General features: G+C 70.1%; 51 protein-coding genes (2 of these 51 running past the window's edge). 21 read left to right on the top strand and 30 right to left on the bottom strand.

What is annotated here, in order from left to right; translation table 11 throughout:
• On the bottom strand, positions 1-1,591 hold the 5' portion of the coding sequence (locus tag AC4BEG_RS35535; RefSeq protein ID WP_490703794.1) for an RICIN domain-containing protein. The gene continues 83 nt to the left of window position 1, outside the view; the window shows 1,591 of its 1,674 coding nt (coding positions 1-1,591); its start codon is at positions 1,589-1,591; its stop codon lies beyond the left edge, outside the window.
• 258 nt (positions 1,592-1,849) lie between these two features.
• Positions 1,850-2,263 carry a hypothetical protein gene (locus tag AC4BEG_RS35530; protein WP_490703793.1) on the bottom strand — a complete coding sequence of 138 codons (414 nt, stop codon included), beginning with the start codon at positions 2,261-2,263 and terminating at the stop codon, positions 1,850-1,852.
• Positions 2,264-2,574: 311 nt separating this feature from the next.
• Here AC4BEG_RS35530 and AC4BEG_RS35525 point away from each other — a divergent pair, with 311 nt between their 5' ends.
• From AC4BEG_RS35525 to AC4BEG_RS35515, 3 genes are all read left to right on the top strand, one after another.
• On the top strand, positions 2,575-3,201 hold the full coding sequence (locus AC4BEG_RS35525) for a TetR/AcrR family transcriptional regulator (protein ID WP_490703792.1): 627 nt from the start codon (positions 2,575-2,577) through the stop codon (positions 3,199-3,201).
• A complete protein-coding gene (locus AC4BEG_RS35520; protein WP_490703791.1) occupies positions 3,198-3,704 on the top strand; it encodes a hypothetical protein in 507 nt (168 codons plus the stop codon). The genes AC4BEG_RS35525 and AC4BEG_RS35520 overlap by 4 nt, the downstream gene beginning before the upstream one ends.
• A 608-nt stretch (positions 3,705-4,312) precedes the next feature.
• On the top strand, positions 4,313-5,191 hold the full coding sequence (locus AC4BEG_RS35515; RefSeq protein WP_490703790.1) for an IPT/TIG domain-containing protein: 879 nt from the start codon (positions 4,313-4,315) through the stop codon (positions 5,189-5,191).
• Positions 5,192-5,334: 143 nt separating this feature from the next.
• Here AC4BEG_RS35515 and AC4BEG_RS35510 read toward each other — a convergent pair whose 3' ends face one another.
• From AC4BEG_RS35510 to AC4BEG_RS35495, 4 genes are all read right to left on the bottom strand, one after another.
• Positions 5,335-6,774: an SMI1/KNR4 family protein gene (locus AC4BEG_RS35510; protein ID WP_490703789.1), complete on the bottom strand. Its 1,440-nt coding sequence runs from the start codon at positions 6,772-6,774 to the stop codon at positions 5,335-5,337.
• Between the two features lie 543 nt (positions 6,775-7,317).
• Entirely contained in the window at positions 7,318-7,920 is a 603-nt protein-coding gene (locus AC4BEG_RS35505) for a YceI family protein (RefSeq protein ID WP_490703788.1), read from the bottom strand.
• Between the two features lie 394 nt (positions 7,921-8,314).
• Positions 8,315-9,127 carry a class I SAM-dependent methyltransferase gene (locus AC4BEG_RS35500; RefSeq protein ID WP_490703787.1) on the bottom strand — a complete coding sequence of 271 codons (813 nt, stop codon included), beginning with the start codon at positions 9,125-9,127 and terminating at the stop codon, positions 8,315-8,317.
• Between the two features lie 128 nt (positions 9,128-9,255).
• The gene (locus AC4BEG_RS35495) at positions 9,256-9,576 is read right to left on the bottom strand and encodes a VOC family protein (protein WP_490703786.1); all 321 of its coding nucleotides are present in this window, start codon (positions 9,574-9,576) and stop codon (positions 9,256-9,258) included.
• 273 nt (positions 9,577-9,849) lie between these two features.
• Between AC4BEG_RS35495 and AC4BEG_RS35490 the strand changes: the two genes are divergently transcribed.
• From AC4BEG_RS35490 to AC4BEG_RS35470, 5 genes are all read left to right on the top strand, one after another.
• A complete protein-coding gene (locus tag AC4BEG_RS35490) occupies positions 9,850-10,101 on the top strand; it encodes a hypothetical protein (protein WP_490703785.1) in 252 nt (83 codons plus the stop codon).
• A 174-nt stretch (positions 10,102-10,275) separates the two neighbouring features.
• A complete protein-coding gene (locus tag AC4BEG_RS35485; RefSeq protein WP_490703784.1) occupies positions 10,276-11,037 on the top strand; it encodes a PIG-L deacetylase family protein in 762 nt (253 codons plus the stop codon).
• Positions 11,038-11,188: 151 nt separating this feature from the next.
• Positions 11,189-11,302, top strand: coding sequence for a hypothetical protein (locus AC4BEG_RS35480; protein ID WP_490707311.1), 114 nt, complete (start codon positions 11,189-11,191; stop codon positions 11,300-11,302).
• Between the two features lie 19 nt (positions 11,303-11,321).
• On the top strand, positions 11,322-12,209 hold the full coding sequence (locus AC4BEG_RS35475; RefSeq protein ID WP_490703783.1) for a DUF2268 domain-containing putative Zn-dependent protease: 888 nt from the start codon (positions 11,322-11,324) through the stop codon (positions 12,207-12,209).
• 81 nt (positions 12,210-12,290) lie between these two features.
• Positions 12,291-13,229: a MerR family transcriptional regulator gene (locus tag AC4BEG_RS35470; protein WP_490703782.1), complete on the top strand. Its 939-nt coding sequence runs from the start codon at positions 12,291-12,293 to the stop codon at positions 13,227-13,229.
• 26 nt (positions 13,230-13,255) lie between these two features.
• Here AC4BEG_RS35470 and AC4BEG_RS35465 read toward each other — a convergent pair whose 3' ends face one another.
• The gene (locus tag AC4BEG_RS35465) at positions 13,256-14,458 is read right to left on the bottom strand and encodes an SGNH/GDSL hydrolase family protein (protein WP_490703781.1); all 1,203 of its coding nucleotides are present in this window, start codon (positions 14,456-14,458) and stop codon (positions 13,256-13,258) included.
• Between the two features lie 105 nt (positions 14,459-14,563).
• On the bottom strand, positions 14,564-15,133 hold the full coding sequence (locus tag AC4BEG_RS35460; protein WP_490703780.1) for a TetR/AcrR family transcriptional regulator: 570 nt from the start codon (positions 15,131-15,133) through the stop codon (positions 14,564-14,566).
• 70 nt (positions 15,134-15,203) lie between these two features.
• On the opposite strand from AC4BEG_RS35460, the gene AC4BEG_RS35455 reads away from it, so the two are divergent.
• On the top strand, positions 15,204-15,695 hold the full coding sequence (locus AC4BEG_RS35455) for an FBP domain-containing protein (protein ID WP_490703779.1): 492 nt from the start codon (positions 15,204-15,206) through the stop codon (positions 15,693-15,695).
• A 106-nt stretch (positions 15,696-15,801) separates the two neighbouring features.
• Here the strand turns inward: AC4BEG_RS35455 and AC4BEG_RS35450 are convergent.
• From AC4BEG_RS35450 to AC4BEG_RS35425, 6 genes are all read right to left on the bottom strand, one after another.
• Positions 15,802-16,610 (bottom strand): IS5 family transposase gene (locus AC4BEG_RS35450; protein ID WP_490703778.1). Its coding sequence is split into 2 segments (ribosomal slippage): positions 15,802-16,268 and positions 16,268-16,610, totalling 810 coding nucleotides; the frame shifts between segments, so codons are not numbered across the junction.
• Positions 16,611-16,650: 40 nt separating this feature from the next.
• Entirely contained in the window at positions 16,651-17,550 is a 900-nt protein-coding gene (locus AC4BEG_RS35445) for an aminoglycoside phosphotransferase family protein (RefSeq protein WP_490707310.1), read from the bottom strand.
• 89 nt (positions 17,551-17,639) lie between these two features.
• Complete coding sequence (locus tag AC4BEG_RS35440; RefSeq protein WP_490703777.1) at positions 17,640-18,542, bottom strand: DUF817 domain-containing protein; 903 nt, start codon at positions 18,540-18,542, stop codon at positions 17,640-17,642.
• Positions 18,543-18,731: 189 nt separating this feature from the next.
• The gene (locus tag AC4BEG_RS35435; protein ID WP_490703776.1) at positions 18,732-19,244 is read right to left on the bottom strand and encodes a GNAT family N-acetyltransferase; all 513 of its coding nucleotides are present in this window, start codon (positions 19,242-19,244) and stop codon (positions 18,732-18,734) included.
• A 186-nt stretch (positions 19,245-19,430) separates the two neighbouring features.
• A complete protein-coding gene (locus AC4BEG_RS35430) occupies positions 19,431-20,426 on the bottom strand; it encodes an alpha/beta fold hydrolase (protein ID WP_490703775.1) in 996 nt (331 codons plus the stop codon).
• A gap of 185 nt (positions 20,427-20,611) precedes the next feature.
• Complete coding sequence (locus tag AC4BEG_RS35425; protein WP_490703774.1) at positions 20,612-21,481, bottom strand: LLM class F420-dependent oxidoreductase; 870 nt, start codon at positions 21,479-21,481, stop codon at positions 20,612-20,614.
• A 244-nt stretch (positions 21,482-21,725) separates the two neighbouring features.
• Between AC4BEG_RS35425 and AC4BEG_RS35420 the strand changes: the two genes are divergently transcribed.
• Positions 21,726-22,274, top strand: coding sequence for a tellurite resistance TerB family protein (locus AC4BEG_RS35420; protein WP_490703773.1), 549 nt, complete (start codon positions 21,726-21,728; stop codon positions 22,272-22,274).
• A 137-nt stretch (positions 22,275-22,411) separates the two neighbouring features.
• Here AC4BEG_RS35420 and AC4BEG_RS35415 read toward each other — a convergent pair whose 3' ends face one another.
• The 7 genes from AC4BEG_RS35415 to AC4BEG_RS35385 all read right to left on the bottom strand — a co-directional run bounded on the left by AC4BEG_RS35415 (position 22,412) and on the right by AC4BEG_RS35385 (position 36,193).
• Positions 22,412-22,870, bottom strand: coding sequence for an effector-associated constant component EACC1 (locus AC4BEG_RS35415; protein ID WP_490703772.1), 459 nt, complete (start codon positions 22,868-22,870; stop codon positions 22,412-22,414).
• Positions 22,871-22,958: 88 nt separating this feature from the next.
• Positions 22,959-27,314 (bottom strand): caspase, EACC1-associated type, encoded by a 4,356-nt coding sequence (locus AC4BEG_RS35410; protein ID WP_490703771.1) that lies wholly within the window; start codon positions 27,312-27,314, stop codon positions 22,959-22,961.
• Entirely contained in the window at positions 27,307-29,643 is a 2,337-nt protein-coding gene (locus AC4BEG_RS35405) for a transglutaminase TgpA family protein (protein ID WP_490707309.1), read from the bottom strand. The genes AC4BEG_RS35410 and AC4BEG_RS35405 overlap by 8 nt, the downstream gene beginning before the upstream one ends.
• Positions 29,640-30,860 carry a DUF58 domain-containing protein gene (locus AC4BEG_RS35400; RefSeq protein WP_490703770.1) on the bottom strand — a complete coding sequence of 407 codons (1,221 nt, stop codon included), beginning with the start codon at positions 30,858-30,860 and terminating at the stop codon, positions 29,640-29,642. The genes AC4BEG_RS35405 and AC4BEG_RS35400 overlap by 4 nt, the downstream gene beginning before the upstream one ends.
• The gene (locus AC4BEG_RS35395; RefSeq protein ID WP_490703769.1) at positions 30,857-31,822 is read right to left on the bottom strand and encodes an AAA family ATPase; all 966 of its coding nucleotides are present in this window, start codon (positions 31,820-31,822) and stop codon (positions 30,857-30,859) included. The genes AC4BEG_RS35400 and AC4BEG_RS35395 overlap by 4 nt, the downstream gene beginning before the upstream one ends.
• Entirely contained in the window at positions 31,822-34,023 is a 2,202-nt protein-coding gene (locus tag AC4BEG_RS35390) for a WD40 repeat domain-containing protein (RefSeq protein WP_490703768.1), read from the bottom strand. The genes AC4BEG_RS35395 and AC4BEG_RS35390 overlap by 1 nt, the downstream gene beginning before the upstream one ends.
• 484 nt (positions 34,024-34,507) lie before the next feature.
• Positions 34,508-36,193 carry a LuxR C-terminal-related transcriptional regulator gene (locus AC4BEG_RS35385; protein ID WP_490703767.1) on the bottom strand — a complete coding sequence of 562 codons (1,686 nt, stop codon included), beginning with the start codon at positions 36,191-36,193 and terminating at the stop codon, positions 34,508-34,510.
• Between the two features lie 311 nt (positions 36,194-36,504).
• Here AC4BEG_RS35385 and AC4BEG_RS35380 point away from each other — a divergent pair, with 311 nt between their 5' ends.
• Complete coding sequence (locus AC4BEG_RS35380; protein ID WP_490703766.1) at positions 36,505-37,455, top strand: hypothetical protein; 951 nt, start codon at positions 36,505-36,507, stop codon at positions 37,453-37,455.
• A gap of 193 nt (positions 37,456-37,648) precedes the next feature.
• Here AC4BEG_RS35380 and AC4BEG_RS35375 read toward each other — a convergent pair whose 3' ends face one another.
• The 3 genes from AC4BEG_RS35375 to AC4BEG_RS35365 form a co-directional block, all read right to left on the bottom strand.
• On the bottom strand, positions 37,649-38,074 hold the full coding sequence (locus AC4BEG_RS35375) for a VOC family protein (RefSeq protein WP_490703765.1): 426 nt from the start codon (positions 38,072-38,074) through the stop codon (positions 37,649-37,651).
• A 221-nt stretch (positions 38,075-38,295) separates the two neighbouring features.
• Positions 38,296-39,474, bottom strand: a complete 1,179-nt coding sequence (locus AC4BEG_RS35370) for an AAA family ATPase (RefSeq protein WP_490703764.1) — start codon at positions 39,472-39,474, stop codon at positions 38,296-38,298.
• A gap of 75 nt (positions 39,475-39,549) precedes the next feature.
• Entirely contained in the window at positions 39,550-40,290 is a 741-nt protein-coding gene (locus AC4BEG_RS35365; protein ID WP_490703763.1) for an SDR family NAD(P)-dependent oxidoreductase, read from the bottom strand.
• A 205-nt stretch (positions 40,291-40,495) separates the two neighbouring features.
• On the opposite strand from AC4BEG_RS35365, the gene AC4BEG_RS35360 reads away from it, so the two are divergent.
• Positions 40,496-41,302, top strand: coding sequence for an SDR family oxidoreductase (locus AC4BEG_RS35360; protein ID WP_490707308.1), 807 nt, complete (start codon positions 40,496-40,498; stop codon positions 41,300-41,302).
• A 30-nt stretch (positions 41,303-41,332) separates the two neighbouring features.
• Here AC4BEG_RS35360 and AC4BEG_RS35355 read toward each other — a convergent pair whose 3' ends face one another.
• The 3 genes from AC4BEG_RS35355 to AC4BEG_RS35345 form a co-directional block, all read right to left on the bottom strand.
• Positions 41,333-42,754: an FAD-binding oxidoreductase gene (locus tag AC4BEG_RS35355; protein ID WP_490703762.1), complete on the bottom strand. Its 1,422-nt coding sequence runs from the start codon at positions 42,752-42,754 to the stop codon at positions 41,333-41,335.
• A 171-nt stretch (positions 42,755-42,925) separates the two neighbouring features.
• Complete coding sequence (locus AC4BEG_RS35350) at positions 42,926-44,110, bottom strand: acyltransferase family protein (RefSeq protein WP_490703761.1); 1,185 nt, start codon at positions 44,108-44,110, stop codon at positions 42,926-42,928.
• A gap of 545 nt (positions 44,111-44,655) precedes the next feature.
• Positions 44,656-45,876: a cysteine desulfurase-like protein gene (locus tag AC4BEG_RS35345; protein WP_490703760.1), complete on the bottom strand. Its 1,221-nt coding sequence runs from the start codon at positions 45,874-45,876 to the stop codon at positions 44,656-44,658.
• A 500-nt stretch (positions 45,877-46,376) separates the two neighbouring features.
• Here AC4BEG_RS35345 and AC4BEG_RS35340 point away from each other — a divergent pair, with 500 nt between their 5' ends.
• The 5 genes from AC4BEG_RS35340 to AC4BEG_RS35320 all read left to right on the top strand — a co-directional run bounded on the left by AC4BEG_RS35340 (position 46,377) and on the right by AC4BEG_RS35320 (position 51,150).
• Positions 46,377-47,444, top strand: coding sequence for an AI-2E family transporter (locus AC4BEG_RS35340; RefSeq protein ID WP_490703759.1), 1,068 nt, complete (start codon positions 46,377-46,379; stop codon positions 47,442-47,444).
• A gap of 170 nt (positions 47,445-47,614) precedes the next feature.
• On the top strand, positions 47,615-48,403 hold the full coding sequence (locus tag AC4BEG_RS35335) for a metallophosphoesterase (protein ID WP_490703758.1): 789 nt from the start codon (positions 47,615-47,617) through the stop codon (positions 48,401-48,403).
• Positions 48,404-48,439: 36 nt separating this feature from the next.
• A complete protein-coding gene (locus tag AC4BEG_RS35330) occupies positions 48,440-48,889 on the top strand; it encodes an RrF2 family transcriptional regulator (RefSeq protein WP_490703757.1) in 450 nt (149 codons plus the stop codon).
• Positions 48,890-48,961: 72 nt separating this feature from the next.
• Positions 48,962-50,170 (top strand): globin domain-containing protein, encoded by a 1,209-nt coding sequence (locus AC4BEG_RS35325; RefSeq protein WP_490703756.1) that lies wholly within the window; start codon positions 48,962-48,964, stop codon positions 50,168-50,170.
• Between the two features lie 161 nt (positions 50,171-50,331).
• A complete protein-coding gene (locus AC4BEG_RS35320; RefSeq protein WP_490703755.1) occupies positions 50,332-51,150 on the top strand; it encodes a class I SAM-dependent methyltransferase in 819 nt (272 codons plus the stop codon).
• Between the two features lie 93 nt (positions 51,151-51,243).
• Here AC4BEG_RS35320 and AC4BEG_RS35315 read toward each other — a convergent pair whose 3' ends face one another.
• Positions 51,244-52,140: a CPBP family intramembrane glutamic endopeptidase gene (locus AC4BEG_RS35315; RefSeq protein ID WP_490703754.1), complete on the bottom strand. Its 897-nt coding sequence runs from the start codon at positions 52,138-52,140 to the stop codon at positions 51,244-51,246.
• A 171-nt stretch (positions 52,141-52,311) separates the two neighbouring features.
• Between AC4BEG_RS35315 and AC4BEG_RS35310 the strand changes: the two genes are divergently transcribed.
• Genes AC4BEG_RS35310 through AC4BEG_RS35295 form a run of 4 tightly spaced genes read left to right on the top strand, consistent with a single transcriptional unit; the run spans position 52,312 to position 55,299 of the window.
• On the top strand, positions 52,312-53,583 hold the full coding sequence (locus AC4BEG_RS35310) for a sensor histidine kinase (RefSeq protein WP_490703753.1): 1,272 nt from the start codon (positions 52,312-52,314) through the stop codon (positions 53,581-53,583).
• A complete protein-coding gene (locus tag AC4BEG_RS35305; protein ID WP_490703752.1) occupies positions 53,580-54,257 on the top strand; it encodes a response regulator transcription factor in 678 nt (225 codons plus the stop codon). Before AC4BEG_RS35310 ends, AC4BEG_RS35305 begins: the two co-directional genes overlap by 4 nt.
• 42 nt (positions 54,258-54,299) lie before the next feature.
• Positions 54,300-54,779 (top strand): macro domain-containing protein, encoded by a 480-nt coding sequence (locus AC4BEG_RS35300; protein WP_490703751.1) that lies wholly within the window; start codon positions 54,300-54,302, stop codon positions 54,777-54,779.
• 46 nt (positions 54,780-54,825) lie between these two features.
• Positions 54,826-55,299 carry a nuclear transport factor 2 family protein gene (locus tag AC4BEG_RS35295; RefSeq protein ID WP_490703750.1) on the top strand — a complete coding sequence of 158 codons (474 nt, stop codon included), beginning with the start codon at positions 54,826-54,828 and terminating at the stop codon, positions 55,297-55,299.
• A gap of 10 nt (positions 55,300-55,309) precedes the next feature.
• Here the strand turns inward: AC4BEG_RS35295 and AC4BEG_RS35290 are convergent, their stop codons facing one another.
• Positions 55,310-55,498 (bottom strand): hypothetical protein, encoded by a 189-nt coding sequence (locus AC4BEG_RS35290; RefSeq protein ID WP_490703749.1) that lies wholly within the window; start codon positions 55,496-55,498, stop codon positions 55,310-55,312.
• Between the two features lie 67 nt (positions 55,499-55,565).
• A protein-coding gene (locus AC4BEG_RS35285; protein ID WP_490703748.1) for a hypothetical protein crosses the window boundary here: on the bottom strand, positions 55,566-56,591 show its 3' portion. It continues 156 nt past the right edge of the window; only the last 1,026 of its 1,182 coding nucleotides appear in the window; the start codon falls outside the window, past its right edge; the stop codon is at positions 55,566-55,568.

The following is a 56,591-nucleotide window of genomic DNA, read 5'->3' as shown; positions in this document are numbered from 1 at the left end:
CGCCCAGAGCGAGGCACTTACCGGAGTACACGTTCCGCAGCGCCTTGGTGCCGCTGTCGTACCACCACTTCTCGTCGACCGCCCCGTTGCAGGTGTACTGGATCATTCCGCTGCCGTCATTGAGGTGCGAGGCGGCTCCCAAGCACTTGCCCGAGTACTCGTTGCGCACGAAATAGGCTGTCTTGCCGTTGGAGTCCGTGGTCTTCTCGAAGACCCAGCGCTCGTCCCGGGCGTTGTTGCAGCCCCACTGGATGACGGGGGCACCGTTCCCGGTCTTCCCGCCGCCGCCCGCGCACAGGGCGCTATAGGAGTTGCGCAGGTAGACGCTGTGGTCGGCCGCCCTGGGCATGAGGGAGAACACCGAGCGTTGACCCTTGACCTCGTTCTGGCCCCAAAGGCGGCCGGACGAAGGCGCGTAGGAAAGGTTCTGTGTGTACTTCGGTGAGCGAGTCAGGATCGTTCCGACCTCGCCGGGCTTCGCCTCGTAGATGCACGAGTAGCTTTCCTCCGGCTTGTCTTCACCCATGTACCCCTTGGGACACTCGGCGGCGAGATAGTAGTAGGTGCCGTCCGTGGCAACGCCCTGCAATTGCCTGACCGGTGCCTTGAAGCCGCCGCTTGCGGTGGTCGGGCCGATGGTGTCGCCGTTGTCCGCGGCGGGCAGGTCGGTTGCCGGGTTCAGGGGCCAGCGCGCCAGATAGGCCCCAGGCTTGTGAGTGTGCCCGTAGTACTCGCCCGACACGAGATGGTCCACCGAGCCGCTGCGGTCCAGGCTCAGGGAGCCGAGGCAGGCGCGTCCCGGGTGGTGGGGTGCCGGGCAGGCGCGCGGGTCGTCCGCCGAGGTGTCGATGGTGTACTTGCCCACCATGGGGAGGGCCCACTGGTGATGCGCGGCGGAGGAGACACCGTCCTTGATGCCGACATGTTCGGAGATCTTCTGCATCTTCCACAGGTGCTGGAAGTCGTAGACCTGGAGCGTGTTGCCGTTGGCCACGAACAGCTTGTTGCCGTACCAGACCGCGCCGTCGGCATGGGTCTTGGTGACTGCCTTGAAGTTCCCGCTGTTCTCGTCGCCCGTCGGCTCGACCAGCAGGACGTGGCCGTAAGTCCATGCCTTGCCGGTGGAGTTGACGATGGAGATCCGGGCACGCGTGTCATTTTCGTAGTGCCAGGTCGCCACGTACAGGTGGTGACCGGAGTAGGTGCCGCTGGGATCGGCGTCATGCGACGCGGTGAGGCCCTGCGGGGTCCAGTCAGGCGATGTGTCGTCGTCTGGGTCCCAGCAGAAGCCGTTGTACTGGAACGTACCGTTGAGCCCGGTGGTGTGGCACAGCGGGCGACCGGCGTGCTGCCCCGACAGGGCCACGCCGAGTGGCCCGTTCGTGGTGACCTTGCCGCTCTTCTCCACGCCGCGGATCGCGGCACCGTAGGCGTCGTAATTCGATGCGCGGTCGATGTTGAGTCGGAACTGCTGGTACTCGGAGGCGGGCAGAGCGCTTAACGGCCCTTCCATGGTGTCGGGTTCGGCCGAAGCCGTCCCTGCGGTCGTGAGGGCGAACGCGACCGCGGCGAGCGAGATGAGCGCCGCCACCAGGGAGCGCACCCGGCGGCGGTGGCGGCTGCTCCTCCCGCCCGGTGCCGGTGCCGCGGTACCGGGCGCGAGAGCCTTCCTCGCGATCCCTTGAAGACGCATGTGTTCCTCTTTCGCTGTCCCCGGAGGCTTGTCCGGGCGCACGCAAATAGCGCGCGTCCAGTCAGTTTTGTCCCGACTGGAGACATTGGCGATAGCACAGCGTCCACACTTCCGTTAGCTGTCCGTCTACCATCCGCAGCACTCGGACACCCGCTGCTACCAACGATCGCCGCAGTACATGTTCTGACCGTGCCAGTCGCAGGCCCGGAGGTAGACGGCTTGCGCCCCGTTGTACGTATGTGTGGAGCGCGGCTTGACGGGGACGATCTGATAGCGGCCGGAATTCCAGTAGATCTCAGCCATGACCTGCACGTCCCGGTCGACGGACGTTGCCCCGAAGTGCCCCTTGTAACCCCCGCCGCTGTAATGGTGCCACGTCTTCCAGACGTGGGCGGCCTTGCCGTGAATCCAGACCGTGGTGGACGGCACCCTGCTCGTCCCGGCTTGGGCCGCCGCTCCGGACGCCGACCCGGTGGAGCGACTGCCCGCGTCTGCCGGACCGGCGGCCATCGCCACGCTGACCAGAGCCACGGCCGCCGCCGCGGCGGCGAGATGCTTGCGTACGGGCATGATCGATTCCCCCTTGTGGGCGCCGGACGGCTCCGGTGCGGTGCCGTGCCGTGCGTCGGCATGACAGTGCGGACACGTCGAGCGTGCGCCACCCGCACCGCCTGAGTCATTGACCCCGCGCGCGTGGTTCTTTGACCCTGCGCGCAACGCTCCACAGGTGCCACCTGGGCCGCTCATGGCCGCGCCCGCTGCTTCCGGTACGCACGCATCGGAGGAGACCCCGTACGCCGTCTTGAACTGCGGTGACCCTGCCGCCATCTGTTGTCACCCTTGCCAATAAGCTATTGTCAGTGCTGCCAATAGGGGGATACATGACGGGGCGACGGCGCAGGCGCGCACCAGAACAGGCGCGGGAGGAGATCCTCGACGCCGCCGCCGAACTGATCGCCCAGTACGGGCCGGACGGCGTGAGCCTGCGCCGAGTGGCGGAGGCCGTCGGCATCTCCCGCGGCCTCGTGACCCACTACTTCGGTACCTACAGAGCGCTCGTCCGGGCCGTACTGCAACGCGAGAATGAGCGGCAGCGAGAACGGACCCGCGAACGGATGCGTGCGGATCACGGCGTGCCCTACGCGGACGGCATGACCCGGGTACTGTTCGAGACCCTCGCCGACGAGCGCTACGTGCGTCTGTTTGCCTGGTCCAGCCTCCACGCCGATGACGTTGGCACGTCATCGCAAGGGCTGTCCGAATTGGTCGACGCGATCGAGGCCGGCATTCGGCTCGTCCTTCCCGACACGGACCGGCCGGACCGGGATCGGATCGAGGCTGTGGTTCTACTGGCGCTGTCAGCCACATACGGATTCGCACTCGGCAAGCGTTCCTGGCTGGCCGGGCTCGAACACGATCCGGCCGACCCGGCGCACGACATCGCGTTCCGTGCCGCACTGTCTTCCGCCCTCGCAACCTACCTGGCCGGAGGGACTACACCCCAATGACGCCTAATCTGCTGCTCATCGTCGGCATCACCGCCATGATTGTGGTGAGCCAGTTCTCCGTGCGACCGGTCCGGTCACTGGCGTATCTATGGGTCGCCCTCCTGATCGTGCGCGGCTGTGTCCCACCAGGTCCGAGCCGTACGACCTCGGCCGGGGTCGCGTTCCTGGCCACCGGGCTGGTGGTGTCGGTGGTTGCCGGGGTCCTACGCGGTCGCACCATGCCGATGTGGCGGGACGCAGGCGGGCGGCTGTACCGCAAGGGCGGTCGGATGACGCTGCTGCTGTGGCTCGCCACCGTCGCCGTCAAACTAGGGCTCGGCGCGATCGCGGAAGTGGCGTTCGGTGAGCCGTTCAACGGCAACGCCCTATGGCTCGGGCTCGGTATCACGTTGGGCGCCCAGCATCTGGTGATGACGTATCACGGCCGTCGTCTGCCGATACCGGAGTCCTCTGCACAGCCATCAACGCGTGCTCGTGACCAGGACATCCAGAGGACCCTTTAGTTCAGAGAAGCCTGCGTCCGCTGCCCCATGCTCAGCGTCAACCCCAAGATGCTTCCCTCTCTCGACGATCGAGAAGCTTCCGGGCCCACCGCAAGCGGACCGCAGTCGAAGGCCGGCAGGATGCGCAGCGCGCCGTCGCTCTCCCGTTCGCCCGGGGTGCAGAGGAAATGCCCGCAGGGTATCCGTGTGCGCTACGCCGACCGGGTGACCATTCGTCAACCTTCTTGCCGTCCCGTCGCCCCTATGGGTTACTGAACGCATCCAACCGGTGGGTCGCCCATCCCTTCCCGGGAGTTCGGCAGTCGACCCGCCCGTTGTGCCGCCTGGCGGCGTACAGCGGTGATGGTCCCTGCCCCGCGGCGAGCTCCCTCTGCAAGGGGCCACAGGCCCACTTCGGGCCCGACTCCGGTGTCGGCGAGGGTGCACCTATCTCTCTTCTCGGGGGCGGAACGAGAACGCGCGTCCCGCCACACCGACAACGGACTCCGGACCCCACCCACCCCTGCTCCAGGTGCCGGCGTGCACCGGCAGCCGACGCACCCGTGTACTCGGCTGTGCGAACGGCTTGCGCTCGCCGTCACTCCGGACAGTTCGACAGGAGGACATCCATGTCCGTGCAGATGCTTGCGAACGATGGCGGCCGTCCCACCCAGGGTGGTCCCAACGACTGGCCCGGTCCGGGTCCGGGCTGGCCGGGCGGGGGCTCCACGCCGTCGGCGCCACTGTTGCTCGCGGTCGTGCCCACCTCCGGCCCCACGGCCGGTGGCAACGTCGTACTGGTCGTCGGCCTGGGCCTGAACAACGCCACTGGTGTTTCCTTCGGCGGCACGCCGGCGACCATTCTGGCTCGGGACCCCTTCGGCCTGGCGATCGCCGTCACCGCGCCGGCCCATGCCGCGGGCACCGTACCCGTGACCGTCACCACCCTCAGCGGCGTCAGCAACGCGGTGAACTACACCTACGGGGCGCTGACACTCCCGCCCACCGCCGCGTCGATCAACCCGACCACAGGCCCGGTCACCGGTGGCACTCCGTTCACCCTCACCGGCACCAACCTGGCCAACGCGGTGGTCCTCTTCAACGGGCTGCCCGCCACCGGCGTGACCGTCAACGCGGACGGCACCTCGCTGACCGGCGTCACTCCGGCGGGCCGCGCTGCCGGCAACGTCACCGTCTCCGTGGTGACCCCGGCCGGTATCACCAACGTTCCCGGCGGCTTCACCTACACCGGGGTGCCCCCGACCGCGGTCAGCATCACACCCGCCACAGGTCCGGCAGCCGGCGGCACTCCGTTCGTGATCGTCGGCACCGGCCTGGCCGGTGGGTCTGTGACCATCGGCGGCGCCGCGGCCACCGGGGTCAGCGTCAATGCCACGGGGACCCTGCTGGTCGGCATCACCCCGGCCGGCACCGTGGGTCTCCAGCCGGTCGTGGTCACCACCACCGGCGGCACGGCGACCGTCCCGGGCGGGTTCACCTACATGTGACCCGCTGGACCACTGCCACTGAGCCTGTCGGCGGTGGGTGCCGGCCTCCGGAAGTCCCTGCCGGAGGCCGGCACCGTCATGTGTCCACGGCACCCGCGATCGCACACCACGGCGAGCTGGAACGGTGCGCAGCGTGCCACCGCCTACCCGAGGTCGGGACAGCGAGGCAGATCACCTTCGTGGTGCTCGGCCTCGGCCCCGAACCGGAGGGTCCAGGTGTGCGCCTCGCGCGGTGACGGATCGCCCCCGAGAGCGACGGCGGCGAGCGGGGGCACCTTGACGCGGTGTTCCCACAACTCCTGCCACTGCTCGTACCGGAGACAGAGGTGGAGCAGCCCGTCCAGCTCCGCGATCGCCTCGATACCGCGAACCTCCGCACCAGAGAGGTCAAGCCCACTCAGCCGGGGGAGGGTGCGCAGCACCTGGATACCGACCGGTTGCTGCGAGCAGAGTGTGAGCGTACGCAGGGTCGGATGACCGGCCAGCGGTGCCAGATCCGCCACCTCCGGGTCGGCGGGCTCAAGGACGAGGCGGAGCGCCTCGACCCCGGCCTCCTGCAGGGCCTCGAAGCCGAGGGCATCGCGGCCGGTCAGCGTCACACGGCGGCGGATGTCGCCACCGCCCGCGGGATGGTGTCCTGGCAGCCTGGTTTCGATGTGCAGACGGAGGTCGACGTCCTCGCGGTCGAGGTCCTCTTCGTCCAGGTACTGGTTCAGTACCTGGAGGTCGATGTCCTCCGGATCGAGATCGTCGAGCTCTTCGAGAGCGGGATCGTCGGTGCGAAGGGTGAAGTCCCCGCGCTCCAGCGCCTCAATGTGGCGTCGCAGCAACGTGGTGACGGAGTCGGCAACGTATACGGCCCCGTAGTCCTTGCCGATACGGACGACCTGACCGGGACGCCCGGACGGGCCGGGGTCCAGGTCGACGGCAAGGAAGTCACCGCCGCTGTTCGTGGCGAACCGGAGCCACCCGTCGCGATGTGCGGACCGCTTCACCGCCCCTGGCGGATCGGAGTCGGCGACGGCCGACCACAGGGGGTCGTCGGTCCACGTCAGCTTGGGAGACCAGAAACCGGACCGGTCCAGGGTGTGCTCCAGCGCGAACCAGGTCTGGTTCTCCCAGAGCATGCCCTCACCGCTCTCGCCATCGGCCACGCTGTACAGAGCCATCAGATCGGGCGGCAGGGTGACACCGTACTCCTGTGAGAGGCGCGCCCGGACCGCTGCGTCGAGTGGCGGGTGAAGGTCGTCTTCCCGGCCGAGAATCCCGGTGCGACGGCCGAGGTACTCATGGAAGAGCCGTGCCGCCTCCTCCGGGTCTCCCGCGAACGTCGGGTCCACGGGCCCCTCCTCCAGGTCGCCCGGTTCGAGTGGGAGGTTCTCGGGCTCGAGCACCAGCAGCAGGGTGTCAGGGCTGGGCCAAGGACGTGCGGCTGCCGGGCTGGTGAATGCCTCGAAGCGGCCGGATGACTCGACGACGAGTTCGAGATCGAGCGGGCCCGGCGCCACCTTGTCGAAGTAGAACGTCCAGTACGGGTCACCGATGATGTCCACGTCCATCTCGGCGGTGCGGCCATGGGGCACGTCATACCAGGCAGCGTGCCGGCAAGAGCAGATTCTGCTCCCTGACACCCTGACTCGCCCACGCTGCCACCCTCTCGGTGCGGCTTCGTTGACCTTACGAGCAACGTGCTCGATGAGCTGAGCGAGGCTGATCTCTCGTCGACGTGCCATGTGCGCATTTGTAGCAGCCGCGCCGACCCCCGAGGCACTGGGTGTACGGACGCAATCAGGGCCATCTACCTTCGCGGAACGGGGACTTGGAGACGCGAAGGAAATCCGCTGCGGTGATTCCCGCAAGGTTTGCGACGATTGGCAGCTGCTCCTCCGGGAGTTCGGCGTTGGCGACGCCGCCGATCACCTCCATGACAGACGCGGTCAACAGGGCTGCGACACGGCGTCAACTGTGCTGTTGCAAAACGCGATGACGTCAACGGGATGGGTCGGGGTGAACCCGATGAGGGACTGCTACGTCGTCGGCGTGCTCGGCCTGATCACCATGTTTCACGCAGCTGACGGCCTGCCAAATGGTCCGGGATCGTGGACGGAGCGGTGGATGAAACGTCCTCAGTCGACGGGGGCCGTGCGGATGGCTGCGATATCGAACTGGAGGCGGACCTTCTCACTCACCATGGCGCCGCCCTCGGCCAGTCGGGCGCTGTAGGTCAGTCCCCACTCGGAGCGGTTGATGGTGGTGGTGCCATCGAAGCCCACCCGCTCATAGCCGAACGGGTCGGTGACGCGTCCGATGTACGTGAGATCCAGGACCACGGGGCGGGTGGTGTCTCTGATAGTGAGGTCGCCGGTCATCCGGTAGACGTCCTTGCCCACGAGCTCTACCGCAGTGCTCCTGAACGTCATGCGCGGGTAGGTCGCGGCGTCCAGGACGTCACGGCTCATCAAGTGCGCGTCGCGCTGCTCCACACCGGTCTGGACACTGCCGGTGGACATCACCACCTCGGCCTGGGAGCGAGCCGGGTTGCTGCCGTCGAAGTAGAGGCGGCTTTCGAACTCCACGAAGGATTGGCGCACCGTGGTCACCATGGCGTGCCGGACGGAGAACCCGATCCGACTGTGCGCGGGGTCGATCATCCACTCTCCGGTCAGAGATGCGATGGCGGGATCCCGCAAGACAGCAAGATCTGCGGTCATCGGTGCGGCCTGTGGCATGGGAGGGGCTTCGGTCAGCGCGCGGCCAGGCCGTGGCCGCCTACGGCACATGATGTCGGCCAACTACCACCCCGTCCGCCCCATGGCGCATGATATGCCAGGTTTCCTCCCCTGCTGGACACTACTGGACATGGAGCCACTGGGTACGAATCCTGCGGATACACGCGCACGAGCCCCTGTTACCGAAGAATCCCCGAATCAACCATCACCACGCGCACATGCAAGCGCGCGCGAACTACGCCGCCCCCCTGGCGAGTAATAGGGATCAAGGAATGCCGCACCCCAGCCGGACGTTCGAGTTTTACGACGATTCCGTGAATGATGCCAGGACATTCGGTGGAGGGTAGCGGCAGTTTCAGGCATCGACCGCAACGGTCCCTGCGTTCTACGGGTATCAGTCTGCTGAGGAGCGTTCCGCCGCGTGTTCCAGGGCGCGGCGCCCCCATGCGGCGATGGTGATCTGTGGGATGTCGATGAAGGCTGGATCCTTCAGCAGGTCCGAGAACGCGGTCAGGTCCGCTTCGGTGATGAATCCATCCGCGATGAGCGCCGGGGCTGCCTGTGTGATGAGAGGAAGCCAGCGGTCCTTGTCGAGGCCGCCCATGCGGCCGAGATTCCCGGAATAGGACACTTCGCTCAGCCCACAGCGGGCGAGGTGGGCGGGAAGGCCACGCGCCCACGTCATATCGGCCCCCTGGTCACTGTATTTGCGCTGATAGGCGGCCAACAGGCGCTGGACCAAGGGGAAGGGCGAGGTCTCCGCCGGAAGGTGATAGGGCTCTTCGACGACGAGCCAGCCGCCGGGCGACAGCCAGCCGGCGGCTCGCCTGATCACTTCGTCTCGCGCAGACAGGTGGCAGAACAGGTATCGAGCGTGGATGAGGTCGAAGCTGCCCGGTGCGTAGTCCTCTTCGGAGATGTCGGCTTCCTGGACTCGGAGATTGGCGGCTCGACCGCCATCCAGACGGCACGTGTCGATGTCCGCGGCGACGACGTGGCCCTCCGGGCAACGCTCGGCAAGCCAGTAGGCGATGGAACCGGCGCCCGCGCCCAGTTCCAGGCAGTTCCAGGAGGCTTCGATGCCAAGGTCCTCGAGCAGGCCGATGGTGAAGGCGTCCACGTTGCGTTGGATGGACTCCAGGCGAGCACGCTCAAGCCCGGCGTCCTCCCCCAATTGACCAATGGTGGAGGGTGGTTTGATGGTCATGGGGTCGTCTCCGTTCTGTCGTGGCCGAGGGACTCTTTTCGTGCTACACCCTCGGCGCCGGTTGTGGTGCGGGTATATGGCTGACGCGACGTGGAAGAGGCCGCACCGCGCGGGACGGGCGACGAGCTTCAGTGTGCGTACAGTTCCACGGCCCGTCCGTCTGGATCTTGTACGACATGACGTCCGGGAGCCAGCCGCGGGGTCAGAGTCACGCCATCCACAGTGAAGCCCAGCCGCACACTGGAGGCGGGCCGCTCGGCCGTGGCCGGGTAGAGCTCCATCACCGTGCGGTCCGGAAGGGTGGCGGCGTAGTGGACCGGGCCGTCCCCGTGCTGCTCCCGAACGAAGGACAGCCCCAGGTCCGTGTAGAACGCGCGGGCCTCCTCCAGACGGTCGGTGTAGAGAACGATGAGGGCGACGCGAGCGGTTGTGGTGGTCACAGGGGACATCGGGCTCCTTGTGTCAGGGAGAGAGGGTGGAGCTGTCGTCAGTTGTATCTCGTGAACTGCTGGCCGCATCCGCCCACGGGGTGCACGCATCGTCAACAACCCTGCGCGGATTGGTAAGGCCGTGCGCCCTGACGCTCGGCATTCTCGTGGTGAGCGCCCGAACAGGAGCATGTCGTCCACGTGGGCGTGCCTCCTGCCCGGCAGCAATGGATCGACTCATGGCCCGACCGCCAAGCGGCGGCGGCCGTTCCACGATGTGAAAGGAACAATGCCATGCGTACACGCATCTGGCTCGCAGGTGTTGCGGTGGGAGCCGCCCTCCTGGCCGGCGCCGCCGCCACCGCGCAGGCAGCACCCGCCGCCTCGGAAGCCGTCGCAGCTCCCCGTGTCGCGATGGACTGGCTCTACGTCGGCACCTACAGCAGCCTGTCGGCATGTCAGGCCGACGGGAGAAACTCCGCGTATGAGGACTGGGACTGCAAGCGGGGGGCCAGCGGTAAGTGGCAACTCTGGGTGCTCGTCTGACCCGCAGGCCCTGACGGTGCGTGCTCCTCTCCCGGGCACGCACCGTCCACCGTGCCCCCACGGCGGACTCTTCGCGGGGTGTATGGCCACTTCGCCAGGTCGTCCCAGCTCGGCAACGAGGGGTACCCTGCACTGGCCCATCACCGCGTCCCCCGCACTGGAGGGTGACCCATCATGCCCCTTCCGAGCCTCCTCGCGGTCTTCGCACACCCGGACGACGAGTCTCTGTCGGCGGGAGGTGTGCTCGCTCGCCACGCGGCTCTGGGAGGTCGAACCGCGGTCGTCACGGCGACCTGGGCTGAAGGCACCCAGCGCGCTGAGGAGTTGGCGGATGCGCTGTGCATTCTCGGCGCCGGCGAGCCGCGGATGCTCGGCTATGCCGATGCCCGTGTACCGCACTCGGCCCCGGGCAGTGTCCGGTTCTGCGATGCGCCGCTTGATGAGTCGGTGCGTCGGCTCGTCACGCACATCCGGAAGTTTCGCCCGGACATCATCGTCACTCATGACGCCTATGGCGGGCTGACCGGCCATCCCGACCATGTCCACACCCACCGGGTGGCCACCCTCGCGGTCCAGGCCGTCGCGTGGGACCGGCTCTACCCGGATGCCGGTACCTCGTGGCAGCCGAGCGCCCTCTACCTGGCCACGCACCCGGACACCGCGGCTCGGGAGCTGAGTGGTCCCCTGCTCGGGGAAGGCAGGGTGCTGTACAGCGTCCCGGACGACTGGATCACCACAACTGTGGATGTGGGCCCTTGGCTTGAGCAGAAGGTCAGCGCCGTACTGGCCCACCGCTCCGAAGTGGAGCGGGGAGCCGCGCCGGGCCGGATAGCCGGGCTCTCAGCCACCGACCGGGCGAGGCTGCTGTCCACGGAGTGGTACATCCGCCACAGCCTCGTCTCCACGGCAGCGGCTCAGACGGAACTGACCTGCTGAACTCCTGCCGGGCGGGTGACGTTTCAGGGCGCGCGGCTGGTGTCGGGACGTGCGATCGCGTCCGTCAGCAATCTTCGCCGACGGGGCCTGACGCGGAGCGGACCGGCACCGGTGGTGCACACGCCAGGATCCTGGCGGGGAATATCCAGTTCTGGCCGTCGGGAGCAGCGACAGCACATGCGTGCCCGACGGCCAGAAGCCGCCCAAGGGGTACACCCGTCACCCCTCGGGCGGCTCGACACGGCTTGCCCCTCACGTGACGTGAGGCCTTACGGTCCCGAGTCATGAAAATCGTTGTTCATGACACGGCGTCCGCCATCCTCGAACTCCTGCGGCGACCACCGGCCGAGCGGCCCGACGCCCTCCGGGACATGCTCGGCCCGCTCCAGAGTGTGATGTCCGCCGTGGGAATCATGGATCTGGTCCAGATGCACCAGATGGGCAGTGGCTTCCGACTCGACCGTGAGGACCCGCGGTACCTGCCCGCGCTGCGCCGGATGCAGGACGAGGGGGTATGGAACCGGATCGAGGACTCCCTCGCCACCGCGTGGGAGCGGATCAGCGTGGCGGTGCCCGGCATCAAGCATGCGGAGACCGTGCACGTCGTCACGGTGCTCGGCGATCCCGACGATGACCATCTGACGGTACGCAGCGCCGGTTACTTCGGTACGGGCGGCATCCCCGGCGCGATCCATCTGACGATGTGGCCCACCGACACAAGCCTCGCGAAGATCGGCCACGCCGCCGCACACGAGCTCCACCACAATGTGCGCTACGCGAATGTGGTCTGGAATCCGAAGACCGTCACGGTCGGCGAACACGTCGTCGCGGAGGGACTGGCCGAGGCGTTCGTCCGTGAGTTGGCCGGTGAGCAAGCCATGGGCCACTGGTCGAAGGCACTGACCGGTGCCGAGCTGGACAGCGCCTGTGACCGGATCACCGCCGATATCGACGTGGCCGGGATGCAGAACCTGACCGCGTACGTCCTCGGCGACGCCACCGCGCAGCGCATGGGGCAACCGCCCGTGGGGCTGCCGGACTTCGCGGGGTACGCGGCCGGGCTGCGGATCGTGGACGCCCACCTGGCGGCTTCCGGTCTGACCGCTGCCCAGAGCACCGCCCTGCCAGCGCGCGAGATCCTCCTCAACGCAGGGGTGCCGACCAGCGCCTGAGGTCGCACGTGCGCACGGCGAACTCGGTCGTGCGCACCAGGGGCTTGAGTCTCCCGTAGGAGGAGACATGAGGATGGGGTCATGGAAAGTGGCACCCTCTACTCGATCGGTGACCTGGCCCGGCGCACCGGGCTGACGGTCAAGACGATCCGGTTCTACTCCGATCGCGGCATCGTGGTGCCGACGGAACGCACCGCCGCCGGATATCGACGCTACGGCCCGGATGCCGTCGCCCGTCTGGCTCTCGTACGGACGCTGCGCCAACTGGGGCTCGGCCTCGACACCGTCCAGCGGGTCGTGGACCGGCACCTCACGCTCGGCGACGTGGCCGCGGAGCACGCGGCCGCGCTGGACGTACAGATCCGGGTGCTGCGCCTGCGGCGGGCGGTGCTCATGGCCGTGGCCGAGCGCGGTCCCGGCCCCGAGGAGATGGAACTGATGCATCAGCTGGCCACACTGTCCGAAGCCGAACGGCGCCGTCTGATCGACGACTTCCTGGACACCGTCTTCAACGGTGTCGACAACGTCTGCGGCCATGCGGCGGTCCGCCGCTCGATGATCCCCGAGCTACCGGACAGCCCTACGGAGGAGCTGATCAGGGCATGGGTGGAGCTGGCGGAACTGTCGCTGGACCCGGACTTCCGTAGCAGTGTGCGGCGCCTGGCCGAAGACCGCGCGGCGGACTCGCTCGACGACTGCCGCACACCGCCGCGCCCGGACGTGGTGGCCATCGCCCGCGATCTTGTGGGGGCGGCGGTGGCGTCGGGCATCTCCCCTGCGTCGCCACAGGCGGACCCCGTTGTCGCGGACCTCACCGCACGGTGTGCGCTCGCCTATGGCCGCCCCGACGACGCCGCACTGAAGCAGCGGCTGCTCCATCGACTGCGGGCGGCGAACGACCCCCGCCGGGAGCGGTACTTCCACCTGCTCGCGCTGATCAACGGCTGGCTGCCACCGGAGCCGCTGGCCCCGGTGATCGCCTGGTCCATGGCGGCACTGAGGATGCGGACGGTCGCCTGACGGACATGATCGCCACACGGCTTCGCTCACACGGTGCCCTGACAGGCGCCGCGGCCGGTGAAGGGGCCACTGCTGGTGAAGGCCAGTTCGGCGAAGCGTTCGCCCATGCGGCGGTGGGTGGCAGCGTCGGGGTGGAGCTGGTCGGGCAGTGGCAGTTCGGCGAAGTCGGCCTGGCCATAGAGCTCACGGCCGTCGAGGTAGTGGAGGTTCGGGTCGTCGGCCGCCCGCTGCTGCACGACCCGGACCAACTCGTCCCGGATCACCCCCAGGGTCAGTTTTCCGCTCGCGCGCTCCGCCGGATCGCCCGCGGCCCGGAACCGCAGTTCTCCGGTGCTGAGTGCGCTGAAGTCCGGGGCGCTGGGGCCGGGGGTGTCCTCGTGAATGGGGCACAGGATCGGTGAGACCACCAGCAACGGTGTGGTGGGGTGGCCATCACGGATGGTGTCGAGGAAACCGTGGACGGCGGGGGTGAAGGCACGCAGGCGCATCAGGTCGGCGTTGACCAGGTTGATACCGACCTTGACGCTGATCAGGTCGGCGGGGGTGTCGCGCAGGGCGCGGGCGATGAACTGGTCGAGCAGAGCGCTGCCGCTCAGGCCCAGGTTGATCAGTTCCACACCGCCGAGGGAGGCGGCGAGTGCGGGCCAGGTGGCTGTGGGGCTTGCGGCGTCGGAGCCGTGGCTGATCGAACTGCCGTGGTGCAGCCACACCTTGCGGCCCGAGTCCGGTACGGGCTCGATGGGGGCGTCGCTGCGCAGGGCGAGGAGTTCGGTGGTCTCGTTGTGCGGCAGCCAGATCTCGACGTTCTTGACGCCGTCGGGCAGGCCGGTGAAGCGGAGGGTGCCGCTCGCGCCGGGCTGGTGGGTAGCGGTTCCGGTGGCCATGTCGAGGGTCAGGGTGTTGCCGCCGGTCACGCTCGCCCGGGCGGTCAGCCGGCCGTCGACGAGCAGGTCGTACACACCGTCCGGACGGGGCGGGGCGCCCACGTAGACGCGTTTGGTGGGCAGCGTGTCCAGTTCGACGGCGGTGGCCCCGGTCCGGAAGACCAGCCGTACGCCGGAGGACTGGGCCTCCGCCATGGCCAGTTGGGCGTCGTCGCACTGGGCACGGGCCCGGGCGGGCAGCCGGTGCGGCAGCACGCCGTGTTCGGTGTGTTCCAGGTCGAGGGCGCCGCGCAGGAGGTCCGCGGTGAGCGGCGTGGTGATCCAGTCATGATCGGTGGTGTGCATCGTCCAGCCTGTTGATCGGTGTGATGAGTGTGACCTGACGCACCGATGCACCAACGTGCGGAGGGCCGACGCCTCGATGGCCGATGGGCCGATGCGTCGCGTTGGTCAGCGCTCGGGCCAGTTCCGCAGCAGTGCGTCGAGAGCGTCCAGAATCCGTGACCAGGTTTCCTGGGTGTCCGGGGCACTGTGGCTGAACCCTCCGCCCATCTCCAGGCTGACGTAGCCGTGAAAGACACTGCCCAACAGCCGGACCGCATGCGTCTGGTCCGGCTCCGTCAGGTCGTAGCCACGCAGGATCGCGCGCGTCATCTGTGCGTGTCTGACACCGGCGCTGGCGACCGCCACCTCCGGGTCGAGCCTGAGCTGGGCCGCGGCGTAGCGGCCGGGATGCTCCCGGGCGTAGTCGCGGTAGACGTTCGCCAAGGCGGTGAGGGCGTCCTTGGCGGCCCGTCCGGCCAGGGCGTCGGCGGCCCGGTCGGCGAGTTCCTCCAGCGCGAGCAGGGCGATCCTGGTCTTGAGGTCCTGGGAGTTCTTCACATGCGAGTAGAGACTCGCCACCTTGACGTCGAACCGTCTGGCCAGCTCCGACACGGTCACCTGGTCGAAGCCGACCTCGTCGGCCAGCTCCGCCCCGGCCCGGGTCAGGCGTTCGGTGGTCAGTCCTGCGTAGGCCATGCCCTTCCCTTCGCTCGGCAGAACCGATTATGCACTTGCCTAACACCTTTAGGCAAAATAGCCTGACGTTATGGAGCCGCTGACTGAGCAAGAGATCCGTGCCGCGTTCGTGAACTGCACCAAGGGCGAGGCGAAGCGCCTCGCCGTCCCACGTGACCTGGCCGACCGGCCCTGGGACGACCTGGACTTCCTCGGCTGGCGTGATGCTCAGGCCCATGACCGCGCCTACCTGGTCACCGTGCTGGACGGCCGTCCCAGGGCCGTCACACTGCGCTCCCCCGCCCCCGCCTCATGGCACAGGCGGCGCGGCATGTGCTCGATATGCCTGACCTCCCACACCGGCGGTGTGTCCCTGATGGTCGCGCCGAAGGCGGGGAAGGCCAGGCAGCAGGGCAACTCGGTCGGCACCTACATCTGCGGCGACCTCGCCTGCTCGCTGTATGTGCGGGGGAAGAAGGACGCGGGTGTCGGTGCGCGACCACAGGAATCGCTCAGCCTGGAGGAGAAGATCGAGCGGACAGTGGCGAATGTCGCCGGGTTCTTCGCGAAGGTGACCGCCTGAGTCCGTTCGGTGTCCCCGCTGCCGGCCGGCGTCCGGCTCGCTGCCCTGATGCACAGGCAACTGGCCTGAGCATGGGTGTCCGGAGGGCGCCGCCTTAGACGTCGTTTCACTTGGTGAGTCGGCGGTAGCCGATGAGGGTTGCGGCTATGCCGACGAAGGCGAGGAAGTGCTCGGCCTTGCGTTCATAGCGACGGTGCAGGCGGCGGCATCCGGCGAGCCAGGAAACCGTCCTTTCGACGACCCAACGGTGGCGACCCAGCCGGGTGGAGGACTCGATGCCCTTGCGGGCGATGCGGTGGCGGATGCCTCTCTTACGGAGCCATCGACGCAGGTGGTCGTAGTCGTAGCCCTTGTCGGCATGGAGCTTGGCCGGACGCCGGCGGCGCGGGCCGCGCCGGGAGCGGATGGGCGGGATCCCGCGCACGAGCGGTTCCAGTCCGAGGCTGTCGTGCATGTTGGCGCCGGAGACGCCCAGGGATAGAGGTAGCCCGTTGCGGTCCGTGATCAGGTGGATTTTCGATCCGCTCTTGCCGCGATCGGTCGGATTCGGTCCGGTCAGTGGCCCCCTTTTGCCGCCCTGACGCTGACGGAGTCGATCGCACACCGCGACCAGTCCAACTCGCCGCGGGCACCGAGCTCGTCGAGGATGACGCGGTGGAGCCTGGCCCATACCCGGTCCCGGCTCCACTGGGCGAAGCGCCGGTAGACGGTGGGCCAGGCCGGCCCGAACACCGGCGGCAGCTGCCGCCACGTGCAGCCCGAGGTGGCCACGAAGATGATCGCTGCCAGGCATGCGCGGTCACCGGCCCGTCGGCGGCCGCCGCCTTGCGGGCGTATGACCTCCGTCGGCGGGACCACCCGCCGGAACAGCACCCACAACTCGTCCGGCACCAACCGCTCAACCAGATCCGTCATGCACGGCTCAACGAGCGATCACGCCATCAGAAACGACGTCTTATAGCGCGTGCCGGGTATCAGCGAGGACTTCGTGGATGACGTGTCGTGCGATCGCCGCCATGACGGGGTTGGTGTCCCTGTAGTACGTCAATTCGGGGAGCGCGATCGACAGCGCCCAGCCGCGACCTCGTGCCCAGGTGGCGTCGTCGGCCCCCACAGCGTCCCGGAAGGCGTCGCGCACGCAGGCCGGCAGTACGTACCACGCCACGATCAGGTCGACGGCGGGGTCGCCGAGTCCCATGCATTCGAAGTCGATAACGGCGCTGAGCCGCCCCTGGGACGTCAGCAGATTGCCCGGTTGCAGATCCGCGTGGATCCACACCGGCGAGCCGGCCCACGCGGGTGCTTGCATGGCGGCGTCCCATGCCGCGGTCGCCGCTTCGGCATCGACGATGCCCCGCAGTTCCGCGATCGCGGAGCGTGTGGAGGCGTCCCGCGCCGCCAAGGGCTCACCGCGGTAGGACGGAGGCCCGCTCGCGGGATCGACCCCGTGCAGCGCGGTGACGAATTCCGCGAGGTCCTTCGCCAACAGGCCGGGTTCAGCAAGATGCCCGGGGGCCGGGTTCGCGCCGTCCAGCCAGTCGTAGACCGACCAGGGCCAGGGGTAGCCCTCAGTCGGCTCTCCCTTGACCAGCGGCACGGGAACGGCCACCGGAAGCGAGGGAGCGAGCCGTGGCAGCCACGCGTGCTCCTTGTCGACATCCTTGGCCACCCCCGCGGTTCGAGGGAGTCGCACGACCATGTCCTCGCCCAGCCGGAACATGGCATTGGATGTGCCGACAGAACCGACCGGCTCGACGGGAAGACCCGCCCACTGCGGGAACTGCGCGGCAATCGCCCGGTTCACGAGAGAGGCGTCGATGTCCGGCTCTCCGGCATGCATCTTCCCAGCACACATGAGCACCTTCTGAGTGGAGGCGATTCCATCAAGTAGGGAAACCACGGTTGTCGACCAGCGCCCATACGAACGTGTCAGGACATACTCCGTCAACTCCTTTTCGCCAGCCGGTGGGCAGCTCGGTCCGTGCCCCCGCCGGGACCGGTCGTGAGAGAGCGGCCCACGTCCTGTTTTCCGCCGTCCGGCACGGTGGCCGAGGTACGGGAGGGGCGTCCCTCGCTCACCGTGCGGCGCTCGGCGGACTTCACGCGTTCCGTCAGTACGAATGTGACGCTGATCAGCAGGGCCCAGGCCCCGCATTTGCTGAGTGCCACCGGTTGCCAGCCGCCGATCTGATCGGGGTAACTCCACGCCCCGACGTAGGTGGCCGCGTTCTCCGCCACCCATAGGAAGAAGCCGATCAGCAGGAAGGAAAGCGCGAGGGGCATGCGGTAGCGGCGCTCGCCGACGGTGAAGCCGACCGAGGCCCGGACGGTGACGGCCAGCATCGCGGCGGCCAGGAGCCATCGAGCGTCCGGTAGCCAGTGGTGGGTGAAGAAGTTGAGGTAGACGGCTGCCGCGACCACGGTGGTCGCGGTGGCGAGGTATCCGGTGAAGCGCAGCTGGAACAGGTCCCAGGCGCGGCAGACATAGCCGGCGACGGCCGCGTACATGAACCCGCCGTACAGCGGTACACCGGCGACCTTCGTCACGGCGTCCTCCGGGTAGCTCCAGGACCCCAGGTGCACCTTCACCAGCTCGAAGAGCAGACCGATGACATGGCACACGGCGATCAGCAGCGTGTCCCGCCCGCTCTCCCATCCCACCCGGCGCGCGACGAGGGTGAGCAGCACCCCATAGACGAGTACCAGGTCGTACCGCGCGATCGGCAGGTCCGGCAGCACACGGGAGACGGCGATGCCACCCAGCAGCGCCACCGCGAACGCACAGCAGCGCGCCTGCAACACGGTAAAGCGGATCAGCTGGCGTATCGCGCCCAGGATCTTGCACATGACCAGGAGGACGCCGCAGGGGTGCTGCTTGGTTGGCCGTACCGATGAACTTCTGCCGAAGGTGTGGCGAACGTCGCCCCGCACCGGATCCGCGCATCGGCCGGCTGAGCCGACCTCCCCGGCCACGAGGTGCTTCCACAGGCGGGCACGGTGGGGTCGGCGGGAGACCGCCGACCCCACCGGTGTTCATCACCCGCGCTGGTCAGGTCCCGTGAACCGGAAGCGGACCACGTCCTCTTCGGTGGCCCAGCGCTGGAAACCCGCCTTCTCCAGCACCCGGACGGAGGCCGGGTTGGCCGGCTCCACGTTCGCGCACACCGTCCGGACACCCGGGGCGGTGAGGGCGAACTCCGTCAGGGCCCGAGTGGCTTCGGAGGCATAGCCCCGACCGCGGCGGGACTCGACGATGCCGTACCCGATTTCGAGGGTGCCGTCGCTGGGCGGCCAGAACAGGCCGATCGACCCCACCACCAGACCGCTGTCCCGTTCCACCACCAGGCGGTGGCCGTATGCGCCGAGCCAGGCCGGGTGGTCGTCGAAGAGGCCCGCGATGACGCGGTCGCCGTCGGCGGGGAAGTCGTCCGCCCAGTGCGCCGACCTGGTGTCGGCGAGGACCGCGGTGGCCTCGGCCGTGGTCCAGGGCCGCAGAACGAGACGGTCGGTGGTCAGATCGAGGTGCGTTGCTGAGGATGAGGACGTCACGTGTCACTCCTGATGGTGGGAATGACCGGACCGCGCTTCGCTAGCGCGCGGGCCGGACAAGGGCATGCCGACGGACACCTACCGCGGCCATATTCATCAACCCCCTTGTCCCGCTGATCGCGCGCCTCTCGCGCAGACGCGACGTTAGCAACGTCGCCGAACCCCGGGCAAAGCTTTTTTGATCAGTCAGGAGGGCAGGGCGCCGAGCCACTCGGTCAGCAAGCGATTGACCTCCTCGGGGCGTTCCTGCTGGATCCAGTGGCCGCAGCCGTCGAGGATGTGCGAGGCCACCAGGCCGGGCAGGGTACGGGGGAATTCGCTGATCGCATCGGCCAGCCATGTGGTGGAGGCGTCCAGGCTCCCACCGATGAACAGCGACGGCTGGGTGATGGGGGCGCCGTCGAACGCGGCCAGCTCCTCCCAGTCCCGGTCCATGTTCCGGTAGCGGTTCAGCGCCCCACTCATCCCGGTACGCTCGAACTCCCCGGCGTAGGCGTCGAGTTCAGGTTCACCGAGCCAGGACGGCGGACGACCGTCGGGAAACCGTTCGCGCAGTGTTCCGCCGGGGCCGGTGAAGTGCGGGTCCGGCCTGCCGGATGCGGGCATCGTGTCGCCTGAGAAGGCGGCGTAGAAGCCCGCGAGCCAGCCGCGTACGTCGGGCTCGATCTCCGCCTCGGCACGTCCCGGCCGCTGGAAGTAGGAGATGTAGAACTCCTCCGGACCGCCCTCGGGCCCGCCCATCCGAGCGAAGACCTCGCTGGGCCTGGGCCCACCGCGCGGTGCGTACGGCACGCTCAGCAGCCCGACCGCGCGGAACACATCGGGCCGGGCCAGCGCGCAGGTCGCGGCGATCGACGACCCCCAGTCGTGTCCGACGATCACAGCGCTCTCCTCCCCCAGCGCCTCCACCACCGCCACCTGGTCCTGTACCAGCTCGAGCATCCGGTAGGCGTCCACCGCCCCGGGCCTGGACGAGCGCCCGTAGCCGCGGACGTCGACCGCCACCGCTCGACAGCCCGCCTCGGCAAGGGCGGGCAGCTGGTGGCGCCACGAGTACCAGGACTCCGGAAACCCGTGCACCAGCAGCACCAGCGGCCCACTGCCCTGTTCCACCAGGTGGATCCGCCCGACCGGTGAGGGGACCAGGCGATGGATGACATCGGCGGTGGACGGATGCGACATAGATCCTCCCGGGAACTGTGCGGACGGTCGGTGGCCACGGACGCGAGAAGTGGCGTTCATGCAACTCGCCGTGGCCGCACCAGCTCCGATCATGCGGCATTCGGCACGGCGTCGGCGATGTCTGTTGCCGATCCGGCAAACACCGCGGCGGCGGCAGCTGTCAGCCCGCCCCACCCGTGGTCTTGTCACGAGCCCGGTGTGATCCAGTGGTGGGCGAGGTCGGTGACCCACGCGGTGGCCGCGTCCGGTGTCGCCGGTGGCGCTCCGACCACCACCAGTTCGGTCACCCCGGCTGCTGCCAGGTCGGGCAGCAGGTCCGGGCCGCCATCGAGCGGCGCGACGGCGATGGTGAGCTCCGTCGCCGGGCGGCGGTGGCTCGCGCAGTGCTCCCCGAGAGCGTGGACGCGTTCGGCAACGGTGTCCGCGGGGAGGTTGAATGCGTACCAGCCGTTGCCGAAGGCGGCGACCCGGCTCAGTGCCGCATCGCTGTTTCCGCCCACCACTACCGGAATCTGCCGTTGGCGCACCGGTTTGGGGTTGACCCGGATCGCGTCGAAGCGTGTGAACTCCCCCTCGAACGAGGCCACATCGTCGGACCAGAGCGTGCGCATCGCGGCGATGTACTCCGATGTGCGGCGGCCGCGATGAGCGAAGGGGACACCGAGCGCGGCGAACTCCTCGGACGACCAGCCGACGCCGATTCCCAGCGTGAACCGCCCGCCGGAGAGCACATCCAGTGTCGCGGCCTGCTTGGCCACCACGATCGGGTTGTGCTCGGGGAGCAGCAGGACGCCCGTGGCCAGGCGGATCCGGGTGGTCACCGCCGCGGCGAACGTCAGCGTGAGCAGCGGGTCCAGCCAGTCCGCGTCGGCGGGGACGGCGATCCGGCCATCGGTGGAGTAGGGGTAGCGGGAGGTCGGCTCGTCGACCATGACCACGTGTTCACCTGCCCACAGGGTCGCAAAGCCGTGTGCTTCGGCGGCTTCCGCCACCGCGCGGATGATCTGCGGCCGGGCGCCGTTCCCGATGCCCAGCGCATGCAGTCCCATCTGCATCTGCCACCTCCCGCCCTCCAGACGACCGTAGCTCGGTGGCGACGGCCCACCACGCGACGGTGTTTCCGCACGGTGGTCGGTGGGGCAGTGTCACCCGGACGGCCCGCTCGGCGAGTGGCTCCGGCAGGAGTGCGTCGCTCCTGTTCGCACGGCGGAACTCGGCGGCGGCCATGTACGTTGCCGGGATGACACGTGACGGCACGTGTCCGGTGACGAACGACACGTCAAAGCCGAGGTGGCAGCAGTGGCGATGTGGGATCGGATCAAGGACCAGGCCAAGGCCCTCCAGCAGCAGCGGGGTCATGGCACGGGTGGCTCCGGAGGACACGGGCGCCCAGGGTCGGGCGGCGGGTCCAAGGCCCAGCTCGTCGGCGTGCTCAAGACACAGCTCACATCGCTCAAGACGGAGCTGAAGAGCGGTGCCTACCGGGACGCCAGCATGGCTGTGTGCGCCCTGGTGGCAGCGGCCGACGGACATGTCGACCCCGCGGAGCGACAGCATGTCGAGTCGCTGATCCTGTCCAACGACGTTCTCCAGAACTTTCCGCCGGATCAGCTGCGCACCCGGTTCAACAAGCACGTTGACGTGATGACGGCCGACTTCGCCCGGGGCAAGGCGGAGGCGCTCCAGGAGGTGGCCAAGGCGGCCAAGAAGCCCGCCGAGGCCAGAGCGGTGGTCCAGACCGGCATTGTGGTCGCCGGTGCCGACGGCTATGTGTCGACGGCCGAGGAGCAGGTCCTGCGGGAGGTGTGCGGCACGCTCGGGCTTTCCTCGGCGGAGTTCGGCATCTGACACGCGGTCCGGGCACCCGTGGTCCCGGGTCGCGCCCGCGGCGACGCCCTCGGCTTCGCGGCGCACTTCTCAGAGCCCTGCCCTCCGTGAGGGCAGGGCTCGGCGGCTGCGCGGCGCGGGTCATGGCGCCGTCCCACTCAGCCGGCGGCCGTGGCCAGAGGATCGTCCGGCTGTCCGTCGTGGCCGTCACGTCGGCCGTGTGCAGCCGACCGCTCTCCTGTCGCCTCCGCCTGGGCCACCGCCTGGTTGAGGTCGTCCAGCAGGGCGCGGGCCGTTGCCGCACCTTGGGCGTTGGTTCCCTCCAGGGTGATGTGGACGCGCGTGTCGCTGTCCTCGCGCTCCCAGGTGACCTTGAAGCTGCCACCGCGCTGCCGGAGCCAGGCTTCCAGGACCACTCCCAGGGTAGCGACCGCCGCCACGCCGACCTCGACGAGGACACCGAGGAGGTCCGCGCCCAGCTCGCACTGCCGGACGGGTGAGCGCAGTTCACGCACCTGCCCCAGATCGGGTTCATCGCGCAGTCGGTCCGCCAGCCCACGCCAGTCGTCCGGTTCGGTGCTCCGGGTTCCGTCCTCGATGCTGATGTGCAGCGCCACGGGGTCTCCTGTTCTGTGTGCGATTTCTGGGTGCGATCGTCGTCCCACGGTGGTCATGAGCCCCAGTCAGAGGTCAGGCAGCCAGATGTCATGCGCCGCAGTCCTCCGGCAGTGGGTCTCCCGACGTATGGGCGGTCCAGGCCGCCGCGGAGTCCACCGGCAGCGTCCCCCTGCACAGCCGTTTTTGCAGTGCGCCGGGTGACACATCCGAGACACGCACCCGTCCGTCCTCGGAGGCGACCGCCACCACGCCGCCGCGGGCGACCGCCAGGGCCGTGATCGGGGATCCGCGCAGGAGGAAATCCGCCAGTGGATGCCATCCGGCGGTGGCGGATCCTGAGTGCAGCCGCACTCCGCCCTCGTCGTCTCCGGTGGCCGCGAGCCGACCGTCGGGGGCCACCGCGAGACCAGTGAGGGTGGTCCCGGGATGGGCCACCTGCTGCGGCGTGCGGCCGGGTTCATCGGTCCAGGTGCGTGCGTACGGGCTCCGCGCTTCGGCCAGCAGCCCGGTGTGCGGGGCCAGGCTCACCCAGTACATGGCACCGGTGGGGCGGGACGGACCGACCGCCGGGTGCCGACTGCCCGGCCCGCTTATCGCATGGGGCCGGTCGGCACGGCGGATGTTCCACCACGCGCCGGTGTAGGCGGTGCGGCCGTCCGGTGTGAGTGCGACGGCGTCCTCGGGACCGGATGACCTGTCCAAGTCGCTCTGGTGGTCCGGCCGTTCGGGACGGGTGATACGCCACAGCCGGGCGACGCCACTGGGGGCACGGGTGAGCAGTACGGGGGCGTTCACGGCGACGGCCGCACGGGCGCCGGTCAGTACGGCGAGAGGGTGCTGGGCGGAGGGGCGGGTGGTGTCCCACAGTTCGACACCGCTCCCCCGGGTGACCATCAGGGTGCGCCGGTCCGCCGCGAAGGCGAGGTCCACCACGGGGTGTCCGGTGGGGTCGGCCAGCCCGGTCGGCCCGCGTGGCGATCGGCCGTTGACGGACCGCAGAGCGACGGTGCCGTGCCGGGTGCCGATGGCGGTGATACGTCCGTCCGCGGAGAGTGCCACCGCCGTGGGTCCTCCGTCCGGCACCGGTATGTCGGCGAGTACCGCCGGTTGCCGAGCGGACCGTAGCTCGCCCAGCGCGGTCCCGCCCTTCGTGATGGCGGCCAGCAGCCCTCCGTCCCGGCTGAAGGCGAGGCCGAACTCATCGGTACTGCGAACGCCGGGCTGGGAGGTCAGGGGTACGGGGTCGTCACCTGTTGTGAGGTCCCAGAGGGTGAGCGGGCCCCCGTTCTCCTGCACGGCGAGCAGCCGCCCGTCCGGGGACAATGCCAGCGCGCTCGCGTTCGTCCGGAACCGTGTGCGCGGCCGGACGCGGCCGCCGGGGGTGATGTCGTGTACTTCCACCAGGCCGTCGTCGTGGGCGACGGCCAGGGTGCCGCCCTGTGCCGCGACAGCGGGTGTGCCCCGGTACGGGGAGGGGCTGCGCGGCAGCCGTTCCGTGTGCCGGGTGGCTCCGGTGGCGGACACGCGGGTGACCCGTAGCCGTCCGCCGTCCTCCAGCCCGATCAGCAACCTGCCACCTGCGGTGTAGCGCGCCCGCACATGGTCGAGGCGTCGCGGTTCGCTCTTCCCTGGCAGCGGTGTGACCCACGTGGTACCCGTGATCCGGTCCGCGTCGCCGCTCGTCACCATGGCGACGGCGACGGTCCGGCCTCCGGGCCCGAAGGACACCCATGAGGCCCCCGATACGGTCCGCTCCGGCACCACGATCTCGTCCGTCGGTGGTCCCGAGGGCTTGTCGGTGTGCCAGATCTGCACCGTGCCGTCGGCCCGCAGCAACGCGATGCGTCGCCCGTCGGGACTGAACGCCATGTCTTCGATGGGCCCGGTCCCGGGTGTGCCCAGTGTGCCCAGCGGGTGCCGGGTGGCGGCGTCCCACAGGTGCAGCTCCTCCCCATCATTGATGGCCAGCAGATCGCGGCGGGGCGAGAACTCGACGGAGACGCCGCCGGGCATCCGGCCACCGCCGTCCCCGCTGTCCGAGGCGCTCGACCAGCCCCCAGCGGCGGCGATCATGGCGGCCCATGCCTCGTCGGTGGGGGCGCTGCGGTACGCGGCCACCGCCAGCCGTCCGGCCAGTGGCGAATCGGTGGGCGCCGCCGCGCGGGAGGCGGCGGCGAGCCGCCGGGAGGTGTCGGCGTCCTGCGCCGCTGAGGAGGCGCGGTGCGCGTCGAACGCGGCCCAGAGTGCGACGACGGCCACGATGACGCAGAGGGCGGTGGTGATGGCCAGGGCGAGCAGCGTGCGGCGACGGCGGCGGGACCGCCGGGCGGCTGAACGCTGCCTGGCCACCGATGCGTTGAGAAACTGCCAGACGTCCTCACCGACTTCCAGCCGGGGCCGTCCCTCGACCTGTTCCAGCGCCCTGGCCAGGGTGTGTCCGCGGTAGAGGTCGGCCTCTTCGCCCTGGGAGTCGGTCCAGGCCCTGGCCGCGGCGGTCAGCTGCTCGTGGTGCAGCCGCCACACCGGGTCCGCGGCGAGCCAGGCCCGCATCCGGGGCCAGGCGTGGAGGACCGCGTCATGTGCGGGTTGCACGGTGCCCTCCCGCTCGACGACGAGGCCCTTGGCGAGGAATCGGCCCAGCAGCGCGTCAGCCCGCCCGCCACCGAGTTCGCGTACCAGCTCGGCACGGTCGACCGGCCGTCGGGCGGGTGGGACACCTTCCAGCGGTCTGCCGGGCCGCACCATGCGCAGCAGCAGGATGCGCGCCAGTTGCTGGTCGTCGGAGCCGAGGTCCTGGTACACGCTGTCGGCGGCCTGGGCGATGGCGCCGGACAGGCCGCCGCACTCCTGGTAGCCGCGGACGGTCAGCACCCCGCGCTCGCGCCGCCGCCAGGTGGCGGTGAGGGCCTGGGCAAAGTGTGCGAGGGTGAACGGGTGCGGTGGCGAACCCGGTTCGGGGACGGGCGTGGCCGCGCGGGGGTAGCCCAGGTCGGCGAGGACCAGCTCGACCAGCCCCTCCTGGACCCTCAGGTGTTCCTGGCGGGCCGGTTCGGTGATGGCTTCCCGTACCTCCTCGGCGCTCAGTGGTGTGACGAGGATCTGCCGCGCGGACAGCGCGTGGGCCAGCTCCGGCCACTCGGCGCAGGAGGCGTAGTAGGGGGCGGCGACGGCCAGGATCACCCGTACTGGAGCCGAGGGCGTGGCGCCGGTGGTGGCGAGGGCGGCGATCGCACGGATGAAGGCCGCGCGGTCGGTCTCGTCCTCGCACAGGGAGAAGACCTCCTCGAACTGGTCCACGGCCAGGAGCACGGGGGCTTCGGGCCGGGCCAGCCGCCGTACGAGCGCCGCGGCGTCGTGTGCGAGGGCGCGTTCCACCGCGGGGACCGGCAGCCGCGCCGGCCCGGACAGGGTTGCGGCGAGCGCGCGCAGCGGTGCCGCGGTCGGTGTGCACACCAGCGAACGCCAATGCCCGGGTGTGCCAGCAGAGTTGGCGCTCCGTCTCAGCTCCGTCAGCAGTCCGGCCCGGATGAGTGAGCTCTTCCCCGATCCCGACGCGCCGAGCAGCACCACGGGCTCACCGGGGCCGTCGGCGCGGGTGACCTCGCGGACCAGTTCGCTGGTGAGCCGGTCCCGGCCGCGGAACCAGTGCTGGGTGGTCTCGTCGTAGGCGGACAGGCCCGGATAGGGGCACACCCCGGTGTCGTGGCCCGTCGGCTCCGTGGCCGGTTCGGCGCGGGCCGCCGGGTTGCGGGCGAAGCCGAACCAGGCGGTAGGCGCGTCGTGCCGGGCCCTCGGGCTCAGATCGCGGTCCGCGAGGGCCCGTCTCAGCTCCTCGAGGGTGAACACCGCGGGACCGTGCGGATCGCCGCTGTGGAGCAGCCGGATCAGCTCACCGGTGAACGCGGTGTGTACGTCCCCGACTGGTGCCAGTGCCCTCTGGTCGCGGGCGGCGGCGGCCAGCAGGTAGTGGTGGCGGAAGGCGGTGAGCGATTCGTCGCCCGCGCGCTCGGCATGGCAGCAGTCCAGGACGATGACGAACCGGGTGGGCCGGTGGCGGCGTACGAGCGCGGCCAGGTCCCGGAAGGACGCGGTGGTGAAGGGATCGGTGTCGGCGTCACCAGTGGTCTCCCGGGTGCACAGGCGCAGTTCGTTCGCGGCTCCCACCAGGCCGTGGCCCACGTAGTACAGCAGCAGGGTGTCCGAGGCTGCCTTCGCGGCCTCGGTGACGGCCTGTCCGATGGTCCGCGCGTCCTCGGGGTCCTCCAGCACCCGGATCCGATCCTCGCTGAGCCCGGTGCGCCGCAACAGGATGGCGCGCAGATCGGTGAGCGTTCGGTGGACGGCCGGAACGGGCGGCAGCACCGCCGGGTCGGCGACCGTCCCGGTGCCGATGAGGAGGGCGCGAGCGCCGGGCCCGGCGAGCCCCAGGGCGAGGTCAGACATCACCGCTCCCATCGCCCCGCCGGGAAGAGCCGCCGCCGACGCGCCGGGAAGGACCGCCGCCATCTCGGCGGGAGAAGTGGCCGGTTGACTGTCGGCGTATGCGCCGCGGGAGCAGCAGCCGGGCCCAGCCGCGCGCCCGCCACCCCTGATGTGTTCTCAGCTCGGCCCTGATGACATCGCTGTGCAGCCAGGCGCGGTCGGCGTCCTGTGCGGACATCGGACGCCACGCCGGTTCGCGGGCCGCCTCCTCCTCAGTGGGTTCGCAGAACCGGGCCCGTGCGGCCAGCAGCGCCAGCGGCGCGGCCGCGGCACGGGTGCCGGGGCCTCCGGTCGCCGCGAGGTGGGCGGCGATGTCGTGGAACGTGGCGGCCGGCGGTGGGCCGAAGGTGTCCGCCACCGTGGCCTGTTCAACAACCGCCTGCCAGGCGGCTGTGGCACGCCGCGCCGGAACGGGGGCGGTTCTGCCGCGCCGGATCCGCAGCCACGGGCGTATCAGCAGCAGCCACCCACGCAACAGCAGCAACGCCGCAGCGGCGGTGCTCACGCCCCACAGAGCGACCAGCGCCCAGTCCGTGTCGCCGGCCGGGCCGATCGAGGGGCGTGGAGCCGCGCCGCGGGCGGGCGGTGCGGGCGTGGGGTGGCGCGAGGGCCGGGGTTCGGCCGATGGCGAAGGATCGGGGGTGGGTTCGGTGGACGGTGGGGTGTGCCGCTCCCGCCCGGGTGGCGGCACCGGATCCACGGGCACCCAGCCCGCCCCGGCGAGCGCGATCTCGTTCCACACCCGGGCATCGGCCCCCGTGACGCGGAGGTCGCCGGAGCCACGCCGGGTGACCTGGAAGCCGACCACGATCCGGGCGGGGAGTCCGGTCACCCGCGCGGCGAGGGCGAACGCCGAGGCGAAGTCCACGGGTGCGCCCTGCCGTTCGGTGAGGAACCGGTCGAGGGCGCCGAGGGACTGGTTCCCCGGCGTCTTGGGCAGGCACGTGTACTCCTTGCGCAACATAGCGGCCAGTGCGGTGGCACGTCCGTACGGGGAACGAGAAGCAGCGCGGGCGCGGTGGGCGAGGGTGGTCAGCGCCGTCGGGGCCTCGCTCGGCACCGCGAGGGTGGTGGCAGCGCCGGGTGCCGCTCGCAACCGGGCGGCGTCCAGGGGTGCGGGATGCTGCGGAGTGACACTGGTGACGCGGTACCGGACGCCGCGGTTCAGCGGGTCATCGGCCAGGACGGCGCCGTCCTCGGCGTTCACCGCCACCGGTGCCCCGGCGCGCAGCGGGGTCTCCGGCACGGGGAGCAACCGCCCGGTGAGTCCTTTCACGGTGACCTCGGAGTGGACAGGCCGTCCGGTCTCGGTGCCCGGCTTCAGGCCCGTGCCCAGGTGGCGGGTGAACAGCCCCGAGGGCTTCCACTGGGCGCCGTCGTAGGCGGTGAGCGCGGTCAGCCGCCAGCGTCCGACGGCACCGCCGCGCACGGTGAACAACACCTGGCGGGGCGAGGAGCGCCAGCCGGAGAACTGTTCGAGCGGATGGGTGAGATGGACCGGTGCGGTGCGCTCGGCGCGGTGTTCGCGCGGATTGTACGGGGCGTCGCCCGCTGTCCAGGGCAGGGCCGCGGCCGACGGCACGGCCAGCGCGGCGATCAGCGACGGCCACAGCAGGGCGCGGGCCACGGGGGCGGGGCGGCAGCGCGTGGCGGCCGGGCCGGTGGCACGGTCCGGCGAACGCCCGAGCCGCAGATCCGGCTGGTGTCCGAGGGCCAGTACGGCCCCGGAGATGACCGCCATGGCCACCGCTTGGGGAAGAGTCGTTCCCGGCCCACCGATGGTGGTCGCGGTGGCGGCCACGAAGAGCGCCACCGCGGGAGCCAGGCACCGGGCGCGGCCATGGGTGCGCAGCGCGAGTTCGGCTCCGGCGGCGGCCGCGGCCCAGGTCAGGGTGAACACCACGGCCATCAGGGGCGCTTCGGCCGGGGCGGGCAGTGGTGCGTCCAGCAGCCGCCCCCATCCGCTCGGCGTTCCTTCCGCCACATGTCGCAGACCGGTGGCGATGTCGCCGGGTGTGCGCACGTCGTACACCGTGATCGCGCAGGCGGACAGCCACAGTACGACGCTTGCGCACAAGGCGAGTTCGGGCGGGAGGGGCCGGGCCCGGCGGGCGCACACGGTGGCGAGGAGCACGGGGAGGATCGCGGCGACCGCCACCGGGAACAGCAGGGGCCGGTAGCCGAACACGGGGTGGAACGCGCTTCCCGCCACCGCGGCGGCGAGAACGGCCGACGCCGGGGCGACGGCGGTCGCGTGGAGGCGGGCGGAGGTGTGCGGGGAGGGAGTCATCGCCACCGGCCGACCCCGCTTCCGAACACGGCACTCCAGAGCGCCAGGGCCTGTTCCGCGTCGGCGGCGTACCGCACCGTGCCCCGGTCGGCCACGCCCGTCGTATGGCGCCCCGGCGAACGACCCGGCGTACGCCGGGCGGTGCCCAGCCGGAGGACCAGGACCCGCCCGCGCCCGGCGGACAGCGACGGCAGGGTCACCGCCGGGGCGTCGCCGGTGACCACGGTGAGCGATTCCACCGAGGCGCCGTCTGAGCGCAGCCGGCCGGGGCGTCCGGCCCCCGGCGGACCGACGGACACGGTGGGCACGACGGCGGTGAGAAAGCGCAGCACCTGCGTCACACCGCCCGGTGGGGAATCCCCGTGCACAAAGCGCCCCGCGCTGGTCCACAGGCGCACCGCAAGCCCACGGCGGAGCGCGTCGACGGCGAGACCGGCGGTGGTGTCCACCGCCTCCTCGAAGTCGGCGCCGGTGGAGTACGCGTCGGGGCGGGTGTCCAGCCACAGGTGACGGAGGTGCTCGTCGGGCTGAAGGTCGCGCCGCACCAGCGGTGTGTCACCGCGAGCGCTGCTCGGCCAGTGGATACGGCGTACGTCGTCGCCGGGGCGGTACGCGTGGAGGGAGTGCAACTCCCAGGCGCCGAGCGGGCCGGGGCGCCGGGCGGCACCGTCCCGACCGGTGACATCACGGGACGGCGCCGCCGGTACCCGCAGCACACGGGGCAGCACCTGAACGGTCAGGGGTGTGCCAACGACGGTGTCGGAACGGAACAGGAAGAGCGGGTCGGACCGGCGCACCAGGGTCGGTCCGACGACCAGGGGGCCATGGCGGTCGGTGGGCAGCGGCAGGTGGTGTTCGGCGCCTTCCGCACCGTCCGCCACCGTGCCGGCCACGACCGTGTCCGCCCGGCCGTCCGGCGCTCCGAGGGCGGGCTGCCGTGAGCAGGTGACCAGCACGGTGGGCCGCGGCAGCCACCGGCGGCGCACCGCGGGTACGGGGATGGTCGCCGTCAGGGGCTCGCCACGGGTGATCCGGCGGGTGTGTGTCCGCGGACCGTGCGCCATCCGGGGTGTGCTGCGGAGCACCAGCCGTCCGGCCGCCACGGCGAGTGCCCCGCATCCGGCGAGGGCGGCGAGCGCGGTGGAGGCGAAGGTCCATGCCAGGAGCGCCAGGACCACCGAACCCGCCAGCACCGCCGCACCGGTACGCGTGATCACCGCGGCACCGGTACCCGGCTGAGGATCCGGCGGATGATGTCCTCGGAGGTGATCTGGTCCCAGACGGCGCGTTCGGTCAGCACCAGACGGTGTGCCAGGACCGGTACGGCGAGTGCGCGGACCTGGTCCGGGAGGACACCCTGAAGGCCCTCGGCCGCGGCGGACACCCGCGCGGCGCGCAGCAGGGCGAGCCCGGCGCGGGTGCTGGCGCCGAGCCTGATCTCCTCCCGGTGTGCGGGCGACCGTGTCTCCTGGAGCAGGGCGGCGATGTAGTCGTTGACCGAGCCGTCGACCTTGACGCGCCGTGCGGTCTCGATCATCCCGCGCAGGGACTCCCGGTCCAGCACGGTGCCGATGGTGGCCTCGGGGCTCAGTGTGGTGGCCTCCCGGGCCAGGATCTCGCTCTCGACCCGGGCGTCGGGCGGTCCGATGCTGACGCGCATCAGAAAGCGGTCGAGCTGTGCCTCGGGGAGGGGGTAGGTCCCTTCGAAGTCGATGGGGTTCTGGGTGGCCACCACCATGAACGGGCGTGGTACGGGGCGGGTTTCACCGGCCACCGAGACCTGGCGTTCCTCCATCACCTCCAGCAGTGCCGCCTGCGCCTTGGGCGAGGCCCGGTTGACCTCGTCGCAGATGACGATGTGGGCGAAGACCGGGCCGGGCTGGAAGGTGAACGCCCCCCGCTCCAGCACCTGCACTCCGGTGATGTCCGAAGGCAGCAGATCGGGGGTGAACTGGATCCGGCCACTGGTGACTCCGAAGGCCGCCGCCAGGGCCCTGGCCAGGGACGTCTTGCCCACCCCTGGCACATCCTCGATGAGCAGATGGCCCTCCGCCACGAGGCAGATGAGCGCCAGGCGGATGGCCTCGCGCTTACCACGCAGCACCTCGCCCACGGCCTCCGCCACCGTGTCGAACCGGATCCGCAGGCCGTCGAAGTCCTCCTGGGCAGGGCGCTGCATCAGCCAACCTTCCACAGTTGTACGGAGTCACCGCTTCCGACAGCGAGCAGGTGGCCGTCGGGGCTGAAGTCGAGGGCGGAGATGCCATCGGAACGGCTGCCGGGCAAGGTGACGGGCCGTCGTACCGAGCCGTCGCGGGAGACCTGCCAGAGCGTCACCTTGCCGTTCCCGTCGCCGAGGGCGAGCATCGTACCGTCGGGGCTGAACGCCGTAGCAGCGATGGTCCGGGCGGTGTTCCGTACGGGATGTTCCCGCGGGTGTGCGGGGTCGGTGACATCCCACAGGGAGATCTCGGTCCTGGTCCCCGGACCGGCCATCAGACGGCCGTCGGCGGTGAACCGGGGCGGCGCTCCGGACCTCACCGTCCAGGAGACGGACTGCGCGTGCGCGAGATCGGTGAGGTCGAGGAAGTGCAGGACCATCGCGTCCTGTCCGGTCACGTCCCAGACCCGTACGGCCAGCAGCGGCGCGGTCGGGCTGAACGCGACCCCGTAGATGAAGGCGCCTTCTCCTCCGATGCTGCGCCCGTAGTCGATTTCAGGAAGATCGGAGTGATCCGAAGTGTCACCGATCTTCAGCTGGCTCCCCTGGTCGAAGTGCACATAGGAGGGATAGGCCATGAGGGTCGCGTCGGGATTGACGGCCAGTACGTTCATGGTCGGCGGGGCGTTTTCCAGATAGGGCCAGCGATGTTCTTCCCGTGGATTCCTCGGATCACCGATGTCGTAGATGCCGACTCCGCCGCTCCCCGTGACGAACATCTGCGGCCGGTCACGGGGGAAGACGAAGCCGTGAGTCTCGGAGGCTCCCAACGGCTGGAAGCGGCTCAGACGGCGATGTTCCGACGGCTTCTCCATCGACCACAGGGTGATCGTCGAGCGGTCGTCCCCCAGAAGTGCCAGCGTGTTTCCGTCGGGTGAGAACCGGCCCCATCTGGCGCCGGAGTAGGTGGTGAGCAGGGACGGGAAGGTCTCCTCGTCCCCATCGGTGGGAGGGAGTGAGGTCTCGTCCGACGGTTTCGGCCTCGGCTTCGTCGTCGGCCCGGTGGTGGCCGAGGGCGTGGGCCTGGCCGACGCTTCGGGCCGGGGAGCGCTGGAGGTGTGATCGGGTGAGGGTGTGGGTGTGGCGGACGGATGGCCGCCGGAGCGCCGGGGCGGCGGATACTTGCGGAAGACGGTGGGTGCGCGCCCACCGGCCACCATTGCCGACGGGCCCTGGGGGTCATTGGCCCAGACGAAGCCGCCGTGCCGGAACACCCGGAGCATCGGCGCACGGCCGTGGGACACCGTGACGGAAGTCAGGCTCTTGTGGGTATCGCGGTCATAGCGCAGCATCCGGCCGGTGCTCCGGTCCGGCACCCATACCTGCCCGCGGTCCTCCACCGGTGTCCCGAACTGGTGCGGTGCGCCGGCGACGAGGTTCGCGCGGTCGAGGGTCCGTCCAGTGCCGAGGTCCACGGTGAGCAGATCGTTGGACGGCGTGATGACCAGGTGAAGCCGGTTCCGTGGCCCGACGGCCGCGGCGGCCACGCGATGACGGGAGGCCGTGTCGAGTGGAAGCTGCATCTCGGAGGGCTGCCGGTGGCCCCCGGCAGTGTGCAGAACGGTGAGCTTCGAGGCGGTGCGGTCGATCACGACCGCCCGTCCGCCCCCACTGGTCAGCAGCACGTCATGACGTGGCTCGCCCTGGAGAACGGTCCGCACGGATCCACCCCGGACTCGTACCGTCCGGCCGCTGGCGGGCAGTTGCGCCCATAATCCTCCCGTACCGTCGGGCACCACCGCGCTGATCGGGGAGTAGAAATCCACCGGCTTTCCGGACACCCCGAGGGCCGGGGGCTTCACCGGGATCACCTGGCCCGCGGAGGGATGCACTTCGTAGGCAGCGCGGCCCGACAGCTCGATGCGCGCGTCCTCCGCAGTGAACCGACGCGTACCGACCACTTTCATCCGGGTCGTGTCCAGCACGAGGCCACGCGCTCTGTCCTTAGGGATCGACGAGGCGTTCGCCACCACGACGAACCCGGGGCCCTCATGGGTGTCGATCCTCGGCGCCGCCCGGGTGTCCGGTACGGGCACCTGGGCGGACGGGGCGGCGGCTTCCCCGCTGACGGCGGTGAGCAACCCCGGCTTCGTACTCACCAACCAGGCCGTGCCGGGGTCGAGTTCCAGCCGGGCGGGCCGACGCGGCTCGGTGTTCAACAGAGCGACCCAGACGACCGCCGCACAGAAACACGCCACAGCGGCATGAATACGGCGATACCGGATGCGTAAGGCTACTTTCACCCGCGTCCCCCTGCCCCCTCGCGACCCCCGGTCCCATACGGCCGAGCGTCGCAACGTGATTTCCCGACGAGGTTCGCCTCCAAACCACCGCGCCATTCGGGCAGGTGGAAGCCGCCTATCCGTTGGGTCGGCGTCGAGGAACAAGCCGCTGGGGGCGAGTTGTCCCGGGTTCAACGCGTCGTGGAAACGCACTGCGGGACAGACTTTCGAACGGTGTCCGGACGGAGCCTTCCGGCCGACGGCGGGCATCCGCGTCGGCCGGAAGGCCCCTGTGCCGACGCGGCCACGGAGGCAGTGGCCGGCCGTTCGTCGGCACGCTGCGCGGCAAGCCCTGCCGGGGGCCGTCCTTGCCGCAGAGAGGGGTGTTCTCCTCCGGGGGTGACCGTGTGGTCTCCCGGGGTCATCGGGTGGTCTCCACCGCCCGACGCACCCTGTCCGATACATCCGTCAGCTGACGTAGGCATGCGGGAATGCGGGAATGCGGCGAAGAATCCCCTCCGGGATCGGGCACGCACACCCGACGCCCATCATTCCTCCCTGCCCGAGGAACCGTTCTGGTGCGGCGCTGAATGACGGCGGCGGCCAGTTCCACGCGCGAGGTCATAGCGAGCTTGCGCAGGATGTTCGACACATGGGTGCTGACGGTGCGCGGTGAGACGCGCATACGGGTGGCGATCTCGGGATTGGAGTCCCCTGCCGCCACCTGTTCGGCGACCCGGCGTTCGGTGATAGTGAGCGCCTCCCAGCCGTGACGCGCGCCATTGCGCGGCCCCCGTCTGCCGCGGTGGACGTCCACGGCGCACAGCCGGGAGGCGGCGCGGGCGATGTCCCAGCGAGCATCCAGGTGTGCGTAGATCCCCAGCGCCTGGTCGAGCAGGGTTCTGGCCTGCGCGGGCCGACGACGGGCCAGGAGCTCCGCCGCGTCGGTGAGGGCGTGCGCTTCGCTCAGTGGTCTGAGCGCCGTACGGTAGCGGTCGGCCGCCCTCAGCAGCAGCTCGGGGTCCCGGGCCAGCAGTCCTTGGCAGCGGTAGGCATCGCCGTGGTGGGACGGTCCCGCGCCGCGACCGGCCCTGGCACGGGACGCGGCGGCGTACCGCCGTGCGCGTCCCAGATCGCCGTGGGCCAGGGCCAGCCGGACCAGATCGGGGGTCAGCGGGCCGAGGACAAGGCGGCCGGGCAGATCGCCGATGCCGTGCTCGAAGGCGTCCGTGAGCCTGCGGTAGGCCCGTTCGGCATCCCCCCGCGCCTCGTCGAGAAGGGCTTCGGCGGACACCGGCAGGTACGCGTAGTACCAGGCGATGACGGTGGTTTCGGACGCCCCCGTGGCGGGAGCCTCAGGAGCCGCCGCGATCCGCTGCCCCCGGTGTACGGCGATCAGGCCCGCGATCGCGCGCAGCGCTCCGCTCAGGGCGCCGTGTTCGCCGCGGCCGAGCCCGGCTTCGACGTCGGCGAGAGCGTCGTCCCAGCGTCCGGAGTGGAATGCCAGGAGGGCACTGGTCAGGTGGTGCCAGGGCAGGAGGACACCGCCGATGCGCCGGCTCTCGTCGTGGACGGCGGTGAGCGCGCGCCGGGCGTCATGGCCGCGGTCGAGGGCGGTACATCTGTTGGCCAGTGTGAGTTGCAGTGCGATGTGCTGCGCGGGACGGTACGCGGGCGACGCGAGCCGGACCGTGTACCGGGCCAGGTCCAGCGCCTCGGTGCCGGGCGCTTCCAGGAAGCCTCGAGCGGCCAGCACATGCAGGGCGTCGGCCAGGGCGGGTCCGTCCCCGTTCGCCGTTGCCGTGTGCCGGGTGGCCGCGGCGACCGCCCAGGCTTCCGGCAATCTGCCCAGGGCGAGCAGACACACCGCCGCGAGGGCCCGGAACCGGACGGCCTCGGCGGCCGCCACGCCCTCTCCCTCGTACGCGGCGCGGCACTCCGCCAATGCCACATCGGCCCGGCCACGCCCGCAGGCGGCCTGGACGAGGATCCAGCGCAGGGGCCACTCCCACGCCGTGGCGAGCTCCGCGCATTCGTTCTCGCGGTCGGCGAGGGGAGGAGGCGTGAGGGATGCCGGTTTCCCGCTCCCGGGCGGTGTGGGGAACACGGCGGTCGTGGCAGGGCGAGCGGGTGCATCACGTTCTACGAAGCGTGGAGTGAGGGTCGTCCAAGCGTCCATGCTGGCACGGTTGACGGGCCACATCATGAGCCCTGCATGGGAAGATGATGAATACGTAACAATGCCAGGAGTCCCGAGTCCCCGCCGGTAGCGGCGATCGGGACGGTGGCCAGCACAGCTGTCAAGCGCCACCGGCGGCATCTCACCATATGGATGGCTGTGCGCCGCGAAGGTATGCGTGGGATAACGATCTCCGCAGATGGCTTGCCCTGCGCCCCAGCGCTCATAGCCTTTCGATCATGTCAATGTTTTCCCTTCGCCGTAATGGAGCACGCCTCACTCCTGAACTCGACGACGGGGAGCTGGCCAAGCTGATGAAGATGCTGCGTGACTCGAGCGCATGGGGCACCATCGGCGCGGCAGAGCTGGGCGCGGCTCGTGTGAGCGGCCTTCTGAAGCGCAACCCGGGCGACTGGGACCGCCGGGCCCACCGGGTCTCGGTGCTGGCCCATGCCCTGTCGGAGTCCAGCCTCCCGTCCGAGTGGGCCGCTCGTGAACCGAACAGCCCGGATGCCCTGGTGCTCCACACCTGGGTCCAGCTCGTCCGTGGCCGCAGGCAGGGAGGACTGCCCGACGCCGCCGCGGTGGTCGAGGAATGCCACCGGGCCGCCGAACTCAACCAGCACGACCCCACGCCGTGGGTGGTGCTGCTGGGCGTCTACCGCTTGGAGCGCTACCCGCGCAAGGACGTGTTCGCGCTGTGGCAGGAACTACTGTCGCGCGATCGGTGGCATCGCGAAGCACATCTGAGCATGTTGGAATTCCTCTCGCCCGACGAGGGCGGCTCCCATATGCACGTTCTCGAATTCATCGACGCGATGCGCGCCCAGATGCCGGCGAACGCGCCGTGTGCCGCGGTGGAGCTGACCGCACATGTCATGCAGTACCACACGGTGCTGGACAGGGGCGGAATGGAGGCGCTCCTCGCCCGCAACCACTGGGCCCAGCCTTCGGTCTCCCAGGCGCTGGACAGGGCGTACGACACCTGGCAGAAGCCGGGATTCTTCCATCACGCCGCGGCACTCGCCGATCTGAACCTCCTGGCCTACGCCCTCATCACCGCCAACCGGAAGGGCGACGCCACCCAGGTCTTCCGGCTACTGAAAGGGCGCGTGACCTCCTGGCCGTGGCAGCGGGACGGGAACCCGGTGGGCGAGTTCCGGCGGTGGCAGGACCGTCTGGGGGTCTGACGAAGGGCGAGCCGCCGACCGTCACGGCACGGCCGGGGGGGGGGGGGGGAGAACACCCCCGGCCATATCCCCGTGGCATTGGTCAGCAGGAGGACCTCGATACCGATCCGGCACCACTCCCCCGAACACCGGCCATTTCCTGGTTCGTTCGCTGACCTCGGCCACGTTCGTGCCGCGACCTCCCGGTCGCTTCTCAGGGCCGGATATAGGGCCGGGTCATGATCTCCATGTTGTGGCCGTCCGGGTCGTCGAAGTATGCGCCACGACCGCCGAAGAGGGTGTTGATCTGCCCGGGTTCGGTGTGGCTCGGGTCGGCGTAGTAGGTGGTGCCGGCCGCCTCCAACCGGGCGATCATGTCGTCGAACTGCTCGTCGGGCACCAGAAACGCGTAGTGCTGCGACTGGACGGGCTCATCGCGCTTCTCGTAGTAGTCGAGGGTGACCCCGTTGCCGAGGTCGATGGGCAGAAACGGCCCGAACGGGGCGCCGACTTCGAGGCCCAGGATCGTGGCGATGAACTCGGCCGACCGCTGCCTGTTCCGGGCGAAGACCGCGGTGTGGTTCAACTGGACGGCGTTGGTGGCGGAAGATTGCGGCTGGTCCTGCTGATTGAGCGTCATCAGTGAGTCTTCATCTCCGGGTGACTTGGGGTTCCACAGGGAAACGGAGGCACCGTGCGCGGCGCCCGGGTCATCGACGCGGGGCGGGAAAGGCGGGGCTCTGGCCCGCCTCGCGCTCACGCCGAGGCCGGGCGCCTCACTCGTGTACGGCCCATGGCCGACCCGGCAGTCACCCGACCGACCCTAATACCCGTCGAGGACAACGGCAATGCGTGGCCAACTTACCGCTTGGGCCAGTACCACAGGGGCTCGTCGAGGGTGCCCTGCCCGTCCACCAGTGTCCGGCCCGCCTCCTTGACCAGTTCGATGGTGTTCACCTCGGTACGGGATCGCCCGGCGCCGTCCGCGAGTGCGGTGGCCAGCGGGCGGGAGTGTGTGACCACCACGATCTGGGTCTCGTCGCATGCGCTCAGGATGAGACCGGCCAGCGCCTCGAGCAGTTCGGGGTGCAGGCTGGTCTCAGGCTCGTTGGGCACCAGCAGATCCGGTGGGCGCGGGGTGAGCAGCGCGGCCGCCCACAGCAGAAAGCGCAGGGTGCCGTCGGACAGCTCTTCGGCCCCCAGGGGGCGTAGCAATCCGTGCTGGCGCAGGGCCAGTTCGAAGCGGCCACCGCGATCGGCGACCTCCACGCGGCTGCCGGGGAACGCCGCGTCGATCGCGGTGTCGAGCGCGTCGCTGTCGCCGATCTCCCGGATGGTCTGGAGGGCCGAGGCCACATTGGAGCCGTCGGAGGCGAGGACCGGGGAGCGGGTGCCGACCTGGGCCGCCCGGGCGGGGGCGTGGGCGTCGGTGCGTACGTGGTCGTAGAAGCGCCAGGACCGGATGTGTTCACGGACGGCGAGCACATCGGGGGCGCGCTGCGGATCGGCCAGTTCGCTGAGCATGCTGTCGTACGGGCGCACGGCCCCCTGGGTACGGTTCCACTCCCCTTGGGCGTCTCTGGTGCGCACGGCGGGGCCCGTGCGTTCCGACAGCAGGGTGGCGGGCCGCAGGACGGCACCGCTCCACACGCATTCCCGCTTGATCTCCGGATCGCGGTCGAACAGGGAACGGGAGGGTGTGGGGTGGCCGAAGTCGACGGCGTAGCCGAACTCGTCACCGGCGAAGCCCAGGCGGAGGCTGACCGGTTCGGTCCGGACGGTGCCCTGGATGGGGTGGCGGCCCTCCCGCACGGCCCGTGCGGAGGTCTCGGGTCCGGCCCACAGCGCGGAGGGCAGTCCGCCCTCCCGGGCCAGGGCTGCGACCGCTCCCCCGCGCGCGGCGTCGGCGAGCAGACGAAGGGCCCGGTAGAGGCTGGACTTGCCGGTGCCGTTCGCGCCGGTGACCACGGTCAGTCGTCCCAGGGGGACCACCAGTCGGCGCAGCGACCGGTAGTTCTCGACAGCGAGTGTGGTGATCACGTACCCAGGCTATGTCACCCCCGTACCGGCCGTTCCGGCCGGATGCGCGGGTGTGATCCGGGCGAGGTCGCGCGATCAGTTGAGGGCGAGTTCGCCACCGCGTGCTTCGAGGACGGTGCCGGTGATGTAGCCGGCCCGCGGGGAGGCGAGGAAGACAACCGCTTCGGCGATCTCCTCGGGCTCGGCGGGTCTGCCCAGGATGGTGGTCCGTCCCAGCGCCTGGAGGATGTCCTCTCCCATCTCCACGGTGCCGGGGGTCCGGGCAGGACCGGAGCGTACGGCGTTCACCCGCACTCCCTGGGCGCCGAACTCATCGGCCCAGATACGGGTCAGCAGTTCCAGCGCGGCCTTGGAGGCGCCGTACACTCCGGCGCCGCGCGCCGGGGTGGTGGCTGCCACGGTGCTCATGTTGACGATGGCTCCGTGGCCACGGGCCGCCATGCCGGGTGCGAGTGCGCCGACCAGTTGCAACGGGGCGCGGGTGTTGACCGCCATGTGGGTGTCGAACATCTCGGTGGTGCCTTCCGGCGTGCTGGCGAAGCGGTAGATGCCCGCGTTGTTCACCAGCACATCGACCTCGCCCGCCTCGGCGGCCAGACGGCGTACGGCGTCGGGGTCGGCGAGATCGGCCGCGATGAATCTGGCCCGTCCGCCCGCGGCACGGATGTCCTCGACGGCGTCGGCTCCCCGCCGCGCATGACGGCCGTGGACCACCACCTCCGCCCCCAGCGCGGCGAAGCGCAGGGCGACCGTACGGCCGATTCCCGCGGTGCCCCCGGTGACCAGGGCCGTGGACCCGCTCAGTTCCGTACTCACGCGCACACTCCTCGACATAGCCGTCACACGGTGGTGGGGTGGCAGGGCGAAGCCGACAGTCGAGGTCTACCCCACATCGGCTCGTCGCGGCGGACCGGCCCGCCGTCCTGGGGCCGAACGGGCCATGGCACACCGTCCGCCCCGGGTACTGCCCCTGTACGTCGCGGAGTTGTCCGTCGTCGGATCGGCCGCGATGATCCTCTCCATGACCATCGACCCGGAAGCGCCGGACACCGACAGCGGCCACCCGGTGTCCGGCCCGCCCCGTCCGCTCGCGCTGGTCACCGGCGTGGGCCGCACGGTCGGGATCGGAGCGGGCATCGCCCGTCGGCTGGCGATGTCGGGCTGGGACATCGCCTTCACTTTCTGGCGCTCCTACGACGAGCGCATGCCCTGGGGCGCCGAGCTCGGAGCGGTCGACGCCATCATCGGCTCCCTCGGGGAGCACGGGGCGGCCACCGTGGCGATCGAGGCGGACCTCGCGGACCCGGACGCGCCCGCGAAGATCTTCGACGAGGCCGAACACCGGCTGGGCGGTGTCACCGCCCTGGTGATGTGCCACTGCGAGTCGGTCGACTCCGGGCTGCTCGACACCACTGTGGAGAGCTTCGACCGGCACTTCGCCGTCAACGCGCGTGCGACCTGGCTGCTGATCCGTGAGTACGGGCGGCGTTTCCGCGGTGTGCCGGGCAGCGGTCGGATCGTCGGTCTCACCAGCGACCACACCGCCGGGAACCTTCCGTACGGTGCGAGCAAGGGCGCCCAGGACCGCATCACTCTGGCCGCGGCGCAGGAGCTCGCGCACCTCGGTGTCAGTGCCAATGTCATCAATCCCGGACCGGTGGACACCGGCTGGATGTCCGACGAGGTGCGGTCGTACTGTCAGGACCGGACACCGCTGGGCAGGCTGGGCACCCCGCGGGACACCGCCCATCTGGTGGACTTCCTCTGCTCACCGCAGGGCCAGTGGGTCAATGGCCAACTGCTGATGAGTAACGGCGGTTTCGCCTGACGATGCGAGCGCGGGGTCGCGGAGCCGCGGCTACCTTCCCGCCATCCCCGCGGCGGCCTTCTGGCCCGCCGGGCGGGGTTTGATGTTGTGGTTGAGCCGGAAGACGTTGTCGGGGTCGTACCGGGCCTTCACCTCGGTCAACCGCTGGAAGTTCTCGGGGCCGAAGCCCGCGATGACACGGTCCTCGCCCTCCGCGCCGATGAAGTTGAGGTAGACCGCGCCGCTGGACCAGGGTCGGACGTCCTCGCGTGTGGCGCGGGCCCACCGCCGCGCGCGATCGTCGTCGGCCGGGTCCGCCCACAGCCCGAAGGGATGGACGATCCACGGCGCTCTCCGCCATGGCACCGGATAGTCCGCGGGGCCTCTTGCCACCGCCCCGCCCTGGGGGAACAGCACATGCTGGGAGGGGGAAGGGATGACCATGTCCGTCGCGCGGGCGCAGAAGAGGTTCACCGCCGGGTCCGGGAACGAGTCGAGGTATTCGGCGGACCAGTAGTTACGGTAGCCAGGCGGATCGTCGAGCATGCACTGGAGATCCGCGTAGGGCAGCTCAGTGATCATCTCGGCGTCGTGGCCGAGGTGCAGCAGCGGGGCGGCGATGGATCGGGCCTGCCGTTCGCGGCCGGTGAAGGTGATGAAGACGGCGCAGGCGAGCTTGTTGACCATGTCGGCGGGGACGAAGTCCTCCGGCGGAGCCGTGAGGTAGATGAGTCCGCCGCCGATCTCGTCGGGCGCGGATTCCAGGAAGTCGCGGTAGGCGCACGCCACGTCCCGGCCCGCTCCGGGGCGCCACATCAGCAGCATCGCGGTCACGACGGGGAGCCGATGCAACCGGAGGGCGAAGGAGGTGGCCACGCCGAAGTTGCCGCCGCCTCCGTGCAGGGCCCAGAACAGTTCGGGGTGCTCGTCCTCGCTGGTGTGCAGCGCTTCGCCCTGTGCGGTGACGAGGTCCACGGACAGGAGGTGGTCGCTGGCCAGGCCGAAGGCACGGTCCAGCCAGCCGGTGCCACCGCCCAGGACGAAGCCGCCGACGCCCGTGGTCGACACCCGGCCGCCGGTGGTCGCCAGCTCGTACGGTTCGGTCGCCCGGTCCAGATCGCGCATCACCGCGCCGCCGCCCACACGCGCCACCCGGGCCCCCGGGTCGACCGTCACCGCCCGCATCCGGCGCAGGTCGATGACGAGGCCGTCGTCGCACAGGGACATGCCCGCGACGCTGTGCCCGCCGCCGCGGACCGCGATCCGCAGGCCCCGGTCGCGGCCGAAGGCGATCGCACGGCTGACGTCGTCCTGGCTCTCACACTGGACGATCATCGCCGGTCGCCGATCGATCATGGCGTTGAAGATCGTGCGGGCGTCGTCGTAGGCCGGGTCGCCCGGCACGATCACCTCACCCGTCAGCCCCTCGCGGAGACCGGCGAGAGCCGTGTCGTCCATACCACCGGGTGTCATGGAGCCCCGCTCTCTCCCCCCGGGGGTGCCGCCCGGGCTCCCGTGGGGGCCTGGGCCCTCCTCTTCGATCGTAACGTCGGGGCGGACGCGGGACACAGCCGCTCGGGATGCCGACCCCGGTCCATCGTCCGAGGCCGGCCGTCCTCGGCGGTGGTGTGCGGTACGGCTGGGTCAGGGCAGCGGATCCTGCTGCGGTGCTCTCCCTGCCCGGTCGCGGTCGGCCCTGTCGCGTTCCCTCGTGTCGTCGCCCGTCGTGACGTGGTCGGGCGTGGTGTGGTCGGGCGTGGTGTGGTCCATGGCCGCGCCGCCGGTCGCCGCGGTCTGATGGGCGGGACGGGACCGGGGCCGGGAGTAGCGGCGCATCATGGGCAACTCGACGGTGTGCCACAGCAGGAGGGAGGCGAGGACGCATACCGTGGCCACACCGAGGGCGATGGCCGTGGCCGCGAGGGTGCCGAAGGTGCGCTCACCGAGCAGCAGGCGGATCGCGTACAGGATCGGGAAATGGATCATGTACAGGGCGAAGGACGCCTCGCCGAGCACCACCAGCCCGCGCAGAGCGAGCCAGGTGGGACGGCGGTCGATGTCGCGACGGGCGAGCGCGGCGATCATCACGGCGAGCGGCAGACAGGTGGCCGCGCCCCAGACGTACTCGTCCGGCAGCCGGGGCTGCGCCACAAAGAGGCCGATGAGGACGAGCAGCGGCCAGCGCATTCGTAGCGCGGGCCACCGGCCCGTCCGTACGGCGAGGGCGAGCAGCATGCCGAGGAGGAATTCCAGCAGCCGCACGGGCGGGAAGAAGTAGATCAGCCACCAGCGCTCCATGGACAGGGGCATCCAACTCCCGGCAGCGGTCTCGTCGGTGACGAGCGTGACCATCGCGGGTGTGGCGAGGATCAGTGCGGCGATCAGTGCGATCCCGGGCCAGATCCGGCGGGCGGGCAGGGCGTTCAGCGGCCGGATCAGGAAGGGAAAGAGAAGGTAGAAGAACGCCTCACAGGAGATGGACCAGGTCACCGGGTTCACACTGCTGAAGTCCGCCATGTCGGGGGCCCAGGTGTGGACGAGGAACAGATTCTTCACGGCCTCGTCGATGGCCGGGTCCGGTACGGGGAGCAGTGTGGCCGTACCCGTCGCCATGAGCAGGACCAGCATGAGGGTCCAGGTCACCACGTGGTTGGGGAAGATCTTGACGAACCGGCGCCGCCAGAAGCGTCCGGCGGTGTCGTTCGGGCGGAGGGTCCAGGTCAGCACGAAGCCGCTGAGCATGAAGAAGGAGGAGACGGCCGCGGCACTGAGCATATGGGACCTGTCGGCGGCCTCGTAGATCGCCTCGTCCGCAAAGAGTCTTCCCAATGTCAGGACATGACCGAAAAGGACCGCGCAGGCCAGAAGAAATCGATAGCCGGTGAGCGAGGGGAGCCTGTCCGGATGCGGTAAGGCGCTGGCCATGGGATGCCTTTCCGTAATGTGGGAAGCGAACCGGAATGAGCATGCCCGGAAAGGACCCTCGGAGCACCGCGTAGGGCAGAGAACTTATTTACGAGGAACGGACGGAATGGCAGCCGAGCGCGCCGCTGTCATCGTTCGGCTCGGCAGGCCGCGGTGACCGACCTGCCGGACGGCAGGGCTGGATGACGGACCGCCAGGTCATGGCCGGAGGGGTGGTGGCGCGGACCGCGGCGCACCCTTGCCCCGTACACCTCTGAGGGCACGGCGGGGGAATCGGGGCTTCGGTGTGCGACGGGGCGCGGCAGCACACGCCCCGTCGCGCCGGAAAGCTCTCCGGGCTGGGTGCCCGATGGCCACCGCGTCCACGCTCCGGCCGAGGCGAGCACGGACGGCGTGCGGACGGCGTGCGGACGGCGTGCGGACGGCGTGCGGACAGTACGCCGAGGGCTTCAGGGGTGTGTGACCGGCTCGTTCAGGAAGTCGGACAGGCCGTTGAGCAGCCGGTCCACATCCTCGGTGCTGGTGTAGGGGGCCAGGCCGACCCGGAGCCCTCCGGTGTCGCCGAGCCCCAGCCTGCGGGACGTTTCCAGCGCGTAGAAGGAGCCGGACGGGGCATCGACACCACGGGCGGCGAGACAGCGGTGAGCGTCGGCCGCGTCACGTCCGTCGATGGTCAGCAGGAGGGTCGGGGTGCGGTGCGCGGACCGGGAGTGGACCGTGATCGCGTCGAACGCGGCAAGGCCCTCTTCGATCCGCAGCCGCAGGGAGTCCTCGTACGCTTCGAGGGCTTCGAACGACGCGGCCAGCCGCTCCCGGCGGCCACCCCGGGCCGCCGGGTCCAGGACCGCCAGGAAATCGACCGCAGCGCGCGTTCCGGCGAGGAATTCATAAGGAAGGGTGCCGAATTCAAAACGCTCGGGGACGGCGTTGGTCGACGGCAGCAGTTTGTCCGGGGTCAGATTCTCCAGGATTTCCGGACGGCTCGCCAGAACACCGAGGTGAGGGCCGAGGAATTTATACGGGGAGCAGGTGAAGAAGTCGGCCCCGAGCTGGACTATATCGACATGGGCGTGCGCCGTGTAATGCACACCGTCGACATACAGCAGCGCTCCGGCGGCATGGACCATGCGGGAGATCTCCGCGATCGCCGGGCGGGTGCCGATCAGGTTCGAGGCGGCTGTGACCGCGACCAGCCGGGTGCGGTCGCTCAGTACGGCGCCGATGTGATCCGGGGTCAGCTCGCCCGTGGCCGGATCGAAGTCGGCCCAGCGGACGGTGACGCCCGCACGGGCGGCCGCCTGCACCCATGGGCGGATGTTGGCGTCGTGGTCCAGGCGCGACACCACGACCTCATCGCCCGGCGCCCAGGTCGTAGCGAGGGTGCGGGAGAAGTCGTACGCCAGCTGAGTGGCGCTGCGGCCGAAGACGACCGCACCCGGGTCCGCCCCGAGCAGGTCTGCCAGCGCGAGGCGTGCCTCCGCGACAATCGTCTCGGCGTTCCGCTCCCCCACCGTGAGCCGGCCCCGGTTGGACAGGGGGTTGGCCAGCGCCTCGGAGACGGCCTCGATGACGGGCTGGGGTGTCTGTGTGCCACCCGGTCCGTCGAAGTGCGCCGATCCGGCCTTCAGGGCGGGGAACTGTGCGCGGACGGCGGCAATGTCGTACGTCACGGGCGACTCCTTGGACGGGTGATCGATTATGGAGCCGTCGTGGGCGGGAGGGAACACCACGGTCAGCTCCTCGCTCCATGGACTCGGCGGCCGTGCGACCCGCCGCGCCCGGGGCGAGCGCCCGGACACCCACCCTGCTTCAATCAGTACATTCAGGATCAGTCGGATAAATAACCTGAGTCCGGACGCTTTCCATCACGAAGGGCCGGGACGCGGAAGGCGGTGGCGCCGACGTGAGCGACGGGTCTCTCCCTCCGTCCGATGGACCGGCATCCGACGGAACGGCACACAACAGCGCGGAAGACAACGGACCGGAGCGGGGCGAACCGGAGCGGGGCGGACCGGAGCGGGGCGGCGCGACAAGCGGCGAGGAGCACTCGAGCGGGAGTACGCCGCGGCGCTCACGACCTCCGCGCAGGGCGGCCGGTGGCCGTCCGCGCCGTGCCTCACGGGCCGCCCTGGCCCGTGCCCGGTCCGGATCCGCGGCGGTCGCCGCGGCCATGCGCGGCACGAGCGGGGACGGTGGGCTCGTCCATCCCGGGCTGCGGATGGCCGCGGCGTACGCATGGCGGATCCTGGTCGTCGGAGTCGCCGTCTATCTGGCGTTCACGGTGCTGGGGCGCTTCGAACTCGTCGCGATCGCGGTGTTCCTGGCACTGGTGGCCACGGCGCTGCTGCGCCCGCTGGCCGATCTGCTGGCCCGGGTGGTACCCCGGCCACTGGCGGTGGCGCTCGCCATGTTCGGCAGCCTGTTCCTGGTGCTGGGGCTGCTGGCGCTGGTGGGCAATGCGGCGGCCGGTGAGGCGACCAGGCTGGTGGGTGAGTTCCGCGGCGGCATCGGCCGGATCCAACGCTGGCTGGAGGGGCCTCCGTTCCATGTCCGGCGCGGCACCCTGGACGGGCTGCACGACAGGATCAACTCATTTGTCGTCCATCACCGCGGGGCGCTGATCAGCCAGGCGCTCAGCAGTGCGGGCCGCGCGGTGGAGGCGCTGACCGCGGCAGTTCTGGCGCTGTTCTGCTCGATCTTCTTCGTCCACTCCGGCGACGGGATGTGGCGTCGGTTCCGAGGACAGCTCCCGGAAGCCGCCCGGTCGCCCTGGGACCGGGCCGGACGGGCGGCCTGGAGCACGTTCGCCGGATACACCCGGGGCATCATCCTGGTGGCGGCCACCAACGCGGTCCTGGTGGGTGTCGCGCTGTTTGCGCTGCGGGTGCCGCTGGCCCTGCCGCTGACCCTCCTGGTCTTCTTCGCCACCTTCGTCCCCCTGATCGGGTCGCCGATCGCGCTGGCGGTGGCCACGGTGGTGGCACTGGCAGGGCGCGGGCCGGTGATCGCGGCGGTCGTGCTGGCGCTCATCGTGATCGTCGGGCAGCTCGAGGGCCATGTCCTGCATCCGCTGGTGATGAGCTGGGCGGTGCGGCTGCATCCGGTGGTGGTCGCCATCTCGGTCATCGGCGGGAGCATCATCGCCGGGGTGGTCGGGGCGGTGGTGGCCGTGCCCATGGTGTCCGTCGCCTGGTCGGTGACGCGCGCGTTGCGCGACGTTCCGCCCGAGGGTGTCTGACGGGCAGCCAAGGGAGCCTTGTCGCAAAAACCTCAGGGACCTCAGGGGCTCCGGGCGGACGGGGCGAGGTCGGCGAATTTAACCGGCGAGTGCTGCCGTCCGCCGCATAGGGTGACCCTGGCCGATCCGCCGCTCGGCCGGGGGGCGGCCCCGTCGTCAGGAGGCTTGTGATGTTGGTGTTCGCTCAGATCAGTGATGTGCACGTGGGGCAGGACCGCGGGGACGGAGGCGCCCGGGCTGCCGAGCGCACCCGCCGGGTGATGGCGTATCTGAACGGTCTCCCCGGGCAGCTCGACGCCATCCTGGTGACGGGTGACCTCGCCGACCACGGCACCGAGGAGGAGTACCGCGAGGCGGCCGCGCTGCTCACCTCGCCGCTCCCGGTCCTGACCTGTCCGGGCAACCACGACGAACGGGCCGCCTACCGGCGCCACTTCCTCGGTGAGGACGCCTCGGGTGCGGACGCCACCGCTCCGGTGAACCGGGCGCACCATCTCCCCGGAGCCACCTTCCTGATGTGCGACTCCTCGGTACCCGGACGCCCTGACGGGCTGCTGGACGATGTCACCCTCGCGTGGCTCGACCGTGAGCTGGCCGACTCTCCCCCGGATGTCCCGGCCTTCGTCGCCTTCCACCACCCGCCGCTGCCGCTGCACATCCCTTATGTGGATGAGATCCGGCAGTTCCAGGCGGAGCGCCTGGAGAAGGTGCTGGACCAGTACGACCATGTGGTCTCACTGCTGTGCGGCCATGCGCACACCGCCGCGACCACGACCTTCGCGGGTCTTCCCCTGCTGGCCGCGCCCGGGGTGGTCTCCACGCTCACCCTGCCCAGCGAGTGCCAGGACGAGGACGCCCTCATCAACTACGACCTGCCGCCGATGGTCGCCTTCCACGTCCTCGACGACACCGACCGGGTGACCACCCACTTCCGCGCCGTTCCGGCCGACGCCGATTAATTTGCATCTCAGATTCGCATTATCTAATCTGCTGCCATGCGGCTGACGAAGTCAACGGATCTGGCCCTCCGGGCGATCATGCGCCTCGCGGTGACCGGCGCCGAGCCGTACACCGCGCGGCAGGTCGCCGAGGAGATGCAGGTTCCGTACAGCCATCTGGCCAAAGTGGCCGCCCGGCTCCAGCACCTCGGCCTAATCGAGACACGGCGGGGACGCGGTGGCGGACTGGTACTCACCGAGACCGGGCGCACCGCCTCGATCGGTCAACTCGTGCGGGAGTTGGAGGGGGTTGGCGATGTCGTCGACTGCGAGGGGGACGCCCCCTGTCCGCTGCGACAGGGGTGCCGGCTGCGGATGGCGCTGCGCCGGGCCCAGGAGGCGTTTTACGCCACACTCGACCCGCTGACGGTCAACGATCTGGTCGCCTCCCCCACCGGCCCCGTTCTGCTGGGGCTGGTGGGACGCAACCCCGGCCTGTCCCCCTGATTCCAGGAGCCCCCGTGACGGACTTCCTCACGCCGTTAAATGCGAATCTCATATTCTACTTTGGAGCCTCCTATGCTCTCCCCGAAGTCGGCTGAGACCGTCCGTGCCACACTGCCCGCCGTCGGCGAGGCCATCGGCACCATCACCGAGCTCTTCTACCGGCGGATGTTCGAGGCCCACCCCGAGCTGCTGCGGCATCTGTTCAACCGCGGCAACCAGGCCGCGGGGACACAGCGGCAGGCACTCGCGGGAGCGATCGCCGCGTTCGCCACCGCCCTGGTGGAACAGCCCGGCGTCCGCCCCGACGCACTGCTCGACCGGATCGCGCACAAGCACGCCTCGCTGGGGGTGACACCCGCGCAGTACGCAATCGTGCACCGCCATCTGTCCGCGGCCATCGCGGAGGTGCTCGGCGACGCGGTCACCGAGGACGTGGCCGCCGCCTGGGACGAGGTCTACTGGCTCATGGCCAACGCCCTCATCGAGATCGAACGGCGGCTGTACGCACAACAGGGCGTGCTCGCCGGGGACACCTGGCGCCCATGGACGGTGGTGGCGCGGGTCCAGGAGACACCCAAGGTGGCCACCTTCCGGATCCGGCCCGCGGACGACCGCCCGGCCCCGGCGTTCCGGGCGGGCCAGTATGTGTCCGTCCAGGTCGAACTGGCCGACGGGGCACGGCAGATACGCCAGTACAGCCTGACAAACGCACCCGGTTCGACCGTGCGCTCCTTCACCGTCAAGCGGGTGGACGGGGAGCAGGGAGGACCGGTGGGCGAGGTCTCCGGCCATCTGCACGACCATGTCCGGGTGGGCGACGTGATCAGCGTCTCGGCACCGTACGGCGATGTCGTCCTCGACACCACGGACACGTACGCCCCGCTGCTGCTGATCTCGGCGGGCATCGGATGCACTCCGATGGTCGCCATGCTCGAAGATCTGGTCGACCGGGGGCACCAGGGTCCGGTGACGGTTGTCCACGCCGACCGCTCCGCCGCCGACCACGCGCTGCGCATCGATCAGGAGCGGCTGGTCACCAAGCTGGCCCATGGCGCGGCCCACTTCTGGTACGAGCGGCCGGAGTGTGAGTGGCCGGAGGCGTACACCGGTCTGGTCGACCTGTCCCGTGTCACGGTCCCCGAAGGCGCGCAGGTCTATCTGTGCGGACCGCTGCCCTTCATGCGGGCCGTACGTGCCCGGTTGCTGGAGCGGGGCGTACGGCCTTCCGCCATCCACTACGAGGTGTTCGGCCCCGATCTGTGGCTCGCCGCGCAGAACTGACCGCTCACGGCGAGCCCGGAGAGCTGGCGGGAAGCACTCGAACGGCCCAGGACTCGGTCGCCTTCCCCAGGGAACACGTGGAACTGTACGCACACGGACGCGAACACTCCGTGCCCGACCTCACCCAGGGGCGCCAGCACCCCCACATCGACCGAGGAATCATGGATCAGGAAAAGATCACTCTCAGCGGCACTCAGGAGACCATGCTCGCCACGCTCTACGCCAGGGCGGTGGACAGCCGCTCACCGGACACCGTCCTGGGCGACACCGCCGCCCAGGCGGCGGTTGAGCGCATCGCGTACGACTTCGGCAAAACGGGGATGACAGCCACGACAGCGGTGGGCGTGGCGCTGCGGGCCAAACAGCTCGACGACTGGACCACCGAGTTCCTGGCGGAGCACCAGAAGGCCACCGTGCTGCATCTGGCCTGCGGACTGGACACCCGGGTGCAGCGGCTCGATCCGCCGTCGTCGGTGCACTGGGTCGACGTCGACTTCCCGGACGTCGTCGAACTGCGCCGACGGCTGCTCCCGGAGCCGTCGGGCGACTACGAGATGGTCGCCTCCTCGGTGACCGACGAGGCATGGCTGAGTGAAGTGCCCGACGACCGGCCGACGGTGGCGGTCTTCGAGGGCCTGACGATGTATCTGACCAAGGACGAGGGCAAGCGGCTGATCCAGCGGATCACCGGCCGCTTCCCCAGCGGACAGCTGTTGTTCGACTGCTACGGCTCGCTGGGCATCAAGCTCCAGAAGTGTGTTCCGGCGGTGCGCAACGCGGGGGCCACGCTCCACTGGGGGCTGGACGACCCCTATGAGCTCGAGGGCTGGCACGACGGACTGACCTGCCTGGACGCGGTGCGCAGCGTGGACATGCCGGGGCTGGAGAAGATGCCTTCGACGGGGCGGATGAGCATGAAGGTGATGGCCCATCTGCCCGGTTTCCGGGATGTGGGCCGCATTCTGCGCTACCGCTTCTAGGGCCCTTGGAAGACAGGCCCTGGTTGAAGACAGGCCCTGGCCACGTCCCCTGGTCCGGCGCCGGGGCACCCGGCGCCGGACGGTGGGCGCACCTCACCGTGTCCGGAGGTCCTGGGACGGTCGGACGCGCAGCCGGTATCCGGTCCACAGAGCGAGCGCGGCCACCGGAATCGTGGGAAGCAGCGAGGTGACCATGGCCCCGTGGGCATGGCCGTGGCCGTCGTCAGCGGTGAGCAACTGGCCGGTGAGCAGGAAGAGGACCATGTTGTTTCCCGCATGGGCCAGGCTCGGCACCCACACCGTGCCGCTGCGCAGATACAGCCAGGCGAGGACAACTTCCTGACACAGGAAGGAGACGATCCACACCGCCAGGCCGAGAACCACGTTCGAGAAGTCGACGTAGCCGATGAAGGCCAGCGGAAAGTGCCAGCACGCCCAGATCAGTCCCGTTGCGACGATGGACGGCACCAGGCGGCCGCCGAACAGCCGCGGCCTCAGATAGCTCGTCCAGCCGAATTCCTCACCCCAGTACAGCGGGGTGAGAAGGGGAAGGACCAGCATCAGGGCGGCCACCGCCACCCATCCCGGCACCCCCGGCGACAACTCGTCCAGGGACGACAGATCCGGCTGCCACAGGCCGAGCACGGCCGCGCACCCCATGGTCACCGCTGTGAGAGCCAACGGGCCGAGCCACGCGGCGAGGTAGTAGGCCCAGGCGGACCGGAGACGGAGCGCGAGTCCGGCGTCGGCGAATCCCTCCCGGGTGACCCAGCGCCGGACGACAACCGCTGCGAGACCCGGCACGCAGAAGCCCGGGAGTTGCAGCAGCGGGCTGAGCGCCGAGAGGCCGAGGACGGTGTGCCCGATCAGCAGCCACAGCCAGGTGACCGCGAAGGACAGGGCGAGGAACACCACCCACCCTTGGGTCGGTGACACCATTGGGGCCGGTGGCGACGGTGCCGTGGTCTGCTCGGTGGTGGTCGATGACATCGATGTGTTCGCCCTTCGTGCTCCTCGACGGGTTGGCAGTGGTGAAGGTGTCATGGCGCGGCAACCGGGCACATCGCCTCCCGGAGCGAACTCCATACCGCTCAAAACAGCGATATGAGCTGGCTCTTTGGAGGGAGGCGGCTCCAACTCCCGGCGGCTACTGTGCGATCCATGCACACCTTGATCCGTCCGCTGTTCACCGCGGCGACCTACCGGGGCTGGGCCCATGCGCTGCTCGGGGCGGCCCTGAGCGTGCCGCCCCTGACGGCCGCCGCCCTGTCGGCGCCGCCGAGGTGGCCGCTTCCCATGCGTATGGCGGGCTTCACCCTCGCCCTGGTGGTCGTGGTCACCGCCATGGGCGTGCCACGCGCCGCACGCCGTGGCTGTGTACGGCTGGCCAATCGCCTGCTGGACACCGGACTTCCGCTCCCGGCCACCGAAACACCGCGATCCCGGTGGGCCAACCGGCTGCGTACGGCGGCGTGGCTGGTGCCGCATATGGCGGTGGGCATGGCGGTGATCACCGTGACGGGTCTGCTCGTCTTCGGCGGCGTGGCGCTTCCCGCGGTGTGGTGGGGCGGTGGCGGCGAGGTCGCCGTCTTCGGGACGCAGGTCACCGTACGGGCGGGCGGCGAGGGGCTGTGGACACCACTGGTCTCCGTGGGGTGCCTGCTGCTCGCGGGATACACCACGGCGGTCGGCACGGCCGCGCTGCGGCTGCTGGCCCCGGTCTTCCTCGACCACCGGCCCGCCGAGCGGCTGGCAGCGGCCGAGGAGCGGATGAATGTGCTGACCGAACGAAACCGGCTGGCCCAGGAGTTGCACGACTCCATCGGGCACACGCTCACCGCGTCGACCATCCAGGCCGCAGTGGCCGGGGAGCTGCTGGAGCGTGATCCTGCCGCCGCGCGGCGGGCGCTCACCAGCATCGAGGAGACGTCGCGCGCGGCGATGGACGACCTGGACCATGTGCTGGGCGCGCTCCGCGACCAGCAGGCCCCGAAGGCGCCGCAGCGCACCCTCGCCGATCTCGACACGCTCGTGGAGTCGGTACGGCAGGCAGGCGCCGAGCTGCGAATGGAGCGCGGCGGGGATCTGGGGCGGGTGCCGGCCGCCGTGTCCCGGGAGGCGTACCGCATCGCACAGGAGGGGCTGACCAACGCGCTGCGCTACGGCGAGAAGACGGGGATCCGGCTGCGGGTCGAGGTGCGCGACGGGCGGCTGGAGGTGGAGCTTGTCAATCTGGTCCGCCGTGGGGGCGATGGCCCGGCGGCCCGCGGGACCGGACGGTCCGGCCAGGGGCTGAACGGGATCGCCGAACGGGTGCGGCTGCTGCGCGGCGAGGTCGCCGCGGGCCCCGCGCACGACATGTCCGACGGCGGAGCGGCCGACGCGGCGGGGTGGCGACTCATGGCGCGGCTGCCGCTGGGGGCGGGGCGATGAGCGCGACGGATGCGCCGGATCCGGTGAACGGCACGGTGCGTGTGCTGGTTGTCGATGACGAGGAACTCACCCGGACCGGGCTGCGGACCCTGCTGTCCACCAAGCCCGATCTCACGGTGGTGGGCGAGGCCGCGGACGGCTCCGAAGTGCTGCCGCTGGTGATGGCGTTGCGCCCCGACGTGATCCTGATGGATGTGCGGATGCCTACGCTCAACGGGATCGAGGCCACCCGGCAGTTGCGGACCGCGCTGTCCGAGCCGCCGAAGGTCATCGTGATCACCACCTTCGAGAACGACGCATACGTCTACGACGCGCTGGAGGCGGGCGCCGACGGTTTCATCCGCAAGCGGGCTCCGTCCCAGCAGATCGCCCATGCCATCCGGCTGGTGGCCGCCGGCGACTCGATGCTCTTCCCCGACGCGGTACGCCGTCTGGCCACCGGTCGCCCGGTACGGCCGGAGTCGGCGGCGCGAGCGGCCGCGCTCACCCGCCGGGAGTCGGAGATCCTCCGGCTGATGGCACAGGGGCTGTCCAATCAGCAGATCGCCGACGACCTGACGGTGAGCCTGGAGACGGTCAAGACGCATGTGGGCAATGTGCTGGCCAAGTTGGGCGCCGAGAACCGGACCCAGGCGGTGATCGTGGCCTTTCAGGCGGGGCTGGCCCCGCACTGAATTCCGTTGGGGTGTGTCAGTGGCGGCGCATACGGTGGAGCCATGGGGGACGTCGTGTACGTCCGCGGGGATGCCACCTCACCGCGCGGCAAGGGACAGAAGATCATCGCTCATGTCTGCAACGACCTGGGCGGTTGGGGCAAGGGTTTTGTGCTGGCGGTCTCGCGCCGCTGGCCGGAGCCGGAGGCGGCGTACCGGCGCTGGCACCGGGAGCGCGCGGGCAATGACTTCGGCCTGGGCGCGGTGCAGTTCGTGCGGGTGAGCCCGTATCTGACCGTGGCGAACATGATCGGTCAGCGGGGAATGCGCCGCGGTAGCAAGGGGGTTCCGGTGCGCTACGAGGCGATAGGAACGGCCCTCGCCACGGTGGCGGCCAGGGCAGCCGAGGACGGTGCTTCGGTCCATATGCCGCGCATCGGCTGCGGGTTGGCGGGGGGCCGCTGGTCGCGTGTCGAGCCGCTGATAGTGCGGTCTTTGGTGGCCCGGAGTGTTCCGGTGACGGTGTACGACCACGAGAGCTGAGGCGGCAGGAGCGCAAGCCCATTGACGACCCTGATAGGAAGAGATCATGGACATTGGAGAGCTCGGCCCGATGGACCGGCTGCTCGCCGAACGGGCCTGTGAGCGCCTGATCATAGATTTCCTGCACCGGCTCGATCTGGGGGATCCGAGTTCGGTGGCCGAGCTGTTCACGGTGGACGGGGTGTGGGCGTGGCCCGCCGGGGACCGCCGGGTGGAGGGGCGGGAGGCGCTCGGGACGTACTTCGGCTCCCGTCCGGCGGACCGGCTCTCGCGCCGCCTGACCTCGAACATCGCGGTCACGGTGGAGTCCGCGACCACCGCCACCGCCACGTCCTACTTCGCGACGTACCGGGTCGACGGTTACGCGGGAGGCATCGTCCCCACCCGGGTGCCCTCGAATGTGGGGCACTACGAGGACACATTCCGCAAGGTGGAGGGGCGCTGGCTGCTCGCCTCCCGGACCACGCACCTGGCCTTCGGCGGGCCGACCGAGCGGCTGGGGAACGAAGAGAGCCGGTAGCCGACGGGGATCAGTTGTTCTCGGCGACCGCTCCGCAGCGTGCGCAGCGGTCGAAGGGGACGGTGTCCTGGATGGCGCCGCAGGCGGCGCAGACGCGGTCCAGCCAGCAGGCGGGCTCGCCGCCCTCGGGCTCCGCGGGCGCCCGGTGGCACTCCGGCTCTTCCTGTGATCCACCGCCGGGCTCGACCGTGCCGGTCATCCTCCGCGTCCCCTTTCACAGCCTTCTACGGTGCCCCCCTTTCCGGACGGTACCCCCTGGTCGCCGTTCACGACGACACTCCGTGCAGGACGCCGGTCCACAACCCGACCGCCGGGACGCAGGTGGCGACCGCGAAGACACAGACTGCTGCGACGGCCCGGGTGTACGGGGCGGGATGCCCGACGGTCCACCGGTGAGTGAGGGCGTGCAGCCTCGCGGCCTTCTGCGGGGTGGGGTTCTTGTCCTGCTGACGGGCCAGGAACGCGGCGAGCCGGTCCGCCGACTCGGTGTCGTGGGCCACCGCCTCGGCGTCCGCCCGCATCTCCATCAGCGTCACCATCAGACGGCGGGCGCGGCTGTTGGCGTAGAGCCCACCGATGAGAGCGAGGGCGAAGGCCGTCATGGAGACGATGGTCTGGCCGGAGGTCTCCACCGGTGTGACGCCGAGGGCGGTCACGGAGTCGAAGCACACGGCCAGCTTTCCCACCGCCGGTACATGGCGCAGATAGCGGCGTCGCATCGGATCGCCGTGGCGAAGATGGGAGATCTCGTGGCGGAGCAGCACCGCTCCGACCGGGCTCCGCAGCAGGGTGCGCCAGCCCTGCGGAATGGTGACGTGGACCGTGGGTTTGCGGACGTTGAGGGAGAAGGCGTGGTAGAGGAAGACTCCCGCCACGGCGGCGATGGCCACGACCGCCACCGTCAGCGGGACGAGGAGTTCGGCGTCGTCGACCGGCAGCGTCATCCGGTCACTGAGCAGGCCGAAGGCGAGTCCGCAGGCGGCGCTCACGGCCCACACGGACTTGCGGCGCTGGAGCCGGGTCCCCCAGTCCTCCATCCGGCCGAGGAAGCCCGGTGAGGGCTGCGGGACATGCAGCACCATGAGCCCCTGCAGCGGGGCCCAGGTGGAGACCGCGTGGAGTTCCGCGGTGTCAAGACCGGCCGCGTGGAAGGTGTCCCGGATGCGTTTCCAGCCCTTCACCGTCCAGTTGATCTCGGTGAGTTCCTCGTCCGCCTCACGGCCACTGAGCGAGTCGGAACGCCACTCGTTGATCAGCGGGAGGAGGAAGAGCGCGCCGAGGACCACCACGGC

It is taken from the genome of Streptomyces sp. JLBJ103, from assembly GCF_058215575.1.
This window is presented reverse-complemented; position numbering and strand designations above follow the sequence as displayed.

Bases quoted from the DNA above. Each gene is read 5' to 3' on its own strand.
- AC4BEG_RS35465 (WP_490703781.1), bottom strand. From the start codon at position 14,458: ATGCACACCACCGATCATGACTGGATCACCACGCCGCTCACCGCGGAC.
- AC4BEG_RS35475 (WP_490703783.1), top strand. From the start codon at position 11,322: ATGAAAATCGTTGTTCATGACACGGCGTCCGCCATCCTCGAACTCCTG.
- AC4BEG_RS35470 (WP_490703782.1), top strand. From the start codon at position 12,291: ATGGAAAGTGGCACCCTCTACTCGATCGGTGACCTGGCCCGGCGCACC.
- AC4BEG_RS35300 (WP_490703751.1), top strand. From the start codon at position 54,300: ATGGGGGACGTCGTGTACGTCCGCGGGGATGCCACCTCACCGCGCGGC.
- AC4BEG_RS35455 (WP_490703779.1), top strand. From the start codon at position 15,204: ATGGAGCCGCTGACTGAGCAAGAGATCCGTGCCGCGTTCGTGAACTGC.
- AC4BEG_RS35485 (WP_490703784.1), top strand. From the start codon at position 10,276: ATGCCCCTTCCGAGCCTCCTCGCGGTCTTCGCACACCCGGACGACGAG.
- AC4BEG_RS35295 (WP_490703750.1), top strand. From the start codon at position 54,826: ATGGACATTGGAGAGCTCGGCCCGATGGACCGGCTGCTCGCCGAACGG.
- AC4BEG_RS35340 (WP_490703759.1), top strand. From the start codon at position 46,377: ATGCGCGGCACGAGCGGGGACGGTGGGCTCGTCCATCCCGGGCTGCGG.
- AC4BEG_RS35445 (WP_490707310.1), bottom strand. From the start codon at position 17,550: ATGTGTGCTGGGAAGATGCATGCCGGAGAGCCGGACATCGACGCCTCT.
- AC4BEG_RS35460 (WP_490703780.1), bottom strand. From the start codon at position 15,133: ATGGCCTACGCAGGACTGACCACCGAACGCCTGACCCGGGCCGGGGCG.
- AC4BEG_RS35355 (WP_490703762.1), bottom strand. From the start codon at position 42,754: ATGACACCCGGTGGTATGGACGACACGGCTCTCGCCGGTCTCCGCGAG.
- AC4BEG_RS35520 (WP_490703791.1), top strand. From the start codon at position 3,198: ATGACGCCTAATCTGCTGCTCATCGTCGGCATCACCGCCATGATTGTG.
- AC4BEG_RS35375 (WP_490703765.1), bottom strand. From the start codon at position 38,074: ATGACGCTCAATCAGCAGGACCAGCCGCAATCTTCCGCCACCAACGCC.
- AC4BEG_RS35325 (WP_490703756.1), top strand. From the start codon at position 48,962: ATGCTCTCCCCGAAGTCGGCTGAGACCGTCCGTGCCACACTGCCCGCC.
- AC4BEG_RS35330 (WP_490703757.1), top strand. From the start codon at position 48,440: ATGCGGCTGACGAAGTCAACGGATCTGGCCCTCCGGGCGATCATGCGC.
- AC4BEG_RS35515 (WP_490703790.1), top strand. From the start codon at position 4,313: ATGTCCGTGCAGATGCTTGCGAACGATGGCGGCCGTCCCACCCAGGGT.
- AC4BEG_RS35395 (WP_490703769.1), bottom strand. From the start codon at position 31,822: ATGCAGCGCCCTGCCCAGGAGGACTTCGACGGCCTGCGGATCCGGTTC.
- AC4BEG_RS35360 (WP_490707308.1), top strand. From the start codon at position 40,496: ATGACCATCGACCCGGAAGCGCCGGACACCGACAGCGGCCACCCGGTG.
- AC4BEG_RS35440 (WP_490703777.1), bottom strand. From the start codon at position 18,542: ATGTGCAAGATCCTGGGCGCGATACGCCAGCTGATCCGCTTTACCGTG.
- AC4BEG_RS35290 (WP_490703749.1), bottom strand. From the start codon at position 55,498: ATGACCGGCACGGTCGAGCCCGGCGGTGGATCACAGGAAGAGCCGGAG.
- AC4BEG_RS35505 (WP_490703788.1), bottom strand. From the start codon at position 7,920: ATGCCACAGGCCGCACCGATGACCGCAGATCTTGCTGTCTTGCGGGAT.
- AC4BEG_RS35320 (WP_490703755.1), top strand. From the start codon at position 50,332: ATGGATCAGGAAAAGATCACTCTCAGCGGCACTCAGGAGACCATGCTC.
- AC4BEG_RS35425 (WP_490703774.1), bottom strand. From the start codon at position 21,481: ATGCAGATGGGACTGCATGCGCTGGGCATCGGGAACGGCGCCCGGCCG.
- AC4BEG_RS35410 (WP_490703771.1), bottom strand. From the start codon at position 27,314: ATGTCTGACCTCGCCCTGGGGCTCGCCGGGCCCGGCGCTCGCGCCCTC.
- AC4BEG_RS35525 (WP_490703792.1), top strand. From the start codon at position 2,575: ATGACGGGGCGACGGCGCAGGCGCGCACCAGAACAGGCGCGGGAGGAG.
- AC4BEG_RS35305 (WP_490703752.1), top strand. From the start codon at position 53,580: ATGAGCGCGACGGATGCGCCGGATCCGGTGAACGGCACGGTGCGTGTG.
- AC4BEG_RS35310 (WP_490703753.1), top strand. From the start codon at position 52,312: ATGCACACCTTGATCCGTCCGCTGTTCACCGCGGCGACCTACCGGGGC.
- AC4BEG_RS35530 (WP_490703793.1), bottom strand. From the start codon at position 2,263: ATGCCCGTACGCAAGCATCTCGCCGCCGCGGCGGCGGCCGTGGCTCTG.
- AC4BEG_RS35490 (WP_490703785.1), top strand. From the start codon at position 9,850: ATGCGTACACGCATCTGGCTCGCAGGTGTTGCGGTGGGAGCCGCCCTC.
- AC4BEG_RS35335 (WP_490703758.1), top strand. From the start codon at position 47,615: ATGTTGGTGTTCGCTCAGATCAGTGATGTGCACGTGGGGCAGGACCGC.
- AC4BEG_RS35430 (WP_490703775.1), bottom strand. From the start codon at position 20,426: ATGTCGCATCCGTCCACCGCCGATGTCATCCATCGCCTGGTCCCCTCA.
- AC4BEG_RS35405 (WP_490707309.1), bottom strand. From the start codon at position 29,643: ATGACTCCCTCCCCGCACACCTCCGCCCGCCTCCACGCGACCGCCGTC.
- AC4BEG_RS35315 (WP_490703754.1), bottom strand. From the start codon at position 52,140: ATGTCATCGACCACCACCGAGCAGACCACGGCACCGTCGCCACCGGCC.
- AC4BEG_RS35500 (WP_490703787.1), bottom strand. From the start codon at position 9,127: ATGACCATCAAACCACCCTCCACCATTGGTCAATTGGGGGAGGACGCC.
- AC4BEG_RS35380 (WP_490703766.1), top strand. From the start codon at position 36,505: ATGTCAATGTTTTCCCTTCGCCGTAATGGAGCACGCCTCACTCCTGAA.
- AC4BEG_RS35495 (WP_490703786.1), bottom strand. From the start codon at position 9,576: ATGTCCCCTGTGACCACCACAACCGCTCGCGTCGCCCTCATCGTTCTC.